Here is a 57,671-nt window from a genome sequence, read left to right on the forward strand (position 1 = left end):
CGACAACAGCATCGAAAAGATGATTTTTCCGATATCGGGCGATTGCCTTTCCTTTATCATTGATCAGAATGGATGTGTTAAAAACTTTATGAGTTCGGGGAGATTTCTCACAAAGCGAACCTAAAAGAATAAAAACTTTATGCCGGCGGGCTAATGCCATAAAAGGCTTTGAAGATTCTCCGGGAATATTTTCCGCGACAGAGAAATAGCCTTTCTTTAAATCCGCTTTCCCGCGATAATTGAAAACTTCCGGCAGGAGAATGAATGTAGCGCGTTTTTGGATGGCTTTACGGACTAAGAAAAGTGCGCCGGCGATATTCTTTTTCTTATCGGCGCCGGCGCACATTTGAATAACCGCAGTTCTCACGATAAAATTTCCTTTAGTCTTTCCGCCGGACGGGCGAGAATGGCTTTTTCGCCTTTTTCTACAATAGGCCGCTGAATAAGATCCGGATAGATCATCATCAAATCTAAAATTTCGCTTTCCGAATAATTCTTCTCGTCAAATTTCAGCTCTTTATACTTGGCATCCTTACTTCGTAAAAGTTCTTTGGCGGAAATCCCCATTTTGGATAAAAGTTCTTTGAGTTTTGCCTTTGAGATCGGCTCTATATAATAATCCACCGCGTCAAAGTCGACATTGCCGGCCTTTAGAGCCGCATAAACTTCCCGGCACGTTGTGCAGGTTGGTTTTTGATAAACAGTTATTTTTTCCATGGCTGTTTCCTTAGATAAATATTTCTTATTTTAAAGCGTTTAAGGCATCCGCGTAACTTTTATGGCACTTTGTGTAAAATTCTTGAGCCTGGAGACCAGCTCTCCACTTCATAATATTAGAATATTTGCTAATGTCAATGGAGGCCACTTCCGACGGATCTAAAATAACCAAAAGCGAAATATCGGCCAATGTTATTTTATTTCCGGCCACATATTTATTCTTGGCTAATTGTTCGTTCACGATCGGCAAAAATTTTTCCAAATCTTCTAAGCCTGTTTTTATTTCTTGCTCATCCACCGGGATATTGCGGCGCGGTTTAAAAATACGATTGTAAACAATTTTCATGGCCGCTGATCCGATATGAGCATTGATAAAATCGATCCATTGATCGACTTGAGCCCTTTGCTTGATATCTTTAGGATAAATATCAGAACCGGCCTTTTCCGCCAGATATTTGACAATGGCTCCGCTTTCAAAAAGAACAAAACCGTCGTCATCGATCACCGGAACTTTTCCTGCCGGATGCATTTTGAGGAATTCCGCTTTTTTATGTTCACCTTCGCGTAAATTCACCTTTTTATAATCATATTTCAATCCTAAAAGATTAGCCGCCATCCTTACCTTGTTCGACGGGCTAGACAGATCGCTTCCATAAATCGTTAGCATAAAAACTCCTTTTTGCTATCAGCTTTCAGTCATCAGCCACCAGCTGCTGAAAACTGCGAGCTGAAGGCTGATAGCTTACTGATATATTTTTTATTCTTGAATATACGCCTTAATGATCTTTTGCTCTTCCACCGGCTTATCGTTAGCTCCGGTTTTGCAATTTTCTATTTTTTGGACGACATCATAGCCTTCAACCACTTCGCCGAAAATAGTGTGGTGCATCAAAAGCCACGGGGTGGGAGCGGTAGTAATAAAAAATTGGCTGCCATTAGTTCCGGGGCCGGCATTGGCCATGGCTAAAATACCGGGCTTCTCAAAAGAAACACTTTTGCTGAACTCATCTTCAAATGTCCCGCCCCACAAAGATTCTCCGCCAGCGCCTGTTCCCGTCGGGTCTCCGCCTTGGATCATGAAATTTTTAATGACACGGTGAAAAATAATTCCGTCATAATAACCTTTATTCACAAGCCCGGTGAAATTCTCAACCGTCTTGGGCGCGATATCCGGATAAAGTTTTAAAACGATATTCCCTTGGTTCGTTTCAAAAACAACTTTTACATCTTTTTTGGCGTCTTGGGCCATGGCTGCTCCTATTGTCAAAGAGGTTAATAAAAACAGTGTCCCTAAAAACATCTTTACCATTCTCATTGCTGTTCTCCTTTTTAACTTTTTAACTAAATGATCTTTTCTTCAATTTTTCCGATGAGCTGATCAATATCTTTAACCAAATTGGCCGGTAAAAGTCCGGAATCTTCAATTTCGTGTTTTAAACTTTTTAATGCCCCGATACAACGCCGAAGAGTGGCGTTCTGTCTTTTTTCGCGCGCCTCATCCGGGTCAAGCTCTTGACGCTGTTTCATCAGCATCGTGAGGTCTTTTTTGACTTCGCGGACATCTTTGCCTTTTTCAAAAATATTTTTCTTCAAATTCGCGTAATCAGCTCCATCGAGCGTTTTTTTATTTTTGGCTAAACGCAGCACGTCAATGGCTTCGTAGCTGGGGACTTGGCCCGGCTGTGCTGACTCCATATACTCATTTTTCAAATATTGTGGTTCTTCTTTCTCTAAAAAGAAATACGAACGAAGTAATTTCATTGCTGTTTGTTTACGAATCCCAATCTCCTTGGACGTATAGGTGTCAAATTGTTGATAACCCCATTCCTTATACAGTTTATCTCGGTAGACACTGTACAGCGCGCGGCCTAATTCGATCCAGGAACTCTTAAAGCTTTTGGCATTTTCTAAAATATGCCGGCGCAGACTATCCGGCTCTAAACTTTTCATCTTTTCTTCGATATTTTCTAAAGAACGTGGTTTATACATAAAAAGTCCTTTTATTTTTTTGCTGGTGGTTTTGGTAAGTCTTTGATGGAATCGATGGATCTTTTTAATTCATCTTCAGGCAAATGATATACCTCAAGTTTTTCCGACAAATATTTATCGTAGCCGACCAAATCCATCAGCCCATGGCCGCTATAATTGAACAGGATCACTTTTTGTTTACCTTCAGCCTTGGCTTTCTTAGCTTCGTCGATAACACAGGCAATGGCGTGGCTTGTTTCCGGCGCGCAAATGAAACCTTCGGTCTTCGCCCATAAAAGAGCCGCTTCATAACATTTCACTTGATCAAAAGCTTTCGGCGTCATCAACCCGTCGACAATGGCCTGGCTTACTAAAGGCGCCATGCCGTGATAACGAAGCCCTCCGGCGTGAATAGGAGCCGGAATAAAGGTATGGCCCAGCGTATACATCGCTAAAAGCGGTGTTGTTCCGGCGACATCACCAAAATCATAGGTAAAAAGCCCGCGAGTCATTTTGGGGCAAGCGGTTGGTTCTACCGGAATAATTTCGATTTTTTTACCGTTGATCTTATCTTGTGTAAACGGAAACGCAAGTCCCGCAAAATTACTTCCGCCGCCGGCGCATCCAATAACAACATCCACTTTTTTCTCACCGGCCATCACCATTTGTTTTTTGGCTTCAAGCCCGATGATGGTTTGGTGCAAAAGAACATGATTTAAAACACTGCCCAAGCAATATCGGGTTTTTCCGGACTTATCACCGACCGCCGCTTCAATGGCTTCACTGATGGCAATGCCAAGACTGCCCGGAGTATCAGGCATTTTCTTTAAGATCTCCCGGCCAATGGCCGTTTCCGTACTTGGGCTCGCCACACAATTGCCGTTCCAAATTTGCATCATGGTTTTACGCATCGGTTTTTGCTCAAAGCTGACGCGCACCATAAAAATTTTGCATTCCAACCCCAACAAAGAACAAGAAAACGCCAAAGCGCTGCCCCATTGCCCGGCGCCGGTTTCCGTTGTTAAGCGTTTTATTCCGAATTGTTTGTTATACCAAACTTGCGCAACCGCCGTATTGGTTTTGTGGCTTCCCGCCGGTGAAACACTTTCGTCTTTGTAGTAAATGCGCGCGGGAGTTTTTAAATATTCTTCTAAATAGCGGGCCCGGCGCAGTGGGCTGGGGCGCCAGCGATAAAGAATTTCTAGGATTTCTTGGGGAATATCGATCCAGCGTTTGGTACTTACTTCCTGCTCAATTAAATTCATCGGAAAAACCGCCGAAAGCATATCGGGAGTTATCGGATTTCCGTCGGGGCCAAGCGGAGGCAAAGGCTGCGAGGGCAGATCGGCCGCCAGGTTATACCATTTTTTCGGGATGTCTTTTTCTTTGAGGTAAATTTTTAGTTCTTTCACTTTTTTAAACTCCTTTGATCTCGTGTGTAGTTATTTAGGAAATATTTCTTTGGGCTCCATATGGGCAATGACTTCCGTAACGCCGGGAATAGCTTTCTGAATAGCATCTTCAATATCATGGCTTATTTTATGCGCATCCTCTAAGGTCATTTTAGAATTAACGAGGACGTGCAGATCGATATAAATGTCGTCGGAGCGCCCGCGGGAACGGATGCGGTGGCACGACTCAACCCCTTTGACACTTAAAACGATCTTTTCAATATCTTTAACATTAACGATCACCACAGTATCGCATAAAACTTCAGAGCTTTGTTTAATGATCTCATAAGCTGAATAAGCGATGAAACATGAGATGAGCAAAGTGACGATCGGGTCAATAATGGGATATCCCATTTTCATAACAATGATCGCCACAATAACAGAAAAAGACGTAAAGATATCTGCCTTGGTATGAATGGAATCGGAAACAAGAATGTCGCTTTTGAGGATTTTCCCGTGATTATATTCAAAGTTCATCACCACAAGATTCACAATGATAGTAACGAACATCACGATAAAAGCCCGGTCATCGAGCTGTGGAATAATAGGATGATAAAACCGTCCCACGGCATCTTTGATAAGGTTAAAGCAGACAAAAAGCAGTAAAACGCCTATCCCTAAAGAAAAAAGCGTTTCATATTTTTTGTGGCCGTAAGGATGGTCTTTATCCCGGGGCTGAGAAGCCACCGCAATACCGATCAGCCCCATAAGATTCGAAATTCCGTCGGAGAGAGAATGAAATCCGTCTGCCGTAATACTAGCCGAACGGCTCCAAAGGCCGTAAAAGATCTTGGCCAAGGCAACCGCCCAATTCAGCAGTAAAACAACAATTAAAACAAATCGTATTTTAGCGTAGTGTTCGCTTGTTTTTTTACTCATGGAAGATAAAAAGTTTGGCCCAAATTTTGCCTTACACAAAATTTGGGCTACCTCGGCAACCACAATTAAATCTCTTCGAGATTTAATTGGCCGACCCACGCCTTCGGCATGGGCGGGTTTTTTCTGCTGAAAAACCCGGGTGAGGGATATTATACTAAAGGGATAAAAAAAGTGTTAATGTTCTTTTGTCCGATGTTCATCTTCCTTAGAACCATCACCCGTGACCCATGTCCACTTCATTGGATAGACATCGGGGTCAAACATCACAAAATATCCGTGCCAAATAAGGATCGCCAAGCAGGCCAAAACCGCTTCATAGTAATGAATAGCCGCGATCACATCGTAAAGCCATTTAGGGAAATAATGTAAAAACCAATTTTCCCAAAGCATCAATCCTCCGGTTAAAACCATGATCATCGAGCCCCACACTAAAGCCCAATATTCAAATTTCTCAACGTATCCGTAAAATCCAAATATAGGTCTTTCTTTGCGCCACCCAAAATAATAAGCGAACATTTGCCCGCATTGGATAAAATCTTTTTTGCGCAAAATAAGGGCATTAAGATGATGCCGTCCTTTTTGCGTGAATAAAACATACACGACATGATACAGCGATAAAACGCAAAAGATAAGCGCGGCCGCGCGATGCCCGAGGCTGCGCCAATCAACCCGCCCAACGAAAGGACTGGCCCACCAGGCTTGAGGATATTTTAAAGCAAATCCGGTATACGCTAAAGCGATGAAAGCCGTCAGCAAAATAAGATGCTGAATGCGCTCATTAGTTGACATGCGTTTGGGTTTTCCCAAAGAAGACATTCTTTGATAATGCGCCCGCAGCTTCTTTATAAAATCGAGGCAATTGTGAAGAAATAGAAATCCGATCACGGCAATGATCAAAATAATATAAAACCGGCTGACAAAAAAACCGGCTTTGTTTTCCAAACCTGATTTTCGGCTGGTATGGATCTTGCCCTTCGCTACTTGTTCGCTCACCCCCGCGTGGCATTTACCGCAGGTCTGCTCTAGATTCTTAGGATTGACGGAAGAATTGCTGTCGCTTACGGGCAATATATCGTGAAAACCATGGCACGACGCGCAGTTGGCGGTAATGACCGAACCCAGCTTGATGGCGAGCCCGTGGTAACTTTGCATAAATGTATCGACGACATTATTGGGCAAACTATATTTTGTGGTGATGCGCTCAACCGCGTGGCATTGTCCGCAAGTTTCTGTAATATGCGCCGGAGCAACCTTTGAGGTGATCTTTTTGACTTCTTCAATAGAATGTTCTCCGTGACAATCGGTACACACGGGCGCTTCTCTTTTTCCTTCTCTAACAGCTTGCCCGTGAATACTGCGCATATACGTCATCTGAACGTTTTCGTGGCATTTTCCACAGGTGGTGGGGATATTTTTCCAAAATAATTTTGAATCTTCATTGGTGGCTTTACTTAATGCGTGGGAACCGTGGCAATCGGTGCACACGGCCGCCTGGATAAGATGGCTTCCCTCGACGGCCATTCCGTGAACGCTATGTTCATAGGAAGAAACCGGCTCCGCAATATTGAGGTTAAATTTCTTCATCTCTTCGGTCTTTTCATGGCAATGCGCGCAAGTTTTGGGAATATTTTCCCGGTAAACAGGAGAGACAAGATTGCGGGAATTAAGAAGTTCGTGCGGATTTCCATGACAGCTTTGACAAGTAGCCGCTTCGGTAACGCCATGGCCTAAAGCCTTGCCGTGATCGCTATTTAAATAAAGCTCGGTTTCAATGCGATGGCAGCTTCCGCAACTGACGGGTTTTAGTTTTTCTTCGTGCGGGACTTCCACAATGTCCGAATGGCAACTGATACATAAATTTCCGCCGTGAATAGACGATTTGAATTTTTCCGGATCGACAAAAGGTGTGGCTTCGGGGTCGCTGTGGCAGGTAAAACAAGTTTCATTATCAATAACTTCTTTTTCTTCGCCGAACGATTGCGCGGAAACGCTCAAAAAACAGCAAAGAATAAAGAAACAGATCTTAAAGTTTTTGGTCGTAAGAAAATTTTTCATGGATCTAAAGGATCAGTTTCCCGTGTGGCAATCGGTGCAATTCATTTCTTTCCAGCTTTCATCTTCATTGAATGGATGGCGAAACGTTAAACCATCCGTGCTTTTTTCTATGGATGAAGCCGTGCCCTGCTCAATGATGGAGTGGCAGCTATTGCAGTTTTTGGTAATTGTTTTACCGCTTGCGGCCGCATGTTGATCGTCGTGACAGCGAAAACATCCCGGAGAAACCAAATGCCCGATATTATCCGGATAAATATCCCATCGTGCTTTTCGTTCCGGAAAAATATTATTTTTAAATAAAATAACGATCTCGTCGGCGGACTTTTTAATATCTTCTTGATGTGATTGATAAAATTCGGGGTGTTTATTTTGATAATATTCCAGAATCGTTTTAGGAATAGCCTGGAGCGCTTCTTGTTCGGTTTTATACGGCTTAGATAGAACTTCCATGGCTTTACTTTTGATCGATGGGATCTGTGGGTTTATTTTGCCGTCATTCATCGCCCGATTGATCAAGTCAAATGGAGGTTCAAAGCGATGCGAGGGGCGATTATGACAATCCATGCAATCCATCTTGCGCACAAGGCTTTGAGGCGGTTCTTTATCTTTATAGGGCGAATCGGGCGTTGTAAAGATCTCTTCTTTGCCGTCTTTGCCAATAGTTTTAACCCAAGAGATCACCTGGCGTTTTTGATCATCGGCCACGTAATAAACATCCTGATCAACATACATATGCGAATGAATGCCGTAATCTTTCTTTTCGTCCCGGCCGACGTGGATCAGCATACGCAAAGACCACGGGTCGGGCTGGTCGGCTTCCGTGGAACGGTATGTCCGGCGCAGTTCCACAGAACTATAGAATTTTCCCGGCCAGTGGCATTGTTCGCATGTTTCTGCCGATGGACGCAAGTTTTGGACCGGCGTGGGAATAGGTTTGGCATAATCATTTTTTATGGTGTGATAAACTTGGCGCAAGCCGGAAAGTTTTGATTTTACGTACCAGTTGGCGCCAGGCCCGATGTGGCATTCCACGCATTTAACGCGAGCATGCGGCGAATTAAGATAGGTAGCATATTCGGGTTTCATCACATCGTGACAGGTCACTCCGCAAAAATGGACCGATTCGGTATAGTGAAACGCCTTATAAGAACCGATAATGGTCATCACCATTAAAATGGATGTTCCGATCAGAAAAACAAAAATAGCATTGCGGTGAGTGGGAATAGCGGGATCAATGAAAAGCGTTTTGGGCGCGGATTCTGAAATTCCTTTTAAAATTCGCTTGTGTTTCCAGGCTGCCCCCAAAGGAATTAAGATAAGCCCTAAAATAAGAAAGGGCGGGAGAAAAACATAGGTGAGAATGCCTAAATAAAAATTAGCGCCGTTGGTAAAGAAATCAATGCCGAACAGAAGGCATTCGATAATAAATACCAGAAGCGCTAAGGCAACACCGCCGTAAGTTATGCGGTTATAAAAATAATCGGAAAATTTATGTTTCTTTTCTGTGGGCATATTTTATTACGTAGAAATTCTTTAAAAGGTGCTTTGGCGCGGCCTTATAAAGCCGCGCCAAAGCACCTTCTTTTTCTATTTTTATTCTAACAACGTTTTTTTATTTTACCACGTAAACTTTGTATCCAACCAAACAACATGGGCGCTGTAGTTTCCGTAGCCGTCCGTTGCAAAAAGATCACCCGGATTTGCCTTATAGGAATAGTATCCGTAATGAGGTTCCAGCGTAAGATCTTTTTTAGGAGACCACCTTGCTCCTAACGTAATATCGTACGCTTCGCTATTGACCCCATACGGCATACCAACCCACCCATGAGAATCGAAATCGTTAGTTGTCGAATATTGAGCGCTGCTATAAAAACTCAAATTTTCTTTAGGCGCGTAACTGGTTGATAAAAGCAACGTATAGACATCGGCAACATAAACAGGAACTCCTCCGCCGCTTACGGCCGTTTGCGATGCCGGCGTTGAGACTTTGAACTGATTTAACGACGCCCCAACATTAAACATCCACTCATCCAAAGGCTGCACAGAAATATCGTAAGTATACACCCTTGAATTGGCATTGCTTTTGATCCAATCTCTTTGCGGCGTTACAACAGGAGTCGATTGAACTTGGTAAACCGTATCAGCTAACTGCACGCGGAAAGAATTCTGAAACCATTTGGTCGGCTTCCAAACAAGCCGATTGTTCCACTCATCTGATTTGGTCCGAATCCTTGAAATACTCACCGCATTGTCATTATTTTGATATATGTCGTAGGTGTTGCGGTCCGACTTGAGTCTAACATTCGAAGTCATATTGACCTTATTATTAAAAACATAACGAATGCCCATGACCCCTGTCGATTCAGGATTAGTATCTAAATACTCCGTATAGCTCGTTCCCAGAGCAGCTTTTGAATTCCAGCTTCGCGTCTGTTGAAAATCCCAATCCGTATAAAGACTGGTTTTAGACCAACCAGTATAATTCAAAGAGAGTGATTCGCCGGTGCGGGTTATCTGATTTTCGGTAACATCCGCCTTATTGGAACCACTTAAAAACCCTTGCCTAAAACCAAAACCGGTTGAAGCAATAATTTCTTGTTTCAATTTTGTACTGAAGTTTAGATCCGGTGTCAAATTCGTGGCAAAATGCTCAACCCAAGAATGTGAATCGCGGCTAGCCCATCCATCCACAACACCATTATGACTGCTTCCCGTAGGAAGGCCTGTTGTTGAATCAAAGGCTAAGATCGTTTCCAGCATGTCGCTCTTTGAATTCTGGAATTGATAGCCAAAAGAAACATATGTTTTGTCATTCATCATCCAGCGATCTGCCCTCAGCGATGAAACTAATTGCTTGGATCTGGGTTCTTGTGTGGTGCGAACATATTCCGTGCTGTCATTATCTTCCCTCATCGTGCGTCCTGAATAAAACTCAGCTTTTTGCTTGCCCTTAACGTTAAATCCGGCAACATTCACATTTCCTTTGATCTCGATAGCATCGATGGCCGTTGAGACGTCTTGCCAGGCAGGGTTTATTTTACGAGTAACTCCTTCAACAACATCGCCCCACGTTAGCCTGCTTTTTGTTCCTTCTTTGGTATCACGCCGATAGCTTAAGGCTATCCCGGGTTCGCTTTCAACATTGCTTCCTGCTTCAAAAAAGAAATGCCCTATATCCAATGCCGGATCGAGGGGTAATTTAGAAATAGACTGTCCTCCGAAATTGGTATAAAAACCTCCATAAACATCATACCATTTGCGAAAATTCCCATAATCCAACGTCACGTAGTTGCCGTTACCCTTAACAAGATTAAGATTAGCGTCAAAATCATTGTCACCAGAAATGACGTGTCCCTGAAAAGACAAGTGGTCACCATTACCCAGATCACCCTCAAAGGTCATATCTTTAATTCCGGTGGCTGTCCCGTCATTCATCCAATTTAAAGCACGGAATTTCGCCGCATCTCCTTTGACGCTGACATAACGAAGAGGCATAAATTCAAAATTGTCCAATTTAAACTTTTGAGTAAAATCGCTGATGTCCTGATTGAACAACTTTTTTAAGGTTTCCGTTAATGTGCCGGCAAAAACATTTGTTTGGCCCAAGCCAAAAACCAGCATAAAGATCGTCAGCAGGACCGGGCTGAAATCCTTTAAAATATGTTTTTTCATTGAGTTCACCTCCTTTATTTTTTTATTCACGTAAATGCCGATCAAAATATGACCCGTGTGGTGCTGTATGACATCCGGCGCTCCAACATGATCCTTGAAGATTGCGTGTATTATGATTACTGTTTCCTATTCTAGGAAAGTTTGCTTGGACGTGACAACGCAAACACAAATTGTTATCTCTGGCAACCAACATTTTATCCGTAATAGACCCATGAACCTTATGACAGCTCGTGCATCCATCGCGTAAGGCCTGATGCTCCCACGGAAACGGTCCTTGCTGGTCTTTATGGCATTTAAAACAAGTTTCATTGACATCTTCCATGCTGGTCGCTGTCCATGGCCGGCTGTCACTGCCATGCGCATTATGGCAATCAGAACAGCTCATTTTTCCTTCCAGGACAGGATGACGATAAGGAAGTTTGAATTCCATCTTTTTTTCCGTATGACAGGTAAAACAGGCTTCCGGATTTTTGTCGGGATTAACCATCGTTCCTCTGCCGCCGCCGTTTTCAACGTGAATACTGCCCGGGCCATGGCACATTTCGCACCCTTGGGCCTCGATCTCATCTCCTTTTACTTCTATCCTGGAATGAGTTGAAAGTTGATACTCTCGATTTTCTTTTTCATGGCACGAGGCGCACGTTTCGCTGCCAACGTAGGTAGCGCCTTTCATGCTGGGAAGAATATTGTTCATCTCCTGTGCCGCTTCAACCCTTAATCCAAAAAATAATAGCGACAAAACACCAAGAATCTGGCAAATCCTTAAAAGCCATTTTCCGGCCATAAGACAACCCTCCTTTTTTCGTAAATCTGAAATTTGATTTATGATAACTGTTGTCATTTATTGGGTCGCCTCCGGGGCCTTGCCAACTTTTTGATATGTTTCAGCCGTCGGTTGCGGATTTTCTTTAATAACCTTTTGGCCATATTCGCTCAACTCATGCATGCCGTCATCTTTTTTTGGCATTTTATCGGTATGGCAGGCAATGCATTTAGGTGATTCTCCGGGAAAAGCCTCTTTATATACTTTGATCTCTTTCATATCAGCTTGCGCCGCAACAGCCCATCCTAGAATAATAACAGCGGTTAAAAGAAATAAGTGTTGATGTTTCATTGTGCCTTCCTCCCTTAAAGATTATGAAAAGATTATGATGTTTTTAAACTTTTCCTTATGCCGACAAAGGCAAAAAAAGCCGCCTCAAAAATAAGATAATAAACGATCCAAGCGCTTTGACCCGCGCCAAAACCATAGCTATGCAGGCCCTTTCCTAAAATAAAATTCACACCGTACCATGTCATAAGAACTAAAAGAAATCCCAAAATAGCGCCGACAGCCAAGGCCTTATTGCTTAATTTTCCGGCGTGACGAAAATGAACAATGACCATATATCCTAAAAAGGTAATGAGCGCCCAGGTTTCTTTAGGATCCCATCCCCAAAACCGCCCCCAGGATTCATTAGCCCAAACGCCGCCTAAGATCGTTCCGATCCCAAGAGCGATCAACCCTGCCTGCAGTAAACGATTAATCATATGCGCCGAAACGGCTTCGCTATTTTCGGAAAACTTTCCTAAAGCGTTTAAGAAAAGATGCCGGTGGCCTAAGGCCATGGCGAGCCCAAAAATACCATAACTGGAAACGATCGTTAACACATGAATGGCCAGCCAATAATTGCTTTTGAGAACCGGGACTAAAACATCCAAAGATTTTTCTACCGGGAGAAGGTCGGCAAAGATCATGACCAAAGCCCCGGTTAAAGCCGCCACCGATAAAACGAAATATTGCTTTTTAGATAAAAAGAAAATAAAGGCACCGGCCACTAAGATCCAATTCATAAAAATGATCGACTCATACATGTTGGACACCGGTGGACGCCCTAAAATAATAACCCTCAGCAAAAGCCCCGCTGAATGAAATAAAAATCCAGCTAAAACCAGCGTAACGCCTGTCATGCGCAATAAAGATTTCGAACTGAAAAAAGATACAAAAATAAAAGCGATCAGATATAAAACCCATGCCCACAAAAAAGGTTTGAGCTGATAATAAATATTTTCCAGGTAGACATAAGGCGCGAATACTTCCGGCGAATGCCGTTCAATATCTCTGCTCCACTGCCCGGCGAGCCCAACAAAATCTAAAGATCCCTTGGAATATAAAAGTGTCAGGACCCTGAAATTTTCTGCCAGTAATCCGGACGTCTTATAAGGAGATTCCCATTCTAAAGTGGCCGTGGGAATGGTTTTAATATATTCTTGCGCAGCCAGATCATCGACGGTTAAAAGGCGCGTATAAAGCAATTCGGCCGCTTGCTCCGTAGACGTAAGCGTTAATTCGCGTTGGCGTTTGTCTTTCGCGCTTTGGATCAGCGTCAATAATAGAGGAACACAGCTTTTAAGCTCTCGATAGGAGAAATATTTCTTATCCGCGGAAAGGTCGACGGCTTTTTTTAATTCCAGATGATCGACGCGGATAAATGGAATTTCCAGAAACTTCTTCGGATCATGAAGATTTTTAAAAATAACCGAAACAGCCGGCTCTTGACCCCAGGTTTCTTTCCCGGAAATAAGCCGCAAGGTTTCCCGGGAAAAAACATCGAATGATTTAATGCGCCCGTTATGCTGAATGGGAATTTTCCCGGCGGCGCGAGGCATTACATCGGTTGCGCCACAAGAACAAAGCGAAAAACATATTGTTCCCAGGGCCATCAAACATAAAGCACTTTTTTTGATTCTCGTTACCATATTTTTATTCCTTACGCGTTTTCCGGCCTTCGTGAAAACGGCTTAACATAAAATTGTAGAAAAGCTCCGGCAAAAATAATGATCGAACTAGTATAGATAAGGCTAATGCCGGGATTTTTGGCAATGGTAAAAACAGATCCTTCTTTTTCATTAGGGTTTTGCATGAACGAAGATTGAAAGATGCGAAATCCCCGGTAATCAAACGGTTGATTCATGGCGATCGTCTTCTCCAGGCGAATATTTTCCTGTTGGTCTTCCACGGTCACATCACTTTCAAACGATGCCGGACGGTTCGTTCCGGGATAATCTACTTTTCGAAAATCTTTAAGCGTCAAAGAGAAGGGCACTTGTTTTTGCGCCGGAATAATAGATACGAAAAGATCGTTCTGTCCGACAGAGATCTTTTTTTCTTCCCCTTCTAATACCCATATTGGAGAATTCCCGTTTTGATGATTGATGACGACCTTGGCGGCCAATGCGCCCTCACCGGGAACATCCACGGCGGTTATCTCATGGGAAACCAAGGCATGCGTATATAATTTTTCAACCCGCGCTAACATATCTGCCCACCCTAATTCGATAGTTTCCCCGGAATGAACAGCTCCTTTTTTTATGATCTCCTGCGCGGACATAGATTGGTATTGAAATTTTCCATCGGGATCAATGAAAAAATTTAAAGAAGGCCCGCCATAGGATTGCTCTTCCTTAGCGCCGGGAACATCAAGATCGATGACAATATCAAATTCATTTTGAGATGTTTGATGATGCATCGATTCAAAATCAGGAAACAAGGCAAATCGAATGTAATGACGTGCTCGCCCTTGGCCGTCTACCGCGTCAAATTCAACCGCCGGATTAAGAGAACCGCTTTGAGGCGCATTGACCAGCTTGTGTTCGGAAACTCTGGCATACGGATAATACTGAAGCCCTTTGATGGTCAATCCTTTTTGCTTCAACGGAATTTCTTTAGGCGCCGGCTGATTAAGATCAAGGACCGTTAATATTTCCCCGGATTTTTCCGCGATCGTTAATGTCGGGCTTTGCGTGGAAATTTTTTCTTCTTTTTTTCCTAAAGAAACCTTTAAAGGCCCAAAAAACTGCACGGCAGAAGACAAATGCCCTTGATCGCCTTCGATAAGCCAAAACGCCTGATCAACTCCCATCGACGGGCTTTTTAAGGTGACCTGTAAGGCATTTTGAGCCGGATTTTGAACGGTTCCTTCTCGGACGATCAGTTGGGGCGCGGCATGTTCGATAATATCTTTCACGATCATCGTTTCGTTCTTTTCAGCACCGTTTAAAATATGTTCACCCTTGCGTAGATCAAAAACATGTTCAGCCTTGCCGGGCACAACCACACTAAGACTGTATCCGCCGAGCCTTATTGTATTGGCTGTTTCTCCTTCTCGTAAAGCCATCTGGCCTTCAACGGCCAACAAACGCGTCAACAAAGACCCTAAAAGCAATCCTAAAATACCAATATGAGTAATGAGAAATCCTGTGTGATACTTTTTAAAAGGAATTCTCAAGATCGTTGAACAAAAGATATTGATCCAAAGCAAAGATAAAAGTGCGTCAAACCATTTCGTTTGATAAAAAGTTTTCTGAGCGAACGGTGTTCCGTGCATCGATTCCATAACGGTTGCCACGATCAAAAGCGCCATTAAGCTCGCACAAATAAAAGCCGTAAAAGAAAGGGATCCTAATTTTTTAACGAGCCACATAGGATTTCTCCGATGGATTAAGCTTTGATGCTTCTGCGACACGAATTTTTTCTATTTTGGCGTAAAATTCATCAATTTTTTTAGCGATGATCTTTTCAACCTCTTCAACCGCCAAGCGGCGGCGGGCAATATTATGCTCCACGGCTTTATCGAGATCGTCGACGGATAACAAAGAAACATTTTCTATAAAAGCAATATCAGGATGAATATTGCGCGGCATAGAGATATCGATCAAAACTAACTTTTGTTTCGCGCGTGCCGGCATAATTTGATCGATCAGGTCTTTTTCTAAAAGATACTGCGGAGCGCTGGCCGAACAAATGCAGACATCAACTTTGGCCAGGATATTTTTAAGCTCAAGGAAGGAAACCGCTTCGGCGCCAAATTCATTGGCCACGGCGCAGGAATTTTCATGTGTACGGCTCATGACATAAATCTTACTGGCGCCTTTTTCTTTTAGATGGCTCACCGCCAAATGCCCCATTTTCCCGGCGCCGATGATCAAAACAGATTTATCCTGAAGGGTCCCCAATAAATGTTGCGCCATCGTGACCGCCGCCCAGCTGACCGATGACCCACCGCAACCGATGGCCGTTTCACTCTGAGCTTTTTTCCCGGCGCGAATAACGATCTGGGACAGAACATTGAATTCTTTTTGCAGCATTGCTTTGGCGCGGGACAATTCTACCGCTTCTTTGATTTGCCCTAACACTTGTTTTTCTCCTAAGATCAGAGAATCAGCTCCCGTTGAAACGCGTAAAAAATGCTCCAGCGCTTCTTTGCCCTGATAGGAATAAAAATATTTCTGAACATCCGTCCCCATAGAGATCTTTTTGATACGGCAAAGATGGTCGAGCAAAATACCAACATTCTCGTCGATAAGATGAGCGCAGATTTCCGTGCGGTTGCAGGTCGAAAGAACAATGGCTTCTATAATACGAGGATCGTTTTTAAATTCATTAAGCAAAAGCGTGCGTTCATTTAAATTGAGATGGAACTTTTCCCGTATCTCGATAGGTGCTGTCTTATGATTAATTCCGCAAAGGATCATGTTTCTTGCAAACCTTTTTAATTTCCCGAAGGATAAAATTTTTCTCAACCAAATGCAGATCTTCGTCGGCTGCTTTGTGGATTTGTTCGCTTTCCGCGCGCACGTGATGGCGCAAAAGGCACATAAGATACGTCCCTTTTTCTTTGAGCTGTTCGATGATCTCAAAACGCCTGTTTTCCGTTTTGGCGTTTTTTAACTGCTCAAATAGCACAATAAATGATCTTAAATTAGATTTAAACTCTCGGTGGTCGATCTTGAAAATCTTAATGGCCGGGCTAAGCCGCGGAATATGGGTGGCGACGAACGGAAAAAGGATGCGCTCATCGAGATCCATGTGCGGCAACAATGTTTTTTGGAAGAATTTTAAAATTTCCGCTATGCTTTTGATGTTGCGCCCTAAAGAAACTTTGCCTTCATAACGTAAATTGACCAAAAACTGCAGAAGTTGTTGGGATTTTTTTAAGACCTCTTTATGACAATGTTCTAAAGATGTGGTCACGCCTACGCGATTTTTATGCACCATAAAAAAGCCGCTCCTATTTTTCGTAACATTATAAGAGACAGTGTGTTTTGTGTCTGTGATATCCATCACATAAACCTAAAATCTTGTTTTTTCCATAAACTTAAGAAAGGTGTTTTTCCAGGCCGTTTTTGTTAAGAATAACGATCTGCTTTGGTTTGATCTCGATCAATTTCTTGCGTTTAAATTCATGCAGGTGGCGGGCGACTGTTTCGCGGCTTGAGCCGATACGATGGGCTATTTCTTCCCGGGTAAAGGGAAGAGAGACAAGGTTTTCTTGAGTACGTAAAGCGACATTATTACCGTGTAGGTCCAAAAGGAATTTCGCCAGCCTTTTTTTGGTATCGTCCAATGATACTTTTTCGATCAAAGAACTGAATTTCGATAGGCGTTCGGCAAAGATCCGGTTTAGAGTATGCGTGAGCTGCGAGCTGACCTTAACTAAGCGAACATAATCTTCCCGGGATAAAAACCATACCTGACACGTCGTTAGGGCTTCGGCGGAAGAGGAACAGCACCACTGCGTCGCCCCGGGATTACAAGCACACGTATCTCCGCCTTCCAAAACCTCCAGGATCTGTTCCCGGCCGGATGATGCCGTACGAAAAACCTTAACCCTGCCGGAGCGAATAACAAAGACACGCTCACAAGGCTTGCTGTCATAAAACAAGAGCTCGCCTTTTTCATATATCTTTTCTTTGATGCAGGATCGTAAAAGTTTAAGCTCTTTAGAAGAAAGGCCCCGGAAAAGGCCGATATCTTTTAAGGCAGGAGAGAAAGATTTCTTATCGTGGTTTGACATAATTTTTTAGCGGTCTTTATCCTACTATTGAAATATGTAATTTTCAATTATTTTTCTGTATGTTTTTCTTCTCGATCCGTCGATAAGTTTTGCGTAAATTCACACACTGCGTTCATAGATTTTCACAAAGATTTAACAATACCGTCACACATATTTCTCACCAACACGGTATTTTAAAGGCACTTTATCTTTTTATGGTTTGATAAATTTTCTTGGGCCTGTTTTCGCAGAAAACAGGCCCGATTTAAACCTTGTTGACAAAAGGAAGCCCAAAAGCATACAATAGGGGACATTTTAAATCCTCCGTTTTTTCATCCGAGAAAACCCGGGCAAAAATAATAAAAACCTCAAAAAAGAACTTTTTTCATGAAAGACGATAAGATCATCCGTAGCGGCGTTATCGACATCGGAACCCATTCCATCAAGCTTTTGATCGCCGAAGGAAATAACGGCGATATTAAGATCCTGGAATCCTTAAAGAACGTGGCCGCCTTAGGCCGGGATACGTTCTTGAAAGAACGATTCTCCCAGGAAAGCATCAACCGCACCATTGCGATCTTGGATAAATACGCCAATACCCTTAAAGAATACGACATTACCAATCCACGGGTCATTGCCACCACCGCTGTCCGCGAAGCGAGGAATAAAGATGTCTTTATAGACGCCGTTCAGCGTAAAACCGGATTTAACGTTGAGGTTTTAACCGTCGGAGACGTCGTTTATTATATCGACGCTTATATCTATCATCGGCTCAAAGATAAATACCCTCTTCACGAAAAAAATCTCCTGATCGCCGAACCGGGCGCGGGAAGTTTTGACATCTCCCTTATGGCGCAAGGATTTACTTTGATGAACGCGGGGCTTCCCTTAGGGACCATGCGCTTAAAGCAATTGATCAATAAACTTGACGGCAGTTTCCAGGAAAATTATGAAGCCTTAAAAGAAAGCGTAGAGAACGAACTGGCGTATTTGCGCCGCAGTATGCCGCCTTTGGCCATTGACGATATTATTCTCATTGATGAAAATTATTCACCTTACCTAGATAAGATCCTCGCTAACAAAGGCCTCGGTGAAAGCTTCTTCCAGCTCAGTCAAGATGACACCAAACAACTTTTAAGCCATTTAATGGACAAAAAAGTTGACGAGATCGTCAGCGACTACAAAGTTCCGCTCGAAACGGCCGAATCGTTTATGGAATACGCCATTATCCTTAACGCCGTTGTCGAATTGGCTCAAAACAAAAATATCTATATTCTTAAAACATCTTTGGCCGAAGCTATCTTAGCCAATGAAATATTAGGGTATGACATTTCCCAGAAATACAATAAGGGAAATCAGCTTATTTCTATGGCGCACGCCCTTTGCCGTAAATATAACGTCGATCTTAATCATGCTCATCAGGTTGCGCGGTTATCCGATAAATTATTTGACGCCTTTAAAGACCTTCTGGGGCTTAAAAAAACAGAATCTTTGTATTTAACTTTGGCGTCCTATTTACATGATATCGGCATGTTCATTTATAACCGCGCGCATCATAAACATTCCGAATATATTATTAACTCCTTGAATTTCTTCCGCCTGACAGAAGAAGAAATAAAGATCATCGCCTGCGTGGCGCGTTATCACCGTCGGGGAAATCCGTCAGACACACATCTTCTTTACCAATCGCTCCCCAGAAAAGAACAGATCTTGGTCCAAAAACTAAGCTCTCTTTTAAAAGTCGCCAACTCTTTAGACCGTTCTCATAAACAAAAAGCAAAAGACATTGAGATAAAACTTAACCGCCTGCAGGATATCTCTTTGATCGTTACCGTTGACGGCAGTTTTATTTTAGAAAAAGCGGAATTCGCGGAGAAAAAAGAGTTTTTAGAAGAAGCCTGCGGCAATAAGATCAGTTTAAAGATCAAATCAGCCTCCTAATTTATGGATAATGCTCCCGAAAAAATATCTGATCCAAAAGAAAAATTCATTCACCGCGATATCAGCTGGCTTTTGTTCAATGAGCGGGTCTTAGAAGAAGCGGAAGACCGCAATAACCCCTTGCTTGAACGCGTTAAATTTTTGGCTATTTTTGCCAATAATCTCGACGAGTTTTTTATGGTCCGGGTGGCGGGCTTACGCCGGCTTTTAGATTCTGGATTTAATCAAAAAGACAATTTTGGTTATTACCCGCAAGAGCTACTCGAAGAGGTTAAATCGCGTTCCGACGTCTTGCTTGCCCGATTTTATCAAACCTTTCAAAATGACATCCAAAAAGACTTAGAAAAAAATAAGATCTTTATCAAAAAATACGCCCAGCTTAACGCGGAACAAAAAAAGGCCGTCCAACGTTATTTTGACGTCACCTTATATCCTATTGTAACGCCCATGGCGGTCGACCAAGGGCATCCTTTTCCGGTGCTTCACTCAAAAACAACCGCCTTTGGCGTTTATCTTAACCGGGCTAATGAACATTTTCTCGCTATTATCCCTGTCCCAAAATCCATTCCGCGCCTCTTACGCCTTCCATCGGAAAAAGATGAATTTTGCTTTATCCTTATTGACGATATCATCCGGGAAAATCTTGAAATATTTTTCCGGGGATATACCATTTTGGGCAGTTTCGCGTTTCGCATTATTCGGGATAGTGAATTTTCCGGACAGGAAGAATACACATCTAATTTACTCACCGCCATCGCCGATGAGATCAAAAAACGCCCCAAGGCCAGAGTCGTTTCTTTGCAAGTCGAAAAAAACCATCACCCGGAACTTTTAACTCTGCTTTACAAAGGCGTTGATTTCCCTCAAGAGCCCATCACCTTTATCGACGGTGATCTGGATATGACCTATCTTTTTGAATTGGTCAGCCAGAACATTAAACCGGCATTGCTTTTTAAAAGTTTTGTTCCTGCAGAAAAAACATACGAAGATATTTTTGAAGCCATCAAGGAAGGTGATTTTATCGTTCATCTCCCCTATCAATCTTTCCAGCCGACCATTGACCTTTTGCGCTCAGCCGCAAGAGATAAAAATGTCTTGGCTATCAAAATGACTCTTTATCGCGCGGATGAAGATTCCGCCATTATCAAGGCCTTGATCGAGGCGGCCAAAAATAAAAAACAAGTGACGGTCTTAGTAGAGATCAAGGCTCGTTTTGACGAAGAAAAGAATATCACCTGGACCAAAGAATTGGAATCTGTCGGTTGCCATGTTATTTATGGGTTATCGGGAATAAAGATCCACTCTAAAATGACCTTGATCGTCCGCAAAGAAGAAAGCGGCATTCAACGCTATGTTCATTTATCGACGGGAAATTACAATGAAAAAACCGCCCGTATCTATACGGATATCGGATATTTTACCGCCAATGAAGATACCGCCAAAGACGTGGCGGATATTTTTAACGTCATTACCGGTTATTCGCTCCCGTCGCGATGGAGAAGGATCGTTTCCTCCCCGAGAGACTTGCGGGAATATTTCTTTGAACTGATCGATAAAGAAATTGCCTTTCAGAAAAAATACAAAACCGGATTTATTTTTGCCAAAATGAACTCTTTAGAAGATGTTAAGCTTATTGAAAAACTCTACGAGGCCTCCCGAGCGGGAGTTAAAATACAACTGATTGTCCGCGGCATCTGCTGTTTGGTTCCCAACGTGGAAGGGCTAAGCGAAAATATAGAGGTCAGAAGCATCGTCGGAAGATTTTTAGAACATTCCCGTTTGTACTATTTCCATAATAACGGGACCTACCGCACCTTCATCTCTTCAGCAGACTGGATGAGGCGGAATTTTGATAATCGCGTAGAGCTTTTATTCGAAATTTACAATGATAAGATCAAAGAGCATTTTAAGAATATTTTGGAACGATACTGGGCCGGACAAATAAAATCCCGGATCTTAACATCAAAACGAAACTACCTGCACACCCCTGTTTATCAAAACGACGTTAACGCTCAAGAAGATCTGATCAAATCTCATGGCTTATGAACTTCCCCGGACCCAAAGCCCGTCTAGCGCTTTTTGTTTCTTGCTACGTTGAAAATATCTTAAAAGAGTCTTCGGCTGTCAAAATATCCCAAGGAATAGATTCTCTCCACCGGATGCGCATCTCATCGCGCCGTCTTCGTTGCGCTCTGAAAATATTTAAGGCATTGTATCCGCAGAAGAAAATCAAAGAATGGTTAAAGCCTTTACGCCGATTAGGAAAATCTTTAGGAAAGGCCCGCCAAATAGATGTTCAGCTTCGTTTTCTTTCTCTTTTGAAGAAAAAATCCAAAGATCCTGCTATTTTGATGGAAATAGAGAATACCGTTCCTCTTTTAAGAAGAAAACGCCAAGCGGCTCAGAAAGGAATACTGTCCACCCTAAAACTCGTCGAGAAAAAAGGCACGTTTTTAGAGATACAAAATTATCTCCGAGGCTTATCGCATCAAAAATACAAAGAAGATGCGGACAATAAGGAAATATTCTTAGAGCGATCAGGAAATATCCTTAAAAAGAAGGCCCGTAAAATACTTTCTTTTGAACCGCTGATCAATTCTCCCCAAAACACAAAAGAACTTCATCAAATGCGTATTGCGGTAAAAAATCTGCGTTATTCTTTAGAGCTATTCAATCCGATCTTTAAAAATAAATTCGACGCCTTCATTCCTGTGATGATCGATATTCAGGATATTCTCGGCGATTTTCACGAATATGATGTTTGGGTGGATTTTTGTCATACAACATCTTCTCGCGCTCATCTTAAAGCGGTATGTGAGGCGCTTCGAGCAGATCGCTACCGTCAATTCCTATTGTTATGGAAAGATCTAAAGAATAAAAAAATATGGGCTCATTTACAAAAAGCAATTCTTTAAGAAAAACTCTTTTGTTTGCAAAAGCTTGCCGTTATGAAAAAGGGCATTCACAGCAAGTTGCCAGAATTTCCGTAAAGATCTTCGATACTTTAAAGCCTTGGCACAAGCTAGGAAACACCGAGCGAAGCTGGCTTCAAGCGGCCGCGCTGCTACACGATATCGGATGGAGCCAAGGGCGGCAAGGGCATCACAAAGCCTCGATGGAAATGATTATCAAAACAACACAGTTGTCTTTTGAAGAAAATGAGCGAATACTCGTCGGGCTTATCGCGCGTTATCATCGTAAAAGCCTTCCTAAAGATTCGCATAAATACTATTCAGATCTTAACGGCGCGACAAAAAGATTGGTCTGTATTTTGTCATCTTTCTTGCGCATAGCTGACGGGTTAGATAGAAGCCACGGCTGCAGAGTTAAAAATTTACGTTGTGAAATTCTTTCCGATGAGATCATTACCCATATCAAGACGCGAGAATTATCTGAAGAAGATTGTCAGGCTGGCGAGAAAAAATCAGACCTTTTAGAGAAAGTCTTGGAGAAAAAAGTTCGTTTGGTTTGGGAAGTTATGAATGACAGACTAGAGCAACGCTCCCTAAAATAATAGCGTCGTCGCCCAACGTTGAAACCACCACCGGGCATTTGTTCAATCCTTTTAAAAGCTTATCGCTGCTAAAGGTTTTTTTAATGATAGGGATCATGAACGAGCCGCAGGCCTCCACAACACCTCCACCTAAGATAATGATTTCCGGATCAAAAACATGCCGAAGCGAAATACAGGCAAGGCCTAAAACACGGGAAACATCTTTCATGATCCGCACCACAACAGGATCTTGGGCTTTTAAGGCCCGCGCGATCATTTTACTTTTTATGGATCTATTGTCTTTTTCTAAAAAGCGCTTGATCACTGTCCGGTGCCCATCGGAAATAGCTTTCTTGATCTCTTTTTCAATAGCCCAACGGCCGACAAAAGCCTCTAGGCATCCTTTATTGCCGCAGTTGCATAGCGGCCCATCATTCTCGACGATCATATGCCCGATCTCACAAGCCGCTCCGTGAGCGCCTAAAAACAATTTTCCGTCCACAAGCACTCCGGCTCCTAGCCCTGTTCCGACAAAAAGACTAACGGCATTTTTATACGCACGGGCGGCTCCCAGCCATTTCTCCCCGAGTAATCCTAAGTTAACATCATTTCCGGCGGCAATTCTTACAGGATATTCTTTCTTTAGATCTTTTACTAAATCAAATCCGGAAAGCTCCATATTGGGTGTTTTCACGATCTTGCCTGACGGCGCAATAATTCCCGGGATCCCTAAACCTATTCCTGCAATATTCTTGACACTTAGTTTCTGGCTATAGATAAGGTCATCAATAATGTCTTTCAGGATCTGGGTGACTTTTTTAGGAGAGGAATTTTTAGGAGTGGAAATCTTTTCGCGGTTTAAGATTTTTCCGTTTTGGGTTACGAGCCCGGCGAATATTTTCGTTCCGCCGATATCAATGCCGATATAGAACTTATTAGGCATATTTTAAAAACCTCAAAAAAGAAAATAAAAAGTGACCCCAGCGGGATTTGAACCCGCGTCGCGAGCTTGAAAAGCTCGTGTCCTAACCAGGCTGGACGATGGGGTCAGCAACTAAAACTCCGATATTATACTGACAAATATTTGTTCGTAAAGAGATTTTTCTTAAGCGGAAATTTATTCTTCTTCCGCGGCAATAATATTAGCGACAGAGCTGACAATATCATCTTTGGCTAAACTCATCAACCGCACGCCTTGGGTATTTCGCCCCGATAGACGAATATCTTTAACCGAACAGCGCACCGTCATTCCTTGCTGGGTGACGGTCATGATTTCATCGTCTTCGGTAGCAGTGGCAATACCGACCACATAGCCTGTTTTTGAAGCCACTTTGATATTGATGATCCCTTTGCCGCCGCGTGATTGCATACGATAATCTTCGAAATTGCTGCGCTTGGCAAACCCTAAGGAAGTGACCGTTAAAATGGAGTTGCCGGTTTTCGCCACATCCGGCGGAAAAACCTGCATCCCGACAACAATATCATCTTTTCCTAAATTGATCCCGCGCACTCCTTTGGCCCCGCGGCCCATATCGCGCACATAACTTTCCGGAAAACGAATGGCCTTGCCTTGTTTAGTGGCTAAAAGCACCTCGTCTTTTTCATTGCTGATCATTGTCCCGATCAGCTGATCGCCTTTTTCCAAGGTAATACCGACAATCCCGGATTTTCTGGGATTGCTGAACGCGGAAAGCTTTGTTTTCTTCACTAGCCCCTTGGCCGTGGTCATAATGATACACTGCTTATCACTAAATTCCTTAACCGCGACAATAGAGCTAATGGCCTCGTCGCCAGAAAAACTCACCAAGTTAACAATGGCCTTGCCCTTGGCGCTGCGCGAAGCAATGGGAATTTCATAGGCTTTAAGCCAACGGACAACTCCCTTATTAGAAAAAATCAATAAGTAATCTTTAGAAGAAGCCACGAAGATCTGTTTTACAAAATCTTCTTCTTTGGTTTCCATGGCCGTAACGCCTTTGCCGCCGCGTTTTTGCTTTCGATAAGCATCAACCGGAAGCCTCTTGATATAGCCGGTATTGCTGATGGTAATAGCCATATCTTCTTCGGCGATCAAATCTTCCACTTCGATCTCTTCGGCCTTGCCGGCAATTTCGGTGCGGCGGTCGTCGGCAAATCTTTTTCTGACTTCCAGAAGTTCGCTTTTGATAATTTCGTCGATTTTCTTAGGTGATGCAAGAATCGCGCGAAACGCATCAATATTCTTTAAAAGTTCTTTGTATTCGGCCTCGAGTTTATCTTGTTCAAGAGCCGTTAATTTCTGCAATTGCATTTCCAAAATGGATTGCGCTTGGATCTCGGAAAGTTCAAATTCCTTCATCAAGGCCTTTTTAGCCTCCAGAGTACTCTTAGAAGATTTGATAACTTTAATGATCTGATTAATGAATTTTAAGGCAATGCGCAATCCCTCTAAAATATGGGCGCGTTTCAATGCGCGGTCCAGGTCGAATTGTGTCCGTCGACGAACGATCACGCGGCGATGGCCGATATAATAATCCATTAATTGTTTTAAATTAAGGACGCGCGGTGTTCCGTTCACCAAGGCCAGATTGATAATGCCAAAGGTAACTTCCAACGGAGTATGTTTGTAGAGATAATTCAAAATAATTTGAGGTTCTACGTCGCGGCGAAGTTCGATCACCACACGAATACCGTCTTTATCCGATTCATCGCGGATATCGGTAATGCCTTCTACGCTTTTATCTTGGACTAAGCCGGCAATGGTTTCCACCAAATTAGCTTTATTGACCTGATAAGGAATTTCGGTGACGATAATAGAATCTTTATTTCCTTTTTGGCGTTCAATAGAGGCTTTAGCGCGCAAGGTGATCTTGCCGCGGCCATTATTGTAAGCATCCGCAATGCCTTCTCGCCCACAAATGATCCCACCCGTCGGAAAGTCCGGCCCCTTGACATATTTGGTAAGGTCTTTGATGGCGATTTCCGGGTCATCTAAAAGGCAAACGATGCCGTCCACCACTTCTCCCAAATTATGCGGCGCCATATTAGTTGCCATACCGACCGCGATACCGCTGGAACCGTTCACTAATAAATTAGGAATAGCGGAAGGCAAGATCTGCGGTTCTAAAAGCGTTGCGTCAAAATTGGGCGAAAAATCAACCGTCTCTTTTTCGATATCGGCCAACATCTCTCCGGCGATCGCTGACATACGGGCTTCCGTGTAGCGCATCGCCGCGGCCGAATCTCCGTCCACCGAACCAAAGTTTCCTTGTCCGTCCACCAAAGGATACCGCAGAGAAAATTCTTGGACCATGCGCACCAACGTATCATAAACCGCCACGTCTCCGTGAGGATGATATTTACCTAAGACTTCCCCGACGATACGAGCGCTTTTTTTGTACGATTTATTGTGTTCCAAGCTCAGCTCTTTCATCGCGTATAAAACCCGCCGATGAACCGGCTTTAACCCGTCACGCACATCCGGAAGCGCGCGGCTAACGATAACGCTCATCGAATAGGACAGATACGAATTCTTCATTTCCTCTTCGATAGGAACGGGAACGATCTTCTCTTTTGCGGTAAAATCCTTCATGATGTTTTTTCGTCCTTTTTAAAAAATTAAACGTCTAGATTTTTCACTTGATGCGCATTGGCTTCAATAAAAGCGCGCCGGGGTTCGACTTCATCACCCATAAGCGTTGTGAACATTTTATCGGCTTCCACCGCGTCTTCCAAGGCTACTTGCAAAAGCGTGCGTTTGGCCGGATCCATGGTCGTATCCCAAAGTTGCTGAGGATTCATTTCCCCCAAACCTTTGTAACGCTGAACATGCATACCCTTATGCGCTTCGGTGCGGATAAATTCTAAAATTTCCTGAAGCGATAAAAACTCATGCTCTTCTTTTTCATCCTCAATAAGAAAAAGAGGCTTATTATCATCTTTTTCCTTCTTTGTTTGTTTGGATTTTCCTTTTTTATGCTCAACTTTCATGCTGGTGTCTTCTTTGGGCTTCTTGGCAAAGTCAGCTGCATCTAACCCAAGTTTGTTAAGCTTTTTCTGAATTTCTTCAAGATCCTGCGCTTCAAAAATCTCTACGTATTGAGCTTCTTCATCTTCTTTTGTAAGCTCCGCCAGCTCTTTGTCATCATATACAAAATGGGTTTTTTGCTCCACTTTTACCATATAAACTGGCATCTTCTTGGTCTTTTTGTTCTCATTTTGCATATATTCTTTAATATTTACTCCCCTTTTGCCCAAAACGACAACAGCTCTTTCCAGCTCCACTAAAACGCCAACAATTTCCTTAAGCTGGGCATCGGTGTATTGCTGTTTTCCTTTAAGGCGAGTTAACTTAACCCCATCAGTTCCTAAATCAAGGATCAGGTTATTCATATGGGCTTCGGTTTCAATATATTCTTCCCGGTTCCCGCGCTTTACCTTATAAAGCGGCGGCTGCGCGATATAAACATGGCCGGCTTCCAAAAGCGCGTTCATATGACGGTACAAAAGAGTTAAAAGAAGGGTCCGGATGTGAGAACCATCAACGTCCGCGTCGCACATGAGGATAATTTTATGATAGCGCAATTTGGCGATATCAAATTCTTCACCAATTCCTGCGCCAAGCGCCGTAATAATGGTGCGAATTTCTTCATTGCTTAAGATCTTGTCTAAACGGGATTTTTCGACGTTCAAGATCTTTCCTTTTAAAGGCAAAATGGCCTGAAAGGTGCGGTCACGCCCCTGCTTAGCGGAACCGCCGGCCGAATCACCTTCGACCAAATAAAGTTCGCATAGTGACGGATCGCGTTCGGAACAATCCGCTAACTTGCCGGGTAGCCCGCCGCTTTCTAAAGCGCCTTTACGGCGCGTAAGCTCTCGGGCTTTTCGCGCCGCCTCGCGTGCTCGAGATGCTAAGAGAACTTTGTCAACCACCTTATTGGCCACCGATGGGTTTTCTTCAAAGAAGCTTGCCAAGGCCTCAAGAGTGGCTGAAGCAACAATTCCGTCGGCTTCCGAGTTTCCTAATTTTGTTTTTGTCTGTCCTTCAAACTGCGGATTGGGGATTTTTACGCTGATAACCGCCGTTAAACCTTCTCGAGTATCATCTCCGGAAATGGTGATCTCGCCTTTGAGCAAATTTTTATTTTTCGCGTGTTGATTAATGGCGCGTGTTAACGCCGAGCGAAATCCGCTTAAATGCGTTCCACCCTCGACGGTATTAATATTGTTAGCAAAGGTGAACACATTTTCAGTGTATCCGTCGTTATATTGAAGTGCGACTTCAATGACAATATTGTCTTTTTCCCGGGTAAAATAAATAACCTTATTATGTAAAACATTTTTGTTGGCTGATAAATGCTCCACGAAAGAAACGATCCCTCCTTTGAACTGAAAGATGGTTTCTTTTTCTTTATCACCGCGCTTGTCGGTTAATTTGATCAAAAGCCCTTTATTAAGGAAGGCTAATTCACGCAAGCGTTTTGATAAAATATCGTACGAAAAAACCTGGCTTTCTTTAAAGATCGTTTTATCGGGCTTGAAGGTGACTTTGGTTCCGGTTGTTTTTGTTTTTCCGATGACGGTTAATTTGGAAACCGTCTTGCCGCGCTCGTAACGTTGATGATGAATTTTTCCGTCGCGTTTAACTTCCACTTCCAACCATTCGGATAAACCGTTAACAACGCTTACGCCAACGCCGTGTAAACCGCCGGATACCTTATAGGTTCGATGATCAAATTTTCCGCCGGCATGAAGCATAGTTAAGGCAACTTCCACGGCGGGTTTTTTTTCGGTCTTATGAATGTCAACGGGGATCCCGCGCCCATTATCGGAAACGGAAATGGACCCGTTGGGATTGACCACAACTTCTATGGTGTCGCAAACTCCCGCCATCGCTTCGTCAATGGAATTATCAACGACTTCATAAACCATATGATGAAGGCCGCGCGAGGTAGTATCCCCGATATACATCGCCGGGCGCATACGCACGGCTTCCAACCCTTCGAGAACCTGAATACTCGTCGCATCATAATTGCCGGCGGCTTTTGTTTTTTGTTTTTCGCTTTTTTCAGCCACCGCTGTTTTAGCCTGTTCTTTTTCTGGCATTGTTTCCTCTTGTTTTGCTTTGGTTGTTTTTTTAGCTTTGGTCATTTGATTTTACCTATTTTAAAATAAATTCCGGAAATTTCATCAATTTCTTTTTTTAATTCGTTTAAGATCTTTCCTTTTTGCATATTGAGTTGAAAAAGCCAAGCCGGCGAATCAACACAAACGATCAGCTTTCCTTTTTCTAAACTAGCGATCCGCGTGTGCTTAACAGCTTTTCCGTCCGCGATATTTTTCCAAATATTTTGAATCTTATTTTGAGTTTCCGGCCGTTTTTCAGCCATCCGGCCGATCACTTCTTGGATAATATCCCGGATTTGCTCCATTAGCTAGATCCGCATCGGCAATACTAAATATAAATAATCATTGAGGCGTAAAACACCCGGCTTGTCCGGGCCCAAAAGTTCCAACTCAACAAACTCATTATCAATATTCTTAAGGACATCGATCAAGTAATGCGGATTGAATCCGACAATTAACTCTGCCCCTCCATAGGTGATGGCAATTTCTTCCCGGGATTCTCCCACATCCGGTGTTGTTTTTGAAACGATCAATTTATCTGTAAATACTTCAAATTTAACGGCTTGGAAGTCTGGTGTTGCTAAAAGATTGGCCCGCCTTATCGCTGATAAAAGGTCCAAACGGCTTGTTTTTATTTTAGGGATTGCTGCTTCCGGAATAACTTGTTTATAATTCGGAAATTCCCCTTCGATAATACGCGTTACAATTAAAGTACCATTGATATCGAACAAAATTTGGTTTGTCCCTACTAATAAAGATAGGTCGCCTTCATCTTTGAGGTTTCTAACAATTTCTTGAATGGCTTTACTGGGAATAATGGCGGTGATCTCTTTTTTTGTTGGGATAGATAACTTTTTCTCGATCTTAGCTAAACGCCGGCCATCCGTTGCCACAACACAGATCTTATTTTCGGATATTTCAAACAAAATTCCATTTAGCACATATCTGGCTTCTTCATGAGAAACAGCGAAAGATGTTAAGCGCAACATCTCTTTTAAAACGTTTTGTCCAATCTGGATCGCTTCTCTGTCTTTAAACTCCGGGAATTTTGGAAATTCTTCTTTAGGAAGACCAGTGAGTTTAAAATGACAATTTTGCCCTTCAATATCGATTTGATTGTTCTTTTTTGTTGTAATAATAATATCCCCTTCGGGTAATTCCTTAATAATATCACTGATTTTTTTTGCCGGGATCGTGATCGCACCTTCTTCAAGGATACTCACAGGAACTTCACAGGAAATTCCAATGTCCAAATCTGTTGTATTGATACGAATGGCTTCGTTTTTTGTTTCAATAAGCATATTGGACAAAATAGGCAGCGAATTTTTTGAAGTTACGATGTTTTGGACAATTTGTATTCCGGAAAGAAGGTTTTGTTTTGTAGATTTTATTTTCATGAGAACCTTTCTAACTAGTTAACATTTCGGAACGATTAAATATCTATTAAAACAGTATCAGTTGTAATAGTGTTTGTGGATAAGTTGAATAAGAATAAAACCATATTAATTACAATAAGTTATGTAAAAAAAGCCTGTTAATATCACTTGAATAAAAAACAATCATTGTTTAAGAGTTGTTATTAAGTTTTCAATGGTGTTCTTTAAGCGGTGGTCATTTTTTAAATCTCCATCAATTTTCTTCCAAGAATGTAAAACAGTCGTGTGATCTTTGCCTCCAAAAGCCGTGCCTATTTCCGGCAGAGAAAAATTGGTCAAATTTCTTGATAGATACATAGCAATTTGTCTGGGAAAAACGACATTTTTGGTACGTTTTTTTGTTTTAAGCTCTGATAAAGAAATGCTAAAGTGATCCGCCACCGTTTTTTGAATAACATCAATACTAATTAACTTAACTGTTTCTTTGACCATGTCCTTTAAGATGAATTTAGCCATGTCTAGCGAAACAGATTTCTCCTCTAATAGAGAATAAGCGACAACACGGATCAAGGCACCTTCCAATTCCCGAATATTGGTTTTGATCTCTTGGGCGATAAAGTTAATGACTTCATCGGGGACTTTAACGGGTTCCCGTTCAATTTTCTTTCGCAGGATAGCAACGCGTGTTTCAAAATCCGGAGCCTGAATATCGGTGATCAGCCCCCAAGTAAAGCGTGACCTCAAACGCTCTTCTAAATTAGAGATCTCTTTGGGAGAACGATCGGAAGTGATGATGATCTGCTTTCGGTCGTTATGCAGAGCGTTAAAGGTGTGAAAGAATTCTTCCTGGGTGGATTCTTTTCCGGCGATAAATTGGATGTCGTCGATCAAAAGCACGTCGACGTTTCGGTATTTTTGACGGAATTGAGGTGTTGAGCGATGCCGGATGGCATCAATAAGCTCGTTAGTGAAACGTTCGGAAGTGATGTAGCAATGTTTGGTTTCCGGATTGCGGACGTGAATTTGGTGAACGATGGCTTGCAGTAAATGTGTTTTTCCTAAGCCTACGCCGCCGTAAATAAAAAGCGGATTGTAGGCTTTGGCCGGAGATTCAGCAACAGCAAGCGATGCCGCGTGGGCAAAACGGTTCGAAGAGCCGATCACAAAATTATCGAATGTAAAACGGGAATTTAAAGCGTTAGGAGGTGTTTGCGCCGCCGGGCCGGAATATTTTTCGGAAGGTTTGGAAGCACGATTGAGAAAATTTTCACCTAAAATATCGGGATTGACCGAAAACTCAACTTCAACGACCCTTTGAGAAATGTCTTTAAGGGACTCTCGGATGAGGGCCGAATAATGATCGACCACCCAAGTTTTAAAAAACTCATCCGGTGTTTCGATCAGAAGCGATTCGGGGTTTTTTTCTTTGATGTTTAGAGAGGAAAACCACGTTTCGTAGGCGCTAGAACCCACTTTTTCTTTAATAGCGCTCTGGGCTTTTTCCCAGACAGCGGTTAAGCTCATAAGAAAGACGACCTTTGCTTTTTAAAATACTTCCTTCGGGCAAAAAAACGGCTCCGACGGAATTAACAGTTTTTCCACAGCGGTGAATTGCCACCGCTTAACCTCTTTGTCGTCGGAGGAGAAGAAAGACATGTAAAAAGTATTTTTTTTAAAAACGATTGATCTTTTTTAAATTTTCAAACGTCCCTATTATAACAAACAATTGTTTTATTTCAATTCAAATTTTTTTGCCTCAAAAAATACCGAAAAATAAGGTACTCTTATTTGATGGGCCAAAGCCCGTAAAAATTTTTAATAGGGCTTTGGCCTGCCGCAATTCTTTCTTAAAAGATCCCAATAATTAAGATGTTAACACTTGGTCAAAGAGCCTGTTTTATTCCATAGTGATCTTGTTTGAAAAATTCCCAACATGTTTAAAGCCAAGATGTTTTGTTCCTCGCTAATGAGTTTTAAAAAACTTGACTAAGCAAAGCGCTATGTTATAATTGACAAACTATGAAAAAACATTTACGCATTCCAACGCTGATAAAAGGCAAAAGAAAGCACGGTTTCCGTCGGAGAATGAGCACACAAAACGGACGTGCGATTCTACGCAGGCGGCGCGCCCAAGGCCGCAAGCGGCTTGCAGTTTAACTCATCTGTCTACCGATTGCTCCATAAAAAAATTCCATGAAACGATTTTTTTATCTATTGGTATGTGTTTATCAAAAAATCGGCGCATTGTTTTTTGTGTCTCCTTGCCGGTTTTATCCCACATGTTCTTCCTATGCTTTGGAAGCGGTTGATAAGTACGGTTTAATTAAAGGAATCCCTCGCGTACTTTGGCGTATTTTAAAATGTTCGCCTTTTTCTAAAGGCGGCTACGATCCGGTGAAATAATCCTATGGAAAAAAGAACTATTTTAGCAATAGCCTTATCTTTTCTCGTCATGTATGTTTACAACATGATGGTCACTTCTCAAGTTGCAAAAACTAAGGAAACTCAAGAGCAAAATATATCACAAGTAATTGAAAATAAACAAGTTATACATAGTGAAGAATCTAAGTTATCCGCAATAGAACCTGCGAAAATCCTGCCAAGCTCAGGCCAAAAAATATCGGAAGAAATCGTTTTGGTAGAGAACTCAAAAATAAAGTCAGAAATGTCCAATCTTGGCGGCGTTATTAAGAGCGTCGAAATCAAAAAATACGGTTATCGTATGCCGGTCGTTGATGTTTTTGGATTGTCTGAATATTCCAGCCTTCCATTTTCTGTAACGAAAAAAAATGGAAACTCGATTTCTTATCTATGCAGAGACTCCAATTTAGAAATTGAGAAGCGATACGATTTTTCAGATGACACTGATGTTTTGACAGCCGCGATCAGCATAAAGAACGTATCCGGAGCGCCGATCATTAAAAACCTTTCCATCAATAGCTTTTCTATAGATACATCCAGATTGGACAATATCGTTGATCCCGAAAGAGACATAAGTCTTTTTGAATATTCGGTTTATTCCGGAAATATGGCTTTTCGCAGAGGGAATGCGTATAAATTTACCATTAAAGATACGAAAAAAACATCCGGCATGGTGAAATGGATCGGATTTCGCAATCGTTACTATGCAATATTCGTAAAGCCTGAATCCCAGGCCAAAGGATATCAAACCGATTTTGTAAATGAAAAGCGATTGAAACTTTCCATTGACCATGATGACGTTGCGATCAATCCCGGTGAAGTTTTCACATATTCCGCTAAAATCTACGTCGGGCCGCAAGATTTGAAATTACTTAAGAGCTACAAGCAGGGTTTTGAAGATATTATGGTATTTAGTAATTTTTCGCCCATTGATTGGGTTTCTAAACTTATTTTGAACGTTATGCATATCATTTATAAAGTTATCCCGAATTGGGGCATTGCAATCATTCTTGTAAGTACTCTTGTCTTTTTAGCGATGTATCCTTTGACTTTTCATGGGATGAAGTCAATGAAGAAAATGCAAGCCATACAGCCTAAAATGGCCCAATTACGTGAACAGCACAAGAATAATCCTCAAAAAATGAACAAAGAAGTTATGGAATTATATAAGCAATACAATGTCAATCCTTTTAGCGGATGCTTGCCATTTTTGCTTCAAATGCCGGTATTTATAGCGCTTTATCAGGCTTTATGGCGCTCTGTAGAGTTTAAAGGAGCTCCATTTTTATGGATCAAAGATTTATCTGAACCGGACCGCCTTTTTGTTTTCGCTCAAAACCTGCCTATTATAGGGAATGAATTCAATTTACTTCCGCTTCTTATGGCCGTTGTCATGTATTTTCAGCAGAAAATATCCATGAAATCAATGTCTTCAGCGGATCCAAATCAAGTTCTACAGCAAAAGATCATGCTCGTATTCTTTCCAATTTTCTTAGGGTTTATATTTTATAAATTCTCAAGCGGACTATCTTTGTATTTTACCGTATTTTATCTTCTTTCGACAGTTTCTCAGTGGAAAATGTCCAAAATGAACTTCGAGAAATAAATGGAAAAAACCCAAAATAGCATTGAAGTAGAAGGGAAGACAGTCAAAGATGCTATAAAAAAGGCATTAGAATTGCTCAAGGTTCCTCGAAACGCGATATCAGTAAAGATCGTCTGCGAAGAGAAAAAAGGCCTTTTTGGATTGGATAGCGCAAAACCGGCAAAAATCATTGTCAGCGTAAATAAAGAAAAAAGACCTTGATTTTCATAGACTCCATTATTAGAATAACGAAGGAATAAGCTTTTAGAAATGTTTCACGTGAAACATTGGATATTGCCCCATGGGAAAAGTCATTTCGGTATGTAATCAAAAAGGCGGCACAGGAAAAACCACTACCACTATCAATTTGTCCGCAGCATTAGCCTTATCCGGGAAAAAGATCCTTTTAGTTGATGCCGATCCTCAGGGAAATTCTACCAGCGGTTTAGGAATCAACAAAAATACCATCACCAAATCCATTTATAATGTTTTGCTGAATCAGCTCACCGTCGATGAAATAGCTTTGCCGACGGAAGTTCCTAATTTGAAAGTAGCTCCGTGTAATATTAATTTAACCGGAGCGGAAATTGAATTAGTTGGCGTTATTTCCAGAGAAACACGCCTAAAGAAAGCCTTAGAAAAAGCAAAGAACGACTATGATTATATTTTTATTGATTGTCCACCGTCTCTAGGCTTGCTTACGCTGAATGCTTTGGTGGCGAGTGATTCGATCATTATTCCGATCCAGTGCGAGTTTTATGCCTTGGAAGGCGTATCACAACTTCTTAAAACGATCAATTTAATCAAAGACGGATTGAATTCCAGTTTGGACATTGAAGGCGTTGTTTTGACTATGGCTGACTTCCGTACTAATTTAACAAACGAAGTCATTAGTGAAATTAAAAGCTATTTTAAAGAACGAGTTTACAAAACGATCATTCCGCGCAACATTAAGCTGAGCGAAGCACCAAGCTTTGGAAAACCAATTTCTCTTTATGAAAAAAGTTCCATTGGCGCCAAGCGTTATGAAGAATTAGCCAGAGAATTTTTAGGGGAAGCCTCCGGCGACAATGGCGGAAATTATTCGCCGGAATTAGTCGCGTCACAGGAAAACATTTCGGATAAAGAAAAGGCGGGAGAATAAAATGGAAAATCGTGCTTTAGGAAAAGGCTTATCGGCGCTTATTCCCGAAAAAAATATTTCCGTAAAATCTGAATCAGTCACCTATCTTCGCACGACGGAGATCAAAGAAAATTCTCTACAGCCTCGTTTGGATTTTGATGATGCCAAATTAGGTGATCTTATTTCGTCCATTAAAGAAAAAGGAGTTTTACAGCCGATCCTTGTTCGAAGAAAAGGCGATGGATACGAAGTGATCGCCGGCGAACGCCGTTTACGCGCGGCCAAGTCTTTGGATATGGAAGAAGTTCCGGTCGTTATCAAAAATGTTAACGACCAAGAAGCTTTAGTGATCGCCTTAGTTGAAAATATTCAGCGTGAAGAACTTAATGCCATTGAAGAAGCGCAGGCTTTCAAGAAGCTCATAGAAGATTTCAAATTTACGCAAGATGATGTGGCGCAATCAGTTGGGAAAGATAGAACAACCATCACCAATACACTGCGCCTTCTAAAGCTTCCTTTAGAGATACAAAAAGCTATTTCCGGTAATTCGATCTCTGTCGGCCATGGACGCGCGCTTTTAAGCATTGAAAATGAAAGTTTACAAAAGAAACTTTTTCTAAAAATTGTTAAAAATGGTTTGTCGGTCCGAGCCATTGAACAACTGGTAAAGCCTGACGCGGACGATCAGGAAAAAAGAAAATCAAGCGCCCATAAAGATCATTACACCATCGATCTCGAAGAAGACCTGCAAAGAATTTTAGGAACAAAGGTAAGGATCAAAGCACAAAAAAAACAAGGGAAAATTATCATCGAATATTATTCATTAAACGATTTAGAACGAATCATGGGGATCATAAAAAAATGAAAGAACAAGTTCTTATTGTGGTAAAGCCCGACGGGCTGGCCAAATCTTTGACCGGGAATATCCTCACGCGCCTTTCCGAAACAAAACTAGAGATCGTCGCGGCGCGCATGGTGCGCGTTGAGCGTGAACTCGCTGAGGAACATTATCAACACCTGAAAGACAAGCCGTTTTTCGGAGAAGTCATTCAATATCTGATGGGCGAATATCATAATCGCAAGAAAGTGATGGCCATGGTCTATTGGGGTGAAGATGCCATTGCCAAATGCCGCGGCCTCGCCGGCGCCACTAATCCGGAAGAAGCGGATGTGACCAGCATTCGTGGTTCTTACGGGCGCATCACCACTAAGGGTGTTTATGAAAATGTTATTCACGTTTCGGCTAATAAAGAAGATGCCGAACGCGAGATCAAATTATGGTTTTCTCCCGACGAGATCATCGTTGACCTTTACCCGGTCAAAGAAACAACAATCAATTCTTATAAAAAGAAGGTGTGGGCATGATCACAGGAATGACGGGTTTTGGTTCAACTGAATTTACCGCCAGTGGCGTGCGCGGCACCGTTGAGGTCAAAAGCGTTAATCATCGGTATTTAGATATCGGATATTATTTACCGACGGGATTCGCGGCTGTTGAAAACCGTATTCGTCAACTCATTGAAGAAAAAATCGAACGCGGCCGAGTGATCATTGCTATTAAAATCACTAACAAGCCGCAGCTCAGCGTTCATTTTAATAAAGAAGTCGCAAAAACATATTTGAAATACGCACATATCCTAAAGAAAGAACTTAACCTTAAAGGCGACCTGTCTTTAAGCGATATTATCCAGCTTCCGGGAATTGTGGAAACGAAAGAAACAACCATTGACCCTGAGGTTTTATGGCCGGCATTTGAGCGTGCGATTACTGGCGCTTTAAAAAGCTTGGTGACCATGCGAAAAAGAGAGGGGTCAAGCCTCGCCAAAGATATTAGTGAACAATTGAAACGTATGTCCTTACAGGTCAATATGATACAGACGAGAGCAAAATTTATTCTCAAAGAAAAAAAGAAAACCCTTAATGGCGAAGAATTTTCTTCTTTAGAAAAAAGCTCTGATGTGAATGAAGAACTTAAACGCCTGGCGCACCATGTGGATGAATTAAAACTTCTATTAAAAACAGATACGGCAGCAGGAAAAAAGATCGATTTTATTGCCCAAGAAATGCAGCGTGAAACCAATACCATCGGATCAAAACTGCAGGACAAACACATCTCCAATGCCGTTATTGCTTTAAAAAGTAAGATCGAAAAAATTCGCGAGCAATCTCAGAATGTCGAATAACGCTTTGTGCTTATGAAAAAAAGATCTGCCAAGCGCAAGGGACGGATTGTCATTATTTCCGGGCCTTCCGGGTCGGGGAAGACGACGCTCTACAAGAAGATACTTTTAAGTAGACGGCTCAAAGGAAAACTGCTAAAATCCGTTTCCGCGACAACAAGGTTACGGCGTCCGGGCGAGCGAAACGGCCGTGATTATTTCTTTTTAACGAAAGAAAAATTTTTACGCCTTAAAAAAAGCGGGCAATTTTTAGAATGGGAAAAAGTCTTTAGCGAATATTATGGAACGCTAAAATCTCAAGTTTTAAAATTGTTACGCGCGGGAAAAAATGTTCTTTTATGTATTGATGTCAAAGGTGCCGAAACGGCCCTGCGGCAATATTCCGACGCGTTAACGGTTTTTATCAAACCTCCGTCGGTAAAAATACTAAAAGACCGTTTAAGCCGGCGCGGTTCTGAGTCGAAAACAAGCCTTTCGGTGCGTTTAAAAAGAGTTCAGTTTGAAATGAGCAAAGCCGGAATGTATCAATATATTATTGTTAACGATCATCTTGCCAAAGCAACGAAAGAATTACAGCACATTATCGAAAAAGAATTAGAAAAATAGTTTTTATTCAACCCTTAAGGAGGACAAATGGCGTATCAACCACTGGAACAATTATTGCCCCGTGCAGCGGGAAGTATTTATAAGTTGATTTTATTAGCTTCCAAAAGAGCTTTGGAATTAGCTGATGGGCTGCCGCCCTTGATCGATTTTCCGTCACAAAAAACGGCGACCATCGCCTTAGATGAGATCTTGGCGGGGAAAGTAGAGACCAAAGAAAGCGCTGAAATAGACGAGAAAGCAAGAAAAGCAAAAAAGGAAGATAAGTGAAAAAACCTAAAGAGATCATTTTAGGGGTTTGCGGAAGCATTGCCGCGTATAAAGCCGGCGATATCATTCGCCGCTTACAAGACCAGAATTGCCAGGTTACGGTGGTTATGACCAAAGAAGCTCAAAGATTTATTCCGGCTTTAACTTTGTCGGCACTCTCGGGGCGAAAAGTCTTGACGGATATGTTCGATGAAGACAGTTGGAAAATGAGCCACATTGCTTCAGGGCAAAAGGCTGATCTTTTTCTTATTGCCCCGGCAACGGCCAATGTGATCGGAAAATTATCCGCCGGAATCGCCGATGATTTTTTAACCTGTTTGGCTTTAGCAACGCAAGCGAAGATCCTGATCGCTCCGGCGATGAATGATGTGATGTATAAAAATAAGATCGTTCAAGAGAATATTTCGAAATTAAAAAAAATGGGTGTTAGTTTTATTGAGCCCGTTAAAGGTAAATTAGCCTGCGGCACGACGGGCGAAGGGCATTTGGCGGAAGTGGACGATATTGTTCGCTCGGTCGTTCGTTCTTTAAAATAGAAGAGATATGAATATTTGGCGTGGTAGCCAAGTGGTAAGGCAGCAGTCTGCAAAACTGCTATGCACCGGTTCAAATCCGGTCCACGCCTCGAAATGAGCATATAATTTACGAAGCCTTGGCTTTGTAAATTATAAATGCGAATTTCGCCCCGCACCTTTGTATCGCTCATTCTGAATAATTCAAAGGTGCGGGGCCCAATTCATACGTAAATTTATGTTCGCTGTTGCTCCATAAATTTAGTACTCATTGGGCAAGTGGTGGAATGGCATACACGAAGGACTTAAAATCCTTTGGCCGTAAGGCTGTGAGGGTTCGACTCCCTCCTTGCCCATTTGTGTTATTTCATTAATATCTAATATCAGAGAAATAACACAAATGGGTCCTAAGCCATAAGCGCAAGCGAATGGCGCAGGACGAAAAATATGGTGGGCCTAACGAGGCTCCGTCCGAGCTAGGGCAGATTTAAAACCAAATAGCCGATAAGGCTATTTCAAAATAAAAGGAGAAGTAAATGTCTCAAGGTATTCGTTATGCGGTCATAACACTATTTTTTTGTGGGATTATTTTTGTTGGACAGGGATATGCCCAAGACCAGGCGGCACCGGCTAAAACAGAACAAGAATTAATGATGGAAAAATGGCAGCAATTTTCAACGCCAAATGAAAACCATAAAAATTTAGATTTTCTTGCCGGAGAATGGACCTATACGATGAAATGGTGGCAAAGCGCGGATACTACACCGGAAGAATCAACCGGGACGACCAGCAGCCGTTGGATTTTAGGCGGACGTTTTGTCCAATCGGATGTTAAAGGGGAGTCGATGGGCCAGCCTTTTGAGGGAATTAATATTATAGGTTATAATAATTTAAGTAAAGAATACAACTCGATCTGGATCGATAATATGTCAACGGCTGTGATGGCGACCACCAGCCAATATGACCCGGCAACAAAAACATTTACCGAACAAGGAAGTGTTTCTTGCCCAATGACCGGCGAAACAAATCGCGCGGTGCGCGGAATTTCAAAGATCATGGATGCCGATCATTATAGTTATGAAATGTTCATGAACGGCCTCGACGGAAAAGAATATAAAACGATGGAGCTCATTTATTCACGAGTTAAGTAAATACATTGGTTATTTGATTTAATTTGGTTTATGTGGACTCATAGCTCAGTTGGTTAGAGCGCTTCCTTGACATGGAAGAGGTCGGAGGTTCGAGCCCCCCTGAGTCCACCATATTTTATTTTAGGGTCCTTAAAGAAACATGGAATACAAAACAGACATTGATAAACTTCGTCACAGTTGTTCGCATGTGATGGCGCAGGCGGTTCAGGAACTTTGGCCGGAAACCAAAGTGACCATTGGCCCGGCTATCGACAATGGGTTTTATTATGATTTTGACCGCAAAGAGCCCTTTACGCCGGAAGATTTGAAAACAATAGAATCCAGAATGCGCAGAATTATCCAAGGCAAACCGGTTTTTGTCCAAAGTTTCATGCCGAAAAAAGATGCCATTGATTTGTTCTCCAAGATGAAAGAAACCTATAAAGTAGAACTTATCCAGGGAATCCCTGACGAGAAAGTCTCCATCTTTAAAACAGGTGACGCGTGGATGGATCTATGCAAGGGTCCGCATGTTGATAATGCCGGCGAGATCAAAGCCTTCAAGTTACTATCGGTGGCTGGAGCCTATTGGCATGGCGATGAAAAAAATCCTATGCTGCAGCGCATTTACGGAACTTGTTTTCCGACGGAAAAAGAACTTAAAGAATATCTTCAATTATTGGAAGAAGCTAAAAACCGCGATCATAGAAAATTAGGGATTCAGCTTGATCTTTTCAATGTGTATCATGAAACCGCCGGAGCGGGGCTAATTTTTTATCATCCCAATGGCGCGATGTTACGCAAAATTATCGAAGATTATGTCCGCGCGCAGCATATGAAACACGGATATGATTTTGTTTCAACGCCTCATATTTTAAAAGGAAAGCTTTGGGAACAAAGCGGCCACGCCGAGTATTATCGCGAGAACATGTATTATTTTAAGACGGAAAATGAAGAATATGCCGTCAAGCCGATGAACTGCCCGGGGCATATGTTGATCTACAAATCTAAGATCCGTTCTTATCGCGATCTTCCGGTACGTTTTTTTGAATTAGGAACTGTTTATCGTCAAGAAAAAGCCGGTGTTTTGCACGGGCTGCTTCGCGTGCGCGGATTTACCCAAGATGATGCGCATATTTTTTGCCGTCCGGATCAAGTTAAAGCGGAAGTCATCAATGTCGTTGATTTTGTTTTTGAAACAATGAATGATTTTGGATTTAAAGATATGGATATTGAAGTGAGCACTCGTCCGGCGAAATTTATTGGAACCGAAGAAAACTGGAATACAGCCACCCAAGCTTTGGAAGAATCTTTAAAGGAAAGAAAATTATCTTATAAAATTAATGAAGGCGATGGGGCATTTTACGGTCCAAAGATCGACATAAAGCTTAAAGACGCCCTCGGGCGTCAATGGCAATGCGCGACCATTCAGTGTGATTTCGCTTTACCCGAGCGTTTTGAATTGGAATACGTTGATGAAACCGGAAAAGCCGTACGCCCCATTATGCTTCACCGTGCTATTTTAGGAAGTTTGGAGAGATTTATCGGAACCTTAATAGAACATTATGCCGGAGCATTTCCTTTATGGCTTGCTCCGGTTCAAATAGCGATCATTCCTATTAGCGAGAGCCATCACGATTACGGCGTAAAAGTAAAAGAGGATTTACAGAAAGAAGGATTTAGGGTTATAATTGACCAAAGCCACGAGACGCTCAACAAGCGTATTCGCGAAGCGACGACTAAAAAAGTTCCGTATGTTCTGATCGTCGGCGACAAAGAAGCCTCTTCCGGAAAAGTGGCGGTTAGAAAACGCGTTGTTGGCGACGAGGGAAGCGTTGACCTAAAAGAGTTTATTGTTAGATTAAAAAAGGAAGAGGAAGAAAAAATATAAACCAAGTTGTTGCCCAGCACTAATTTAGCAAAGTTAAATTAGTGCTGGGTTAACTCGTCCCGATTATTCGGGACTCGTTAAGGAGGTGGTTCGTATACAAAAGTATATTCGCGTCAACGAAAGAATCAGAGTTCCCGAAGTTCGCGTTATCGGTCCTAATGCCGAACAATTAGGCGTTGTGATGATCCAGCGCGCGCTGGAGTTGGCCAGCCAGCACAGCCTTGATTTAGTTGAGGTTGCTCCGACGGCAAAACCGCCGGTGTGTCGTATCATGGATTTCAGTAAATACAAATATGACCAAGAGAAAAAAGAGCGGCGTGTTAAAAGAAGTCAAAAGATTTCTCATCTAAAAGAAATTCGCGTTAAGCCTCATATTGAGGAAAACGATTATCAGGTGAAATTAAAACAGGCCATCGCGTTTTTAAATAAGAAAGATAAAGTCAAAGTGAATTTATTTTTCCGCGGACGCGAAATGGCTTTTCAAGATCTGGGTAGGCGGATCGTCGACCGATTCACCAATGACTTGATGCCCCACGGCCAGATCGAAAAGGGTGCGATGATGGAAGGGCGTATTATGAGTGTTGTGATCGCGCCTAAGGCGGATAAATAACAAAATGTTTTAGCAGTATTGTTTTTAGGTCGCAGTTTGTAGTTTTTAAATAAAAGAAAGGGGCAACATGCCGAAATTAAAGACAAATCGTTCGGCCGCTAAACGGTTTCGATTTACCAAAAAAGGGAAGATCAAGCACCGCAAAGCCGGCCGCGGCCACATCTTAGGTGGCAAAACCAGAAAGCGCAAACGCAATTTACGCCAAACAGGCTATATTGCCGGCGTCGATCATCAAAATATTAGGAGGTTACTTCCTTATGGTTAGAATTAAACACGCTGTCTCGGCGCGCAGAAAAAAGAAGCGTCTTTTAAAGAAGGCGGCCGGTCAGTTTGGGCATCGTAGCCGTCGTTATTCCCAAGCCAAAAGATCACTGCTTAAAAGCATGTCTTATGCTTATCGCGATCGCAAAAATAGAAAACGAGCATTCAAAAGCCTTTGGGTTGTCCGCCTTAACGCGGCTTGCCGTGCGGCCGGAACAAATTATAGCCGGTTCATCAAAGGTCTTAAGACTGCCAAGATCACCATTGATCGAAAAATATTAGCTGACTTAGCGGTTAATTCTCCGGAAATACTTACAAAACTCATTGATATTTCAAAAGCAAAATAGTTTTCGTTTGTTTGGGGAAAGCAATATCAGCAAATATGGAGAGCCGGGAAAATATTTTCGTTAAATTAGTAAGATATTTTCCCGGCTTTTTAAAAGCCTTAAACGAATTTAAATATGAATTTGGATTTCAATACTATTGAATTAACAGCCGCCAATGAAATAAAGGCGGCTTTACATCAAAAAGACTTAGAAGCACTGCGCATAAAATATTTGGGCCGCAAGGGTTTGATTGCCGAGATCTATGCCAGTCTTCCCGATCTTTCTGCCGAACAGAAGCCTTCCGTCGGAAAAAATGCCAATGAACTCAAGAATAAGATTGCGCAACTTTTGGAAGAACAAAATGAAGTTTTGAAAAAATTACCGGGTGCTTTCGGTTCTTCAAAAGAAACCGTAGATATGACAATTCCCGGAGTGGCTATTGCTCCCGGAAAGGCGCATATCTTAACGCAAACCATGAATGATATTTGCTCTACTTTCGAAAAGCTTGGGTTTGCGGTCATGGAAGGGCCGGAAATTGAAACCGAATTTAATAATTTTACCGCGTTAAATATTCCCGTTGATCATCCTTCCCGCGATGCTTTTGACACGTTTTATTTAGACCTCAAAGATGATATAAAGAAAGACCGATTCAAATTGTTGCGCAGTCATACCTCTCCGGCGCAAATCCGGGTGATGGAACAATTTTCTCCGCCGCTAGCGGTTGTGGTTCCGGGGAAAGTTTATCGTCCCGACGCGGTCGATGCCAGTCATTCGTTCATGTTCCACCAGGTCGAAGGGCTTTTGGTCGATAGGGATGTTAAATTTTCCGATCTTAAAGGGCTTTTAGAAGCCTTTGCGAAAAAATTCTTCGGGGAAAAAATCAAGATGCGTTTTCGTCCGCATTTTTTTCCTTTCACCGAGCCTTCCGCCGAAGTGGATATCTCTTGTTATCTCTGCGATGGAAAAGGGTGCTCTGTTTGCGGTAAAAAAGGGTGGCTGGAGATCTTAGGATGCGGCATGGTCAATCCAAAAGTGTTTGAAGCCGTTGGGTATCCTAAAGATAAGTATACCGGCCTGGCCTTTGGGATGGGCGTTGAGCGCATTGCTATGCTTAAATACGGCATTGACGATATTCGGTTGTTTTTTGAGAATGATGTGAGATTTTTAAAACAGTTTTGATGATGGCGCTTCAAAAAACCGCTTTCCTAGAAAAGCTATCCTTACGTTGAGTCCTCCCTCTTTTTATAATATACTTATACTATAGTCGCGCCTGTTCTTTTGAAGAAAGCGCTGGCGCGTATCATAAAGCTAAAAAGCTACCGAAATATTAATGTATTTCTGGGAGGGGTTTGTTCATGCGTAGACTTCATTTATTGGTGCTTATATTTCTCGTCTCGATTTTGCCTGCGATCGTTTCCGCTCAAAATTCTGAAACAATTTCTCTAACGACCTATTACCCCGCGCCGTTTGGGGTTTATGACCGTATGCAAATAACACCGCATAATCCGGCGGTAGCTTTGCCGGCGTGTACCAATGCTATTCGTGGAATGATGTTTTATGATGATGCCAATAATGTGGTGGTTGTCTGCCAGGGGACAGGCCCCAGCTGGTCGAGTTTAGGGTCGCAGTGGACACAAGTCGGAAATAATTTATATCCGACGAATATTAATTCTTTAGTCGGGATTGGGACAGCAACGCCAACCGCCAGGCTGCACGTTCACGGATCGGTGACTGCGGGTAATGATGCTGTGTATTTGTACAACGCATTTGGCGGCGGTGGAGGAAGGACATTGAGAGTAGCAAACAACACCGGTAATGTTAGCCCCTTAGCTTCTTTTGAAAATTCCGGCGTTGGCCCGACGGCAACTTTTACCGGAGGGCGCGTTGGTATTGGAACTAATGCTCCCGACAGCGATACTTTATTGCATGTTGAAAATGGTTCAATTTTATTTAACGGCACAACAGGAAATACTCCTGTTTCCGGCGCTGGAACAAGGTTTATGTGGATCCCTTCTAAGGGGGCGCTTCGCGCGGGAAGTGTTGGTGGCGCTCAATGGGATGATGCTAATGTTGGACTTTATTCTGTTGCTCTTGGTTCCGGCACCATAACGGCCAGCAATACCAATAGCATTGCCTTAAGTCATAATTCGTCCGCAACTGGTTTGCGGGCCATTGCTATGGGTGAAAGCAGTCAAGCGACAGGGACAAACGCTGTTGCCATAGGTCCCGGAGCGATCGCGACCGGAACCACATCTTTGGCTTTAGGGACGCATATCAACTCTGTCGGATCAAATTCCGTAACGATCGGCAAAGGCCTTAGCGCCGCTAATCGCATTACCAATGCAACCAATAATTCTTTAGCTATAGGATTTGATTCTAATATTCCGACGATGTTTGTCGGCCCGGCATCGGGAGCCGGAACAACCGGTGATGTTGGTGTAGGTACGGCAAGTCCTCAGGAGAAACTGCATGTTTCCGGCGGCAATCTTAAAGTCTCCGGTGGAGGGAATTTTGGGGATGATGTTATTGTTGATGGCGGGTTAGTGTGGACATCTCAAAATGACGGCAGCGGTTCCGGATTAGATGCCGACAGGATCGAAGGCAGAGATTTCTACATCAGAAATACAAATCCACCCGCTGGACCGGCACAGCTTTGTTTTAATGTTGCCGCAACGGAAAATTGCTCTACACAAACAAGATATTGTAATGGATTTGATGACTTGGGGCCGTTTAACGTCGGTTGTAAACCGGATAATTGGTGTGATGCGCAGTGCCGCGCGATTTATCCAACACCGCAATCTTTAGCTTCATGTAACGGCAATACAACCTCTTGTGTCGGTGGGACGACAAATACGGGAGTTGGAACTGTAGAAGGAAGCAGTGAATGTCTAGGGGCTGTTACATCGTGCACATGTTCTTTATCTAATTCAACGTATCAACAAGAATTAGCTAGTTTTGATTCGGGTGTTTGGTGTGCGAATATTGTTAAGCAGTAAAGAGCAAAATAAATTTTTTAAAAAAGGAATTTCCCATAGGAGGATAAGACAATGCGAAAAAAAATATTATTCATAAGCGTTCTTGCGATTCTCTTTTCTCCGCCGATTATTCCAAATTCTGTGTTTGCCCAGGCGACGGAAACGATTACGCTTACTACTTATTATCCCGCGCCGTTTGGAGCGTATGACCGCTTGCAAATCATGCCGCATAATCCAGCGGCTCCTTTACCGACATGCGATGGTTCGACGCTAGGTTTAATGTTTTTCAATGACGCCACTGACATGATTGTTTCTTGCCAGGGTACAACGCCGGCATGGGTAAATCTAGGTAGTGGATTTTGGACGACCGGCGCTATTCCGGGCAATATTTATACGACGGATATCAACTACAATGTCGGCATCGGAACAACAAATCCAACTTCAAGATTGAGTGTCTTAGGCGGTAGTGTCCAATGGGGCGCCGCGACGACATCTAATTCGCTTAATGCAGATGGAGGTGGATCGATAGAGTTAGGAGCGAGCAGTAATACAACATTAAACCCCGTTATCAATGGTGCGCCTTATATTGATTTTCACTCTGGATGGCTTGCAGCGCCGCAGGATTTTAATATGCGGATCATTAATTCCACCAATAATCGCCTTGAATTCCAAAAGATGACCAGTGGAGTTACGACAAGTGTTATGACAATTAATGGAGTTAATGTTGGTATTAAAAATTCATCTCCGGCATATGATTTGTCTATCGTAGATTCCGGTGTTGGATTAGGCAGGCCTGTGCTTAATCAGCTCGCGTTTTATACAAATTCAGCTGAGAGAATGAGAGTAGATGCTTCAGGAAATGTCGGTATTGGTATAGCAAATCCAGCTGGTTATAAATTAAATATTGGCGGAGGTGCAAACGGAGCGGCGCCGGTACCACGATTAAAGCTCAGTGATTATTATGATAATGCGGGAAATCCTTCTCTTTCCCATATTGACCTTTACGGCGGGGCGTATGGTTTTGGCATTAGTTCGAATTCATTAAATTATATTAGCAATCAATATCATCGTTTTTATGATGCCGGGGATTTAGTGACTCCTGTATTGATGATGAACGGGGATACGAAAAGAGTTGGGATAAACGTAGCGGTTCCGGCAGGAACTATTGATTTTCAAGGAGGAACAGCAGCCGCAAATCAAAATGGAGTTAGTATGATCCTTCGTGCGCAAGATGGAGGAACTGGAAACACTGATGGAGGGCATATTATTCTGAATCCAGGATCGGGAAGCGGTACGGGACAACCAGGAACTATTTGGATTCAAGGTGGGAGCATTGCAGTTGATTTTCAAAAATTGTGCAGAACAACAGATGGAGGTAATTTTACAGAAACTGTTTCGGTTCCAGCTGGTTGGCCGAAAGGTGCTTGTGAAGAGTATTCAGATGAAATGAATGCCGGAGCAACGCTATTTTCACTTGGCTGTTTATTTAGCGCTAGCGGTCCAAGCGGATATATAAGTTGGGGGCCCAATTGCAACAATGCTGGTTCTTGCGCTGCTCCTAGCCCCAACTGCGGCTGGTAATTTTTTACATTTGCTTTATATTCCTTTCATTGACAATCGCACGCCGCCGCCTTAAAATGTCTGCATTATGAAAATCTCTCTGAATTGGCTCAATGACTATGTCCCCGTCCGCTTAAAATCCGAAGAATTAGCTCATCGGCTCACCATGGCCGGTTTAGAAGTTAAAAAGATCGAAATCATCGGTGGAGATACTGTTTTTGAGATCGAAGTAACGCCTAATCGCCCTGATTGTTTGAGCCTCATTGGCATTGCTCGTGAAACATCCGCGATCTTAAATATTCCTTTAAAAATTCCCGGTGTTGGTGGATTTAAAATTTCAAAAGAAAAAGTCGACATTACTATTTCCGATAAAAAAGACTGCGCGCGCTATATTGGTGCTATCGTCAAGAATATTTCCGTCAAATCCTCCGGTGATTGGCTCAAAAACCGCCTTATCCCCGTCGGTGTTCGCTGTATTAACAATATTGTGGATATTACTAATTTCTGCCTTTTAGAAACAGGCCAGCCCTTACATGCTTTTGATTTGGATAAATTATCCGGTGGCAAGATCATTGTTCGGCGCGCCAAAGATAATGAAACGATCACCACCATTGACGGTGTTGAGCGAAAACTCGATCCGTCCATTTTAGTTATTGCCGATGCTAAACGCGCTGTTGCCATTGCCGGAATTATGGGCGGCAAAGATGCGGAAGTGACCGAACAAACAAAAAATATCCTTTTAGAAAGCGCCTATTTTGATCCCGTTCTTATCCGTCGGGGTGCTAGAAAATTGGGGCTTTCCAGCGATTCGTCTTATCGCTTTGAACGCGGCGTTGATATAAACGGCGTTGCCGCAACCGCCAAACACGCGCTGTTACTTATTAATGATGAAGCTAAAGGAACATTAAGCGCGTATACAGATCTTTATCTTCAAAAAATAAAAATATCTAAAACAACTATTACGTTGAACTTAAAAAAAGTGGACCGTCTTTTAGGGCAGAAAATCTCTTCGGAAAAATGCAAAAACATCCTGAAAAAACTGGGATTTAAAATAAATTTAGCCTCCAAAAACGCGTTAAAAATTGTTCCTCCGGATTTTCGTTTAGATGTTCGTCAGGATGTTGACGTTATCGAAGAGATCGCCCGCATGATCGGCTATGACCGTATTCCGGTCAGCCTTCCGCAAATTAAAGTCTCTTCGATCATTTCTCCCATTAGTCAGATGATCAAAAAAACATTATCTTCTGTGTTGTGCGGCTATGGATTAAATGAGGCTATCAGCTATACGATGATCAGCCGGAAGTTCTTGGAAAAAACCAATTTAAATGAAACAGATCTTTTGAAGGTCAAAAATCCTTTAACCCAAGAACAAGAGATCATGCGCCCCTCGGTTTTGCCCGGCTTGTTGGCGGTCGTGTCAACAAACCTTAATCGCGGACAGAAAGATATTCATCTTTTTGAATGCGGAAAGATCTATTCTTCGTCGGGAGAAAAAGAGACATTAACGATCGTGATGACAGGTCAGTATCGCTATGATTGGCGAAATCCTAAAACAGGAGAAGCGGATCTCTTTGACCTAAAGGGAATTATCGAAAATCTTTTAAAGACGATCGGCATTAAGAAAATGGATTTTGCGCCTTTATCCATCGTGTTTCTAGACGAGGGACAGGCGGCGAACATTTTAGCGGCAGATAAAAAAATAGGTTTTTTGGGAAAAGTTTCCGGACAGGTCTTAGATCAGTGGGATATCAAAAAAAAGAAAGTGTTTTTCGCGCAGTTGGATCTAGAAAAGATCTTTCTAGCGGCACAACCGATAAAAAATTATCAGCCCATTACACTGTTTCCCGGTATTGTGCGCGATATTAGTTTGGCCGTTAAAGATAACGTAAGTTTTGAGCAGATCCGCGCGCTGGTACGCAGCCATGACGACGGTTTGGTCAAACAGGTCAATTTTATGGAGCAGTATTTGGGCGAAAAAATCCCTGCCGGCCATCGCGGCCTTATCTTTTCTTTGATCTATCAAGACCAAAAGCGCACGTTGCGCGAAGAAGAAGTTGCTCAGGTTCACGAGAAGATCTGTCAATCCCTGACGAACCAATTGGGCGCCATCAGACGGTAATTAAAAGAATATTACAAAATCCCTGCTGTGCGCGTTTTGGGTTAAGGTAGTAATGAACCAATACATTAACTACGGGAGCCAAATTTCTAATTGTCCGAAGGACATTTTAGTGAGGCACCCACGTAAATTGCAGGTTCAATTTACATCTAACCCGACGGCACCGCGGGGATAAATTTTTCCATGAAAAAACACACATCCTCACCCGACCAAGCAGAGAACCTCTTCGAAGAAGAAAAGCAGCCCCAAGATCAGCTTAAAAAACTCCCTCTTAGTGTGCGTATGCGTCCGACAACCCTAAACGAAATTGCCGGGCAAAAACATATCTTAGGCGAAGGAAAACTTCTCATCCGTTCCATTGAAGCCGACCGGCTCAGCTCGCTTATTCTCTATGGCCCTCCGGGAACGGGAAAAACGAGTTTAGCTCACTGCATTAGCTTTGTCACTCAAGGCCATTTTGAAAGCCTTAATGCTGTCTCGTCCAACGTGGAAGAATTACGAAAAGTTATCGCTTCCGCCAAATACCGATTTAAAACCACTTCCAAAAAAACGGTCCTTTTTATCGATGAGATCCATCGGTTCAATAAAGCCCAGCAAGATGTTTTAATGCCCGATTTAGAACAGGGTTATGTGATCTTGATCGGTGCCACTGTTTTTAATCCGTTTTTCGCGCTCATTGGTCCTTTACTATCACGGTCTATCATCTTTGAATTAAAACCTTTGTCGGCTGAAGATATTATGTCAGTTTTAAAACGCGCTTTATCCGACCAAGAAAAAGGACTTGGCCATCTCAAGATCGAAGCCGAGGAAAATGCGTTAAAGTTTTTAGCGCAAGTTTGTGAAGGAGACGCCCGCCGAGCGCTTAATGCTTTAGAGATCGGGTGTATGACCACGCAACCCGATAAGGATGATCGCATTCACCTGACGTTAGATGTTGTGCAAGAATCCGTCCAAAAAAAACAGGTCAATTATGATAACGATGGCGACGCGCATTATGATACGATCTCAGCGTTTATAAAATCCATGCGCGGCTCAGATGCCGATGCTACGCTTTATTGGATGGCGAAAATGCTTTACGCGGGAGAAGATCCGCGTTTTATTGCCCGCCGGATCTGCATTTGCGCGGCAGAAGACGTAGGCAATGCCGATCCGCAGGCGCTTGTTTTAGCGAGCGCGGCTTTGCAGGTTTCGGAGTTTATCGGCTTGCCGGAGGCCAGAATTCCGCTCGCTCAAGCGGCTGTTTATGTCGCGTGCGCGCCAAAATCCAATGCCGTATATTTAGGAATAGAAAAAGCCCTTAAAGATGTTAAGGAAAAAAGAGTTCAAGAAGTCCCCAAGCATCTTAAAGATAGTTCGTATAAAGGCGCCAAGAGTTTAGAGCATGGACAAGGCTATAAATACGCCCATGATTTTGAAAACCATTATGTTGCGCAAGAATATATGCCGGAACATACCATTTATTATGAGCCGACAGACCTAGGCTTTGAGAAAGAGATCAAAAAAAGGATGCCCAAAAATCCCTAAAAGATCTTTTAAGACGGCACCAAAATATTTGCGGTTGTATATTTTAGGAAAAAATGATAAAATGCCCGATGTTAAAAAGTTACGTCACCAAAAAGAATAAAAAAGAGAAAACCGAAGAAACAGAAACCCGCCTTTTAAAATCAGTTTTGCGGGTTAAATTGTTGTCTTTGTTAAGAAACCAAAAGGAGGAAACAAGACTTAAGAAAAGCAAAGCCATTCAGAAAAAGCTTTTTTCAACACCTGAGTTTAGGCGCGCTAAGATAGTTTTGTTTTACGCATCGTTTGACGGAGAAGTTGAGACATTCATGATGATGAGTCATGCGCAACGATTAGGAAAGAAAGTCGCATTACCTAAGATTATCAGAAATCAAAGAAAGATGATTCCCATATTGATCCAAGATCTTAACACTCAGCTAGCCCAAGGCGCTTACGGTATCAAAGAGCCTTTGGTGCGAACGAGCTTAAAAGTTTCGCTCAAAGAACTCGGCTTAGTTTTAGTGCCGGGGGTTTCCTTTGACCGGAATAATAACCGCCTAGGGCGGGGTCTTGGATACTATGACCGTTTTTTAAGGAAATTGCCGCGTACCGTTCCTTGTGTCGGCCTTGCCTTTGATTTCCAGATCGTTGATCGCCTGCCTCATCACAAAAATCGGGATATCCCGGTTTCTCGTGTTGTAACAAACTAAGTTATTAAAATCTAAGAGTCGGTTTTTAAAGAACACCGAAAGTTATCTTTTGATAAAGGGAGGTATTATTGCCATGTTTACCGAAACAAGCATGATGATGAAAAGTATCGGCATGTCTGTTGCGGCTATTACTCTGATCTTGGCGGGGTATTTTTTAAGCCGTTTTTTTGCCGATAAAAGGTTAAAAGTTTCAGAATCAAAAGCCAAAGAATTATTAGAAGCTGCTAAAGTCGATATCGAGCAACGTAAACGTGAAGCAGAAATTACTGCTAAAGATACATTGCTTAGGCTTCGCCAGGACTTTGAGCGGGAAACCAAGGAGCGACGGGAAGAAGCCGCCGCTACCGAAAAAAGGCTTTTACAAAAAGAAGAGAATATTGACCGCCGCGTCGATCTTTTAGAGAAGAAAGAAAAAGACATTAATGCCCGGGTTGCCACATTGCATCAAGATGAAATTAACGCTAAACAAAAAAGTGAGCAATTAGATAAATTGATCAGCGAAGAAAAAGAAAGGCTTCAAACCATTTCTTCTCTAACACAAGAGGAAGCTAAGAAGATCCTTTTAAGTCGTTTGGAAAGCGAATTAACGCAAGAAAAAGCTACTGCGCTTCGAAAGATGGAAGAAGAAGTCAAGGAGTCAGCGGAAAAAAGAGCGCGGGAAATTATTGCCACCTCTATTCAGCGTTGCGCCAGTGACCATACGGCGGAGACGACCGTGAGTGTTGTCAGCCTTCCCAGTGACGAAATGAAAGGGCGCATTATCGGCCGCGAAGGGCGCAATATCCGCGCACTAGAAATGGCCACGGGCGTTGATATTATCATTGATGATACGCCGGAAGCGGTAACGATTTCCGGATTTGATATGGTTCGCCGAGAAATTGCCCGCATTGCCTTGGAAAGCCTTATTGCCGACGGAAGAATTCATCCCGGCCGCATCGAAGAAGTCGTGGAAAAAGCCAAAAAAGAAATGGAAAACAAGATCAAAGAAGAAGGCGAGCGAGCAGCCTTTGATCTTGGTATCCACGGCATGCATTTGGAATTATTGAAGCTGGTTGGAAAATTAAAATACCGAACAAGTTTCGGGCAAAATGCCCTTCAGCATACAAAAGAGGTGTCACTTTTAATGGGGCTTATGGCCATGCAACTAGGATTAGATCCTAAGCTTGCCAAACGCGCCGGACTTTTGCATGATATCGGGAAAGTGGTCGGCCCGGAAGTGGAAGGAACGCATGCTATCGTCGGAGGGAACTTAGCGCGTAAATACGGCGAATTAGAAGAAGTGGCCCGAGCGGTCGAATCACATCATGAAGAAATTGAGATGAGCACGATTTACGGCGTTTTAGTTTGTGCCGCTGATGCTATTAGCGCGGCGCGTCCCGGGGCGAGAGCCGAAACATTAGAAACGTATATTAAACGCTTGGAAAGCTTGGAGAAAATTTCTAGCGGTTTTAAAGGCGTTGAAAAAGCTTACGCGCTTCAAGCCGGCCGGGAGATCCGTATCATGGTCCAGCCGGATAAGATCACCGATGATCAGTCCATTGTGATGGCTCGAGATATTCGTAAAAAGATCGAAGAAACCATGGAATATCCCGGACAGATCAAGGTTATTGTGATTAGAGAAACGCGCGCCATTGAATACGCAAAATAAAAAGAAAGGTTTTAATGAATATTCTTTGTATCGGCGATATCGTTGGACGGGCAGGGCGCAATGCCATCATTGAATTATTGCCGTCTTTAAAGCAGGAACTTTCCGTTGATTTTACCGTTGTGAACGCGGAAAATTCTGCCGCAGGTTCTGGGATCACTCTGGATATTGCCGAAGAACTTTTCAAAAGAGGCTGTGATGTTTTAACCAGCGGTGACCATATTTGGGATAAATCGGACATCAAAGATTATTTGAACCGCAATGAAAAACTCCTGCGTCCCGCTAATTTTCCCGACGGAGTTCCTGGAAAAGGGTCTTGTGTTGTCACCGCACCTAACGGCGTTCGGGTGGGTGTTATCAATCTTTTGGGCCGTACTTTTATGCGGTATAATGTCACTTGTCCTTTTAAGAAACTCGAAGACCTTTCCCAAGAAATAAGAAAAGAAACGCCGGTGATCGTTGTGGATATGCATGCCGAGGCTACCAGCGAAAAAGTTGCTTTAGGATTTTTTTCTGACGGGAAAGTTTCGATCGTGTTTGGAACACATACGCACATTCCCACCGCCGATGAAACTGTTCTTTCCTCAGGAACAGCATATATCACTGACCTAGGAATGACCGGACCGTTTGATTCGGTGATCGGGCAAGTCAAAGAAAAGATCATTGAGCGATTTTTGACCAGTTTGCCGCATAAATTCGAAGTTGCCACCGGAGATATTCGCTTAAACGGCATTATCGTGGACGTCGATGAGAAAACGGGGAAAGCGCGCAGCATTAAACGTATTCAAAAAAAGTTATAAACAAAAAATAAAGTGTGTGGTAGCATTGGTCGTAAGGCTATTTTGCTGACGAAAGGATTTGTGACATGACAGGATGGGATGGTTTGAACCGGCGTAAATTTCCTCGAGCTAATTATCCGTGTTTGATCATCATTCGCCATAACCATGCCGGGCCGGAAGCGATGTTGACCCATACGGAAAACCTAGGCATCGGCGGTGTGTGCGTTATTTTAAAGCGCAGCTTAAAACTTTTTACAACGGTTGAACTCGAATTAGACCTCTTAGACACTAATTTGCATATTAAATGTGAAGGAAAGGTTGTTTGGTCCGTCCAGCGGAAAAATCCCGAAGAAAAAAAGCCGTCCTTTTATGACACGGGAATAGAATTTTCCAGCATCAATGCGAAAGACGCGCAACGGATCATTGATGTGGTTGCCCGTTTAGTGAAATTAGGTTTTGAAACCCCGCCCACGTAAATCCCTATTCTTAATCTACGATGAACGAAATAAAAATGCGTGTTAGATTTGCCCCGAGCCCGACGGGGTTTTTGCATATCGGCGGCGCGCGTACGGCCCTTTTTAACTGGATGTATGCCCGGTCGCAAGGCGGGCAGTTTATCTTACGCATTGAAGATACCGACCAGGCCCGTTCCAAAAAAGAATATGTCGATGAGATCTTAGACAGTATGAAATGGTTGGGGCTTGATTGGGATGAGATCTATTTTCAAAGCCAGCGGTTTTCCATTTATAAAGAATATGCCGAAAGATTAGTCCAAGAAAATAAAGCCTACCGTGAAGACAGTGCCATTATCTTGAAAATTATTCCCGCCGAAATTGTTTTTTATGACCTTATCCGCGGTGAAATCAAATTTGATACGGCCACCATCAAAGACCAAGTCCTCATTAAATCCGACGGATCGCCGACGTATAGTTTTGCTTGCGTGGTGGATGATGCGCTGATGAATATTTCTTGCGTTGTCCGCGGAGAAGACCATATTTCTAATACGCCGAAACAGATCGTTATTTATCAAGCGTTGGGATTGAAGATCCCTAAGTTTGCCCATTTGCCGCTTATTATGGATGAAGAAGGCGGACGGATGTCCAAGCGCTTCGGAGCGGTGGCGGTCACCGAATATCGCAATTTAGGATTTGTCCCGGAAGCCATTGTGAATTATTTGATGCTACTAGGCTGGTCGCCGGGAGAAAATCAAGAGATCGTTAAACTTTCCGACGCTGTTAAAAGATTTTCCATCAAAAAGATCAATAAAACAGCCGCGGTTTTTTCTATGGATAAATTGCGCTGGATCAATTCTCAATATATCAAGAAAATGGAAACCGCCAAACTCGCAGAACTTTTAAAACCTTTTTTGACACAAAAAGGATATGCTTATGGAAATACCTTAGAAAGTATTGTAAAATTATTTCAAGGTCGGCTTGCGACTTTGACGGATTTTTTGGATTGGGCGGATTTTATTTTTGTGGGTGATATCCAAATTTCTGAGGAGATAAAAGCAAAATTTTTTATCTCGGAGCGGAAAAAAGACCTTATAAGATTAATTGAGATCTTAGAAAATTTAGAGACATTTGATATAAAGGCAACGGAAGAAGCGTTTCGTAAAGTTGTTGCCGAACAGGGGATCAATTCTTCCGAGCTGGTCCATCCGACGCGTGTGGCATTGACAGGAAAAGAGATCGGCCCCGGGCTTTTTGATACGATGGTTGTTTTGGGAAAAGAAAAAACGATCGAACGGCTGAGGAAAGCAAAAGAATTTTTTAATTAAGGAAAGGGGGCAAGGACAAAGTGGCTTTTAGAAAAATTGTTCTTTGCGTGGTATTACTCTCATTCGTATACGGCTGCGAAACGGCAAAAGGGTTTCAAAAAGACGTTGTCAACGGTTGGGATAAAGCCAAACACGTCGATGAGTGGTTTAAAGAGAATATGTGGTAATCGTTGCTGTTTTCTCCGCCGGATTTCTCGCCATTTTTATTTGAAAGCCATTTGCTTTTCTCCTTTGATTTACTGCCCTGTCGTCTAATGGTAGGACATGAGATTCTGGATCTCAGTGTCTAGGTTCGAGTCCTAGCGGGGCAACTTACGAAAGAATTTTATGTCCCAAGAGAAGATATTGATCGTAGAAGACGAGAAAAATATTTCCAAACTTATTAAATATAATTTGGAAAAAGCCGATTATGAATGCCAGACAGTCATTACCGGCGAAGACGCCTTAGACGCGCTTGAACAACAGGCGGTTGACTTGGTTATTCTTGATATTATGCTGCCTAAAATGGACGGCTTGGAAGTGTGCCGCCGCCTTAAAAGCGATCCCCACCTTAAACAGATCCCCGTTATCATGCTTACCGCAAAAGGCGAAGAGATCGACCGTATTGTTGGCTTGGAGCTTGGCGCCGATGATTATATGGTCAAGCCCTTTAGCCCTCGCGAACTTGTCCTAAGAATAAAATCAGTCCTTAAAAGAGGAAAAACCGCAGAAGCAAAAAAAGACATCCTAAGGTCCGCGGATATCTTGCTCGATAATGCCCGTCATCAGGTCAGCGTCGGAGAAAAGAAAATAGACCTCACAGCCATGGAATTTAAGTTGCTGGCTGTTTTGATGGAGCGCCAAGGACGGGTCCAAAGCCGGGATCAATTGTTATCTGATGTTTGGGGATTGGAATCAGATGTTTATACGCGCACGGTTGATACGCATATCAAACGGTTGCGGGAAAAGCTAGGAAAATCAGGAAAATCCATAGAAACTGTGATCGGTGTTGGATACCGCCTTAAACAACAAGACAATGACGATTAAGCTCCCTTGGAAGTTGACATTTATTTTCTGCCTGGCTGTTGCCGCCGGAGTTTTGGCGGGGTATTTTTATCTAGCCGATCATCTTAAAACTTATTTGGAAGATAATCTGAAAAAAAGTATTCAAAACGAACTTATTCTTGCCAGGGACATTATTGAATCTCATATTACCAGCAAAAAGAACTTCAGCGATGCCGAC

Annotated in this window: 56 protein-coding genes, 5 tRNA genes and 1 other RNA gene (2 of these 62 cut by a window edge); 38 read left to right on the top strand and 24 right to left on the bottom strand. The window is 42.6% G+C overall.

Annotated features, from left to right (window positions below):
• The 17 genes from WC676_01575 to WC676_01655 all read right to left on the bottom strand — a co-directional run.
• On the bottom strand, window positions 1-367 hold the beginning of the coding sequence (locus WC676_01575; protein MFA5059304.1) for a carbon-nitrogen hydrolase family protein. The gene continues 428 nt to the left of window position 1, outside the view; the window shows 367 of its 795 coding nt (coding positions 1-367); its start codon is at window positions 365-367; the stop codon falls past the left edge of the window.
• Window positions 364-717 (bottom strand): ArsC/Spx/MgsR family protein, encoded by a 354-nt coding sequence (locus WC676_01580; GenBank protein ID MFA5059305.1) that lies wholly within the window; start codon window positions 715-717, stop codon window positions 364-366. The genes WC676_01575 and WC676_01580 overlap by 4 nt, the downstream gene beginning before the upstream one ends.
• A 25-nt stretch (window positions 718-742) precedes the next feature.
• A complete protein-coding gene (locus WC676_01585; protein MFA5059306.1) occupies window positions 743-1,384 on the bottom strand; it encodes a glutathione S-transferase family protein in 642 nt (213 codons plus the stop codon).
• A gap of 90 nt (window positions 1,385-1,474) precedes the next feature.
• Complete coding sequence (locus tag WC676_01590) at window positions 1,475-1,966, bottom strand: peptidylprolyl isomerase (GenBank protein ID MFA5059307.1); 492 nt, start codon at window positions 1,964-1,966, stop codon at window positions 1,475-1,477.
• A 92-nt stretch (window positions 1,967-2,058) separates the two neighbouring features.
• Window positions 2,059-2,706, bottom strand: a complete 648-nt coding sequence (locus tag WC676_01595) for a hypothetical protein (GenBank protein ID MFA5059308.1) — start codon at window positions 2,704-2,706, stop codon at window positions 2,059-2,061.
• An 11-nt stretch (window positions 2,707-2,717) separates the two neighbouring features.
• Window positions 2,718-4,097, bottom strand: coding sequence for a TrpB-like pyridoxal phosphate-dependent enzyme (locus tag WC676_01600; GenBank protein MFA5059309.1), 1,380 nt, complete (start codon window positions 4,095-4,097; stop codon window positions 2,718-2,720).
• 30 nt (window positions 4,098-4,127) lie between these two features.
• Complete coding sequence (locus WC676_01605; protein MFA5059310.1) at window positions 4,128-5,015, bottom strand: cation diffusion facilitator family transporter; 888 nt, start codon at window positions 5,013-5,015, stop codon at window positions 4,128-4,130.
• A gap of 174 nt (window positions 5,016-5,189) precedes the next feature.
• Window positions 5,190-7,070 (bottom strand): cytochrome b/b6 domain-containing protein, encoded by a 1,881-nt coding sequence (locus tag WC676_01610; GenBank protein ID MFA5059311.1) that lies wholly within the window; start codon window positions 7,068-7,070, stop codon window positions 5,190-5,192.
• A gap of 12 nt (window positions 7,071-7,082) precedes the next feature.
• Window positions 7,083-8,582 carry a NapC/NirT family cytochrome c gene (locus tag WC676_01615; protein MFA5059312.1) on the bottom strand — a complete coding sequence of 500 codons (1,500 nt, stop codon included), beginning with the start codon at window positions 8,580-8,582 and terminating at the stop codon, window positions 7,083-7,085.
• A gap of 105 nt (window positions 8,583-8,687) precedes the next feature.
• Complete coding sequence (locus WC676_01620) at window positions 8,688-10,742, bottom strand: hypothetical protein (protein MFA5059313.1); 2,055 nt, start codon at window positions 10,740-10,742, stop codon at window positions 8,688-8,690.
• A 22-nt stretch (window positions 10,743-10,764) separates the two neighbouring features.
• Window positions 10,765-11,526 (bottom strand): cytochrome c3 family protein, encoded by a 762-nt coding sequence (locus WC676_01625; GenBank protein MFA5059314.1) that lies wholly within the window; start codon window positions 11,524-11,526, stop codon window positions 10,765-10,767.
• Window positions 11,527-11,583: 57 nt separating this feature from the next.
• The gene (locus tag WC676_01630; protein MFA5059315.1) at window positions 11,584-11,856 is read right to left on the bottom strand and encodes a hypothetical protein; all 273 of its coding nucleotides are present in this window, start codon (window positions 11,854-11,856) and stop codon (window positions 11,584-11,586) included.
• Window positions 11,857-11,888: 32 nt separating this feature from the next.
• Window positions 11,889-13,481: a cytochrome c biogenesis protein CcsA gene (gene ccsA / locus WC676_01635; GenBank protein MFA5059316.1), complete on the bottom strand. Its 1,593-nt coding sequence runs from the start codon at window positions 13,479-13,481 to the stop codon at window positions 11,889-11,891.
• Window positions 13,482-13,492: 11 nt separating this feature from the next.
• The gene (locus WC676_01640; protein MFA5059317.1) at window positions 13,493-15,205 is read right to left on the bottom strand and encodes a cytochrome c biogenesis protein ResB; all 1,713 of its coding nucleotides are present in this window, start codon (window positions 15,203-15,205) and stop codon (window positions 13,493-13,495) included.
• Window positions 15,192-16,256 (bottom strand): glutamyl-tRNA reductase, encoded by a 1,065-nt coding sequence (gene hemA / locus WC676_01645; protein MFA5059318.1) that lies wholly within the window; start codon window positions 16,254-16,256, stop codon window positions 15,192-15,194. Before hemA ends, WC676_01640 begins: the two co-directional genes overlap by 14 nt.
• Window positions 16,237-16,779, bottom strand: coding sequence for a hemerythrin domain-containing protein (locus WC676_01650; GenBank protein MFA5059319.1), 543 nt, complete (start codon window positions 16,777-16,779; stop codon window positions 16,237-16,239). The genes hemA and WC676_01650 overlap by 20 nt, the downstream gene beginning before the upstream one ends.
• A 100-nt stretch (window positions 16,780-16,879) precedes the next feature.
• On the bottom strand, window positions 16,880-17,578 hold the full coding sequence (locus WC676_01655) for a Crp/Fnr family transcriptional regulator (protein ID MFA5059320.1): 699 nt from the start codon (window positions 17,576-17,578) through the stop codon (window positions 16,880-16,882).
• 366 nt (window positions 17,579-17,944) lie between these two features.
• Between WC676_01655 and WC676_01660 the strand changes: the two genes are divergently transcribed.
• The 4 genes from WC676_01660 to WC676_01675 are packed head-to-tail and all read left to right on the top strand — an operon-like array spanning window position 17,945 to window position 23,012.
• Window positions 17,945-19,498: a hypothetical protein gene (locus WC676_01660; GenBank protein ID MFA5059321.1), complete on the top strand. Its 1,554-nt coding sequence runs from the start codon at window positions 17,945-17,947 to the stop codon at window positions 19,496-19,498.
• 3 nt (window positions 19,499-19,501) lie between these two features.
• A complete protein-coding gene (gene ppk1, locus WC676_01665; protein ID MFA5059322.1) occupies window positions 19,502-21,544 on the top strand; it encodes a polyphosphate kinase 1 in 2,043 nt (680 codons plus the stop codon).
• Window positions 21,541-22,413, top strand: coding sequence for a CHAD domain-containing protein (locus WC676_01670; protein ID MFA5059323.1), 873 nt, complete (start codon window positions 21,541-21,543; stop codon window positions 22,411-22,413). Before ppk1 ends, WC676_01670 begins: the two co-directional genes overlap by 4 nt.
• Complete coding sequence (locus WC676_01675; protein MFA5059324.1) at window positions 22,383-23,012, top strand: HD domain-containing protein; 630 nt, start codon at window positions 22,383-22,385, stop codon at window positions 23,010-23,012. The genes WC676_01670 and WC676_01675 overlap by 31 nt, the downstream gene beginning before the upstream one ends.
• On the opposite strand, the gene WC676_01680 is transcribed toward WC676_01675, so the two are convergent.
• The 7 genes from WC676_01680 to dnaA form a co-directional block, all read right to left on the bottom strand.
• Window positions 22,975-23,934 carry an ROK family protein gene (locus WC676_01680; GenBank protein ID MFA5059325.1) on the bottom strand — a complete coding sequence of 320 codons (960 nt, stop codon included), beginning with the start codon at window positions 23,932-23,934 and terminating at the stop codon, window positions 22,975-22,977. The two genes, WC676_01675 and WC676_01680, sit on opposite strands and share 38 nt — an antisense overlap.
• Before the next feature lie 32 nt (window positions 23,935-23,966).
• Window positions 23,967-24,040, bottom strand: a tRNA-Glu gene (locus tag WC676_01685).
• Window positions 24,041-24,108: 68 nt separating this feature from the next.
• Complete coding sequence (gene gyrA / locus WC676_01690; protein ID MFA5059326.1) at window positions 24,109-26,562, bottom strand: DNA gyrase subunit A; 2,454 nt, start codon at window positions 26,560-26,562, stop codon at window positions 24,109-24,111.
• 26 nt (window positions 26,563-26,588) lie between these two features.
• Window positions 26,589-29,120 (bottom strand): DNA topoisomerase (ATP-hydrolyzing) subunit B, encoded by a 2,532-nt coding sequence (gene gyrB, locus WC676_01695; protein MFA5059327.1) that lies wholly within the window; start codon window positions 29,118-29,120, stop codon window positions 26,589-26,591.
• Window positions 29,117-29,401, bottom strand: a complete 285-nt coding sequence (locus WC676_01700; protein ID MFA5059328.1) for a DUF721 domain-containing protein — start codon at window positions 29,399-29,401, stop codon at window positions 29,117-29,119. The genes gyrB and WC676_01700 overlap by 4 nt, the downstream gene beginning before the upstream one ends.
• A 3-nt stretch (window positions 29,402-29,404) precedes the next feature.
• Entirely contained in the window at window positions 29,405-30,493 is a 1,089-nt protein-coding gene (gene dnaN / locus WC676_01705) for a DNA polymerase III subunit beta (GenBank protein MFA5059329.1), read from the bottom strand.
• 162 nt (window positions 30,494-30,655) lie between these two features.
• Window positions 30,656-31,996, bottom strand: coding sequence for a chromosomal replication initiator protein DnaA (dnaA, locus tag WC676_01710; GenBank protein MFA5059330.1), 1,341 nt, complete (start codon window positions 31,994-31,996; stop codon window positions 30,656-30,658).
• Window positions 31,997-32,491: 495 nt separating this feature from the next.
• Between dnaA and rpmH the strand changes: the two genes are divergently transcribed.
• From rpmH to WC676_01880, 34 genes are all read left to right on the top strand, one after another.
• The gene (gene rpmH / locus WC676_01715) at window positions 32,492-32,629 is read left to right on the top strand and encodes a 50S ribosomal protein L34 (protein ID MFA5059331.1); all 138 of its coding nucleotides are present in this window, start codon (window positions 32,492-32,494) and stop codon (window positions 32,627-32,629) included.
• Between the two features lie 36 nt (window positions 32,630-32,665).
• Window positions 32,666-32,875, top strand: a complete 210-nt coding sequence (yidD, locus tag WC676_01720; GenBank protein ID MFA5059332.1) for a membrane protein insertion efficiency factor YidD — start codon at window positions 32,666-32,668, stop codon at window positions 32,873-32,875.
• A 4-nt stretch (window positions 32,876-32,879) separates the two neighbouring features.
• A complete protein-coding gene (locus tag WC676_01725) occupies window positions 32,880-34,499 on the top strand; it encodes a YidC/Oxa1 family insertase periplasmic-domain containing protein (protein ID MFA5059333.1) in 1,620 nt (539 codons plus the stop codon).
• Entirely contained in the window at window positions 34,500-34,700 is a 201-nt protein-coding gene (locus tag WC676_01730) for a Jag N-terminal domain-containing protein (protein MFA5059334.1), read from the top strand.
• A gap of 79 nt (window positions 34,701-34,779) precedes the next feature.
• A complete protein-coding gene (locus tag WC676_01735; protein MFA5059335.1) occupies window positions 34,780-35,622 on the top strand; it encodes an AAA family ATPase in 843 nt (280 codons plus the stop codon).
• 1 nt (window position 35,623) lies between these two features.
• Complete coding sequence (locus WC676_01740; protein ID MFA5059336.1) at window positions 35,624-36,466, top strand: ParB/RepB/Spo0J family partition protein; 843 nt, start codon at window positions 35,624-35,626, stop codon at window positions 36,464-36,466.
• Window positions 36,463-36,966, top strand: coding sequence for a nucleoside-diphosphate kinase (locus tag WC676_01745; protein MFA5059337.1), 504 nt, complete (start codon window positions 36,463-36,465; stop codon window positions 36,964-36,966). Before WC676_01740 ends, WC676_01745 begins: the two co-directional genes overlap by 4 nt.
• Entirely contained in the window at window positions 36,963-37,784 is an 822-nt protein-coding gene (locus tag WC676_01750) for a YicC/YloC family endoribonuclease (GenBank protein MFA5059338.1), read from the top strand. Before WC676_01745 ends, WC676_01750 begins: the two co-directional genes overlap by 4 nt.
• A gap of 12 nt (window positions 37,785-37,796) precedes the next feature.
• Window positions 37,797-38,387: a guanylate kinase gene (gene gmk / locus WC676_01755; protein MFA5059339.1), complete on the top strand. Its 591-nt coding sequence runs from the start codon at window positions 37,797-37,799 to the stop codon at window positions 38,385-38,387.
• A gap of 27 nt (window positions 38,388-38,414) precedes the next feature.
• Window positions 38,415-38,654, top strand: coding sequence for a DNA-directed RNA polymerase subunit omega (gene rpoZ, locus WC676_01760; GenBank protein ID MFA5059340.1), 240 nt, complete (start codon window positions 38,415-38,417; stop codon window positions 38,652-38,654).
• Window positions 38,651-39,190 (top strand): flavoprotein, encoded by a 540-nt coding sequence (locus WC676_01765; GenBank protein MFA5059341.1) that lies wholly within the window; start codon window positions 38,651-38,653, stop codon window positions 39,188-39,190. Before rpoZ ends, WC676_01765 begins: the two co-directional genes overlap by 4 nt.
• 17 nt (window positions 39,191-39,207) lie before the next feature.
• A tRNA-Cys gene (locus tag WC676_01770) sits at window positions 39,208-39,279 on the top strand.
• A 160-nt stretch (window positions 39,280-39,439) separates the two neighbouring features.
• Window positions 39,440-39,522: transfer RNA gene (locus WC676_01775), tRNA-Leu, on the top strand.
• A gap of 180 nt (window positions 39,523-39,702) precedes the next feature.
• Complete coding sequence (locus tag WC676_01780) at window positions 39,703-40,317, top strand: DUF1579 domain-containing protein (GenBank protein MFA5059342.1); 615 nt, start codon at window positions 39,703-39,705, stop codon at window positions 40,315-40,317.
• 34 nt (window positions 40,318-40,351) lie between these two features.
• Window positions 40,352-40,428, top strand: a tRNA-Val gene (locus tag WC676_01785).
• Between the two features lie 28 nt (window positions 40,429-40,456).
• Window positions 40,457-42,187 carry a threonine--tRNA ligase gene (gene thrS, locus WC676_01790; GenBank protein MFA5059343.1) on the top strand — a complete coding sequence of 577 codons (1,731 nt, stop codon included), beginning with the start codon at window positions 40,457-40,459 and terminating at the stop codon, window positions 42,185-42,187.
• Between the two features lie 85 nt (window positions 42,188-42,272).
• Window positions 42,273-42,797: a translation initiation factor IF-3 gene (gene infC, locus WC676_01795; protein MFA5059344.1), complete on the top strand. Its 525-nt coding sequence runs from the start codon at window positions 42,273-42,275 to the stop codon at window positions 42,795-42,797.
• Between the two features lie 67 nt (window positions 42,798-42,864).
• Complete coding sequence (rpmI, locus tag WC676_01800) at window positions 42,865-43,062, top strand: 50S ribosomal protein L35 (protein ID MFA5059345.1); 198 nt, start codon at window positions 42,865-42,867, stop codon at window positions 43,060-43,062.
• A complete protein-coding gene (gene rplT / locus WC676_01805) occupies window positions 43,055-43,405 on the top strand; it encodes a 50S ribosomal protein L20 (protein MFA5059346.1) in 351 nt (116 codons plus the stop codon). Before rpmI ends, rplT begins: the two co-directional genes overlap by 8 nt.
• Before the next feature lie 114 nt (window positions 43,406-43,519).
• Complete coding sequence (gene pheS, locus WC676_01810) at window positions 43,520-44,563, top strand: phenylalanine--tRNA ligase subunit alpha (GenBank protein ID MFA5059347.1); 1,044 nt, start codon at window positions 43,520-43,522, stop codon at window positions 44,561-44,563.
• Between the two features lie 176 nt (window positions 44,564-44,739).
• Window positions 44,740-46,380 (top strand): hypothetical protein, encoded by a 1,641-nt coding sequence (locus tag WC676_01815; GenBank protein MFA5059348.1) that lies wholly within the window; start codon window positions 44,740-44,742, stop codon window positions 46,378-46,380.
• A gap of 51 nt (window positions 46,381-46,431) precedes the next feature.
• Window positions 46,432-47,940 (top strand): hypothetical protein, encoded by a 1,509-nt coding sequence (locus WC676_01820; protein ID MFA5059349.1) that lies wholly within the window; start codon window positions 46,432-46,434, stop codon window positions 47,938-47,940.
• A 67-nt stretch (window positions 47,941-48,007) separates the two neighbouring features.
• Entirely contained in the window at window positions 48,008-50,038 is a 2,031-nt protein-coding gene (gene pheT / locus WC676_01825) for a phenylalanine--tRNA ligase subunit beta (GenBank protein ID MFA5059350.1), read from the top strand.
• Between the two features lie 16 nt (window positions 50,039-50,054).
• Window positions 50,055-50,211: non-coding RNA, 6S RNA (gene ssrS / locus WC676_01830), on the top strand.
• A 7-nt stretch (window positions 50,212-50,218) separates the two neighbouring features.
• Entirely contained in the window at window positions 50,219-51,559 is a 1,341-nt protein-coding gene (locus WC676_01835) for a replication-associated recombination protein A (protein MFA5059351.1), read from the top strand.
• 53 nt (window positions 51,560-51,612) lie between these two features.
• Window positions 51,613-52,245, top strand: a complete 633-nt coding sequence (locus tag WC676_01840; protein ID MFA5059352.1) for a 5-formyltetrahydrofolate cyclo-ligase — start codon at window positions 51,613-51,615, stop codon at window positions 52,243-52,245.
• Window positions 52,246-52,318: 73 nt separating this feature from the next.
• A complete protein-coding gene (gene rny, locus WC676_01845; protein ID MFA5059353.1) occupies window positions 52,319-53,893 on the top strand; it encodes a ribonuclease Y in 1,575 nt (524 codons plus the stop codon).
• A gap of 14 nt (window positions 53,894-53,907) precedes the next feature.
• Complete coding sequence (locus tag WC676_01850; protein MFA5059354.1) at window positions 53,908-54,690, top strand: TIGR00282 family metallophosphoesterase; 783 nt, start codon at window positions 53,908-53,910, stop codon at window positions 54,688-54,690.
• Window positions 54,691-54,755: 65 nt separating this feature from the next.
• Window positions 54,756-55,145, top strand: a complete 390-nt coding sequence (locus tag WC676_01855) for a PilZ domain-containing protein (GenBank protein MFA5059355.1) — start codon at window positions 54,756-54,758, stop codon at window positions 55,143-55,145.
• Window positions 55,146-55,180: 35 nt separating this feature from the next.
• On the top strand, window positions 55,181-56,449 hold the full coding sequence (gene gltX, locus WC676_01860; GenBank protein ID MFA5059356.1) for a glutamate--tRNA ligase: 1,269 nt from the start codon (window positions 55,181-55,183) through the stop codon (window positions 56,447-56,449).
• Window positions 56,450-56,469: 20 nt separating this feature from the next.
• Entirely contained in the window at window positions 56,470-56,616 is a 147-nt protein-coding gene (locus WC676_01865) for a hypothetical protein (protein ID MFA5059357.1), read from the top strand.
• A gap of 73 nt (window positions 56,617-56,689) precedes the next feature.
• Window positions 56,690-56,760, top strand: a tRNA-Gln gene (locus WC676_01870).
• A gap of 16 nt (window positions 56,761-56,776) precedes the next feature.
• Entirely contained in the window at window positions 56,777-57,475 is a 699-nt protein-coding gene (locus WC676_01875; protein ID MFA5059358.1) for a response regulator transcription factor, read from the top strand.
• Window positions 57,465-57,671, top strand: partial view of an ATP-binding protein gene (locus tag WC676_01880; protein ID MFA5059359.1) — the 5' end (the start) only. The gene runs 1,566 nt beyond the window's last position; only the first 207 of its 1,773 coding nucleotides appear in the window; it begins with the start codon at window positions 57,465-57,467; its stop codon lies off the right edge, out of view. Before WC676_01875 ends, WC676_01880 begins: the two co-directional genes overlap by 11 nt.

This window comes from Candidatus Omnitrophota bacterium (assembly GCA_041649175.1).
Taxonomy (GTDB): domain Bacteria; phylum Omnitrophota; class Gorgyraeia; order Zapsychrales; family JBAZNR01; genus JBAZNR01.

What these genes read in the sequence shown, in the direction of transcription:
- pheS (MFA5059347.1), top strand. Translation starts at nt 43,520, where the DNA reads ATGAATTTGGATTTCAATACTATTGAATTAACAGCCGCCAATGAAATA.
- WC676_01875 (MFA5059358.1), top strand. Translation starts at nt 56,777, where the DNA reads ATGTCCCAAGAGAAGATATTGATCGTAGAAGACGAGAAAAATATTTCC.
- WC676_01630 (MFA5059315.1), bottom strand. Translation starts at nt 11,856, where the DNA reads ATGAAACATCAACACTTATTTCTTTTAACCGCTGTTATTATTCTAGGA.
- thrS (MFA5059343.1), top strand. Translation starts at nt 40,457, where the DNA reads ATGGAATACAAAACAGACATTGATAAACTTCGTCACAGTTGTTCGCAT.
- WC676_01855 (MFA5059355.1), top strand. Translation starts at nt 54,756, where the DNA reads ATGACAGGATGGGATGGTTTGAACCGGCGTAAATTTCCTCGAGCTAAT.
- WC676_01620 (MFA5059313.1), bottom strand. Translation starts at nt 10,742, where the DNA reads ATGAAAAAACATATTTTAAAGGATTTCAGCCCGGTCCTGCTGACGATC.
- WC676_01595 (MFA5059308.1), bottom strand. Translation starts at nt 2,706, where the DNA reads ATGTATAAACCACGTTCTTTAGAAAATATCGAAGAAAAGATGAAAAGT.
- WC676_01725 (MFA5059333.1), top strand. Translation starts at nt 32,880, where the DNA reads ATGGAAAAAAGAACTATTTTAGCAATAGCCTTATCTTTTCTCGTCATG.
- pheT (MFA5059350.1), top strand. Translation starts at nt 48,008, where the DNA reads ATGAAAATCTCTCTGAATTGGCTCAATGACTATGTCCCCGTCCGCTTA.
- gmk (MFA5059339.1), top strand. Translation starts at nt 37,797, where the DNA reads ATGAAAAAAAGATCTGCCAAGCGCAAGGGACGGATTGTCATTATTTCC.
- WC676_01680 (MFA5059325.1), bottom strand. Translation starts at nt 23,934, where the DNA reads ATGCCTAATAAGTTCTATATCGGCATTGATATCGGCGGAACGAAAATA.
- WC676_01820 (MFA5059349.1), top strand. Translation starts at nt 46,432, where the DNA reads ATGCGAAAAAAAATATTATTCATAAGCGTTCTTGCGATTCTCTTTTCT.
- WC676_01655 (MFA5059320.1), bottom strand. Translation starts at nt 17,578, where the DNA reads ATGTCAAACCACGATAAGAAATCTTTCTCTCCTGCCTTAAAAGATATC.
- WC676_01735 (MFA5059335.1), top strand. Translation starts at nt 34,780, where the DNA reads ATGGGAAAAGTCATTTCGGTATGTAATCAAAAAGGCGGCACAGGAAAA.
- WC676_01675 (MFA5059324.1), top strand. Translation starts at nt 22,383, where the DNA reads ATGGGCTCATTTACAAAAAGCAATTCTTTAAGAAAAACTCTTTTGTTT.
- yidD (MFA5059332.1), top strand. Translation starts at nt 32,666, where the DNA reads ATGAAACGATTTTTTTATCTATTGGTATGTGTTTATCAAAAAATCGGC.
- gltX (MFA5059356.1), top strand. Translation starts at nt 55,181, where the DNA reads ATGCGTGTTAGATTTGCCCCGAGCCCGACGGGGTTTTTGCATATCGGC.
- WC676_01590 (MFA5059307.1), bottom strand. Translation starts at nt 1,966, where the DNA reads ATGGCCCAAGACGCCAAAAAAGATGTAAAAGTTGTTTTTGAAACGAAC.
- WC676_01640 (MFA5059317.1), bottom strand. Translation starts at nt 15,205, where the DNA reads ATGTGGCTCGTTAAAAAATTAGGATCCCTTTCTTTTACGGCTTTTATT.
- gyrA (MFA5059326.1), bottom strand. Translation starts at nt 26,562, where the DNA reads ATGAAGGATTTTACCGCAAAAGAGAAGATCGTTCCCGTTCCTATCGAA.
- WC676_01650 (MFA5059319.1), bottom strand. Translation starts at nt 16,779, where the DNA reads ATGGTGCATAAAAATCGCGTAGGCGTGACCACATCTTTAGAACATTGT.
- rplT (MFA5059346.1), top strand. Translation starts at nt 43,055, where the DNA reads ATGGTTAGAATTAAACACGCTGTCTCGGCGCGCAGAAAAAAGAAGCGT.
- WC676_01585 (MFA5059306.1), bottom strand. Translation starts at nt 1,384, where the DNA reads ATGCTAACGATTTATGGAAGCGATCTGTCTAGCCCGTCGAACAAGGTA.
- WC676_01660 (MFA5059321.1), top strand. Translation starts at nt 17,945, where the DNA reads ATGAAAGACGATAAGATCATCCGTAGCGGCGTTATCGACATCGGAACC.
- WC676_01745 (MFA5059337.1), top strand. Translation starts at nt 36,463, where the DNA reads ATGAAAGAACAAGTTCTTATTGTGGTAAAGCCCGACGGGCTGGCCAAA.
- WC676_01730 (MFA5059334.1), top strand. Translation starts at nt 34,500, where the DNA reads ATGGAAAAAACCCAAAATAGCATTGAAGTAGAAGGGAAGACAGTCAAA.
- WC676_01605 (MFA5059310.1), bottom strand. Translation starts at nt 5,015, where the DNA reads ATGAGTAAAAAAACAAGCGAACACTACGCTAAAATACGATTTGTTTTA.
- WC676_01840 (MFA5059352.1), top strand. Translation starts at nt 51,613, where the DNA reads ATGATAAAATGCCCGATGTTAAAAAGTTACGTCACCAAAAAGAATAAA.
- rpmI (MFA5059345.1), top strand. Translation starts at nt 42,865, where the DNA reads ATGCCGAAATTAAAGACAAATCGTTCGGCCGCTAAACGGTTTCGATTT.
- WC676_01835 (MFA5059351.1), top strand. Translation starts at nt 50,219, where the DNA reads ATGAAAAAACACACATCCTCACCCGACCAAGCAGAGAACCTCTTCGAA.
- gyrB (MFA5059327.1), bottom strand. Translation starts at nt 29,120, where the DNA reads ATGACCAAAGCTAAAAAAACAACCAAAGCAAAACAAGAGGAAACAATG.
- WC676_01815 (MFA5059348.1), top strand. Translation starts at nt 44,740, where the DNA reads ATGCGTAGACTTCATTTATTGGTGCTTATATTTCTCGTCTCGATTTTG.
- WC676_01850 (MFA5059354.1), top strand. Translation starts at nt 53,908, where the DNA reads ATGAATATTCTTTGTATCGGCGATATCGTTGGACGGGCAGGGCGCAAT.
- rpoZ (MFA5059340.1), top strand. Translation starts at nt 38,415, where the DNA reads ATGGCGTATCAACCACTGGAACAATTATTGCCCCGTGCAGCGGGAAGT.
- WC676_01580 (MFA5059305.1), bottom strand. Translation starts at nt 717, where the DNA reads ATGGAAAAAATAACTGTTTATCAAAAACCAACCTGCACAACGTGCCGG.
- ccsA (MFA5059316.1), bottom strand. Translation starts at nt 13,481, where the DNA reads ATGGTAACGAGAATCAAAAAAAGTGCTTTATGTTTGATGGCCCTGGGA.
- ppk1 (MFA5059322.1), top strand. Translation starts at nt 19,502, where the DNA reads ATGGATAATGCTCCCGAAAAAATATCTGATCCAAAAGAAAAATTCATT.
- dnaA (MFA5059330.1), bottom strand. Translation starts at nt 31,996, where the DNA reads ATGAGCTTAACCGCTGTCTGGGAAAAAGCCCAGAGCGCTATTAAAGAA.
- WC676_01700 (MFA5059328.1), bottom strand. Translation starts at nt 29,401, where the DNA reads ATGGAGCAAATCCGGGATATTATCCAAGAAGTGATCGGCCGGATGGCT.
- WC676_01750 (MFA5059338.1), top strand. Translation starts at nt 36,963, where the DNA reads ATGATCACAGGAATGACGGGTTTTGGTTCAACTGAATTTACCGCCAGT.
- WC676_01625 (MFA5059314.1), bottom strand. Translation starts at nt 11,526, where the DNA reads ATGGCCGGAAAATGGCTTTTAAGGATTTGCCAGATTCTTGGTGTTTTG.
- rpmH (MFA5059331.1), top strand. Translation starts at nt 32,492, where the DNA reads ATGAAAAAACATTTACGCATTCCAACGCTGATAAAAGGCAAAAGAAAG.
- WC676_01780 (MFA5059342.1), top strand. Translation starts at nt 39,703, where the DNA reads ATGTCTCAAGGTATTCGTTATGCGGTCATAACACTATTTTTTTGTGGG.
- dnaN (MFA5059329.1), bottom strand. Translation starts at nt 30,493, where the DNA reads ATGAAAATAAAATCTACAAAACAAAACCTTCTTTCCGGAATACAAATT.
- WC676_01740 (MFA5059336.1), top strand. Translation starts at nt 35,624, where the DNA reads ATGGAAAATCGTGCTTTAGGAAAAGGCTTATCGGCGCTTATTCCCGAA.
- WC676_01670 (MFA5059323.1), top strand. Translation starts at nt 21,541, where the DNA reads ATGAACTTCCCCGGACCCAAAGCCCGTCTAGCGCTTTTTGTTTCTTGC.
- hemA (MFA5059318.1), bottom strand. Translation starts at nt 16,256, where the DNA reads ATGATCCTTTGCGGAATTAATCATAAGACAGCACCTATCGAGATACGG.
- WC676_01610 (MFA5059311.1), bottom strand. Translation starts at nt 7,070, where the DNA reads ATGAAAAATTTTCTTACGACCAAAAACTTTAAGATCTGTTTCTTTATT.
- rny (MFA5059353.1), top strand. Translation starts at nt 52,319, where the DNA reads ATGTTTACCGAAACAAGCATGATGATGAAAAGTATCGGCATGTCTGTT.
- WC676_01615 (MFA5059312.1), bottom strand. Translation starts at nt 8,582, where the DNA reads ATGCCCACAGAAAAGAAACATAAATTTTCCGATTATTTTTATAACCGC.